Origin of the sequence: Serratia sp. NPDC078593 (assembly GCF_050268245.1) — a bacterium.
GTDB lineage: Bacteria > Pseudomonadota > Gammaproteobacteria > Enterobacterales > Enterobacteriaceae > JBNNGK01.
In genome coordinates this window covers 114684-171922 of sequence record NZ_JBNNGK010000007.1, presented here as the reverse complement: position 1 = coordinate 171922, position 57239 = coordinate 114684, and the positions used below count along the sequence as shown (strand labels likewise).

The window sequence follows — 57239 nt, the reverse complement described above, 5'->3', positions numbered from 1 at the left end:
CATCTTGATAAAATATCGGTAAGCTTAATAAATGTAAGGGCTCAACGATATGCTGAACAGTCGTGCGGTTAATTCTTCTACTACCAACCGCCCGTCCAGGAAGATTAAACTTTCTTTGATGGGCCCGGCGTTTATCGCCGCCATCGGCTATATCGATCCCGGTAATTTTGCCACCAATATTCAATCGGGTGCCGCTTTTGGCTACACGTTGCTATGGGTTGTGGTTTGGGCCAACGTAATGGCGATGTTGATCCAACTGTTATCCGCCAAACTTGGCATCGCAACGGGTAAAAATCTCGCCGAGCACATCCGTGATCGTTTCCCCCGGCCAGCCGTCTGGGCTTATTGGGTACAGGCGGAAATTATCGCGATGGCCACAGACTTGGCCGAATTTATTGGTGCCGCTATTGGTTTTAAATTACTGCTTGGTGTCACCCTGCTGGAGGGGGCGATCTTGACCGGTATCGCTACCTTTTTGATTTTAATGCTACAGCAACGCGGCCAGAAGCCACTAGAGCTGGTGATTGGTGGTCTGCTGCTGTTTGTGGCCGCGGCCTATATTGTTGAATTAGTGTTCTCTCAGCCACAGCTGAGTGGGTTGATCAAAGGCATGGCAATCCCTGATTTACCCAATGGTGATGCGGTATTTTTGGCGGCTGGCGTACTTGGTGCCACCATTATGCCGCACGTGATTTACCTGCACTCTTCGTTGACGCAGACGGCGGGTAAAAACTCAAAGGCCGATCGCTATGCCTCAACCAAAGTGGATGTGGCGATTGCGATGACGATCGCCGGGTTCGTTAATCTGGCGATGATGGCGACGGCCGCCGCTGCGTTTCACTTTAGTGGCCACAGTGGCGTCGCCGATCTCGATCAGGCCTATCTGACTTTACAACCGCTGCTGGGGCATGCCGCTGCGACGGTATTCGGGTTGAGTCTGGTGGCGGCAGGGCTGTCTTCTACCGTGGTGGGGACGTTGGCGGGGCAGGTGGTGATGCAGGGGTTCGTGCGCTTCTATATTCCGCTGTGGGTGCGCCGCTTGGTGACTATGTTGCCATCGTTTATTGTTATTTTGCTGGGTATGGATGCGACGCGCATCCTAGTGTTGAGCCAGGTGTTGCTCAGTTTCGGTATTGCGTTGGCACTGGTGCCGCTACTTCGTTTTACCGGCAACCGTGAATTAATGGGCGATATGACTAACAGCCGGACGATACAAAGCTTGGGCTGGCTAATCGTGTTAATCGTGGTGGGGTTGAATGGCTATCTATTGTTAAGCAGCCTGTTTTAACCAACCGTAGTGGTCGGGCACGCCCGGCCTGCATCTCGGGTTCAGCATCAAGCAACCAACCGGGCGCGGGCATGCCACGCCCCTACGGGTAACAACATCACGCGCTGCCAAATCCCGCCGGTATCAACCCACCGGAGTGGCCGGGTATGCCCGGCCTGCATTCCGTATGCGGCGCCAAATAATCAACCGGGCGCGGCAGGCCACGCCCCTACGGTTAACGGCATACCCCGCAGCGCAATCCCCTCCGGTATCAATCCACCGTAGTGGCCGGGCATGCCCGGCCTGCATCTCGGGTTCAGCATCAAGCAACCAACCGGGCGCGGCAGGCCACGCCCCTACGGTTAACGGCATACCCCGCAGCGCAATCCCCTCCGGTATCAATCCACCGTAGTGGCCGGGCACGCCCGGCCTGCATCTCGGGTTCAGCATCAAGCAACCAACCGGGCGCGGCATGCCACGCCCCTACGGGTAACAACATACTTCGCTGCCAAATCCCGTCGGTATCAATCCACCGTAGTGGTCGGGCATGCCCGGCCTGCATCACGGGTTCAGCATCAAGCAACCAACCGGGCGCGGCGTGCCACGCCCCTACGGCTAACAACATACCTCGCTGCCAAATATCGCCGATATCAATCCACCGTAGTGGCCGGGCACTCCCGGCCTGCATTCCGTATTCAGCATCAAACATCCGGCCGGGCGCGGCAGGCCACGCCCCTACGGGCAACAACATACCTCGCTGCCAAATATCGCCGATATCAATCCACCGTCGTGGCCGGGCACGCCCGGCCTGCATCACGGGTTCAGCATCAAGCAACCAACCGGGCGCGGCAGGCCACGCCCCTACGGGTAACAGCATACCTCGTTGCGCAATCTCATCCGACATCACTCCATCGTAGTGGCCGGGCACGCCCGGCCTGCATTATTAGTGATGATGGTGCCGATGTTTGTACTTGTGTTTATGATGTTTCTTATAATGATGTTTTTCGTATTTACGATATCGGCCTTTATCGAAGTAGTCGTGTTTACGCCAGTAATCAGCATTGCGCCAGCGCTGGCCGTCCCAATAGTCGCCTCTGCGGCTGCGCTCACCTAACTCCTTACCCTGATGGCGTATCCACCAATCGCGATCGCGCCAATCATGGCCATCCCAATAATTGCCGCGTTGGTCTTGATCGCCAATACGCAGTGAAACGCCCGGCAGCAAATCAATGTTCAGCCCTTTGGCTTCGGCCTGTTGCGTGAGCGGCGCTGTACTTATTATTAATGCAGCGGCCAGTAGCAGAGGTTTAAACATATTTTCTCCTGTTGGCGGCTTTGCTCATAACGTCAATTAATCCACCTTATCTATTTCTCTGCCGGTATGTTATCGCTATTGCCGTAGCAGGCATTTCAGCGGCATTCTGAAAAAGGGAGCGCAATCAAAAATTAAGACTTGTCTGGATGCCAAGCGACCGCAAACGGCACAAGACCGTCACTGACGATCGTCCTCAGGGTAGCGAGCCGGAAGGCTTCAACCACATTGTTCTGGCCACTCAGGAACTCAATGTCGCCGCCTGATCTTCGGCATTCTCCAGCAACCGATCCAACATCCATGAGCCAGCCGGACCCGGAGGCGTGAGTTTTGACCATACGGCATCGACCGAAATTAGCATTGGCCAACCGCGTGGGCGCAGCTCTATTAATTGCCCATTGCTGTATTGCTTGACCAGCCAATGCGGCAAGATCGCCCAACCGAACCCTTGTTCGGCCATTTCGAGTAACATCAGGTAACTGGGTGCTGACCATACACGCCCCTGCGGTTTGTTACTGTTGGCGGTATAGGTGTTGAGATACAGTTGGCGATTGCTGGCGAGTTTTTCCGGTGTTACGGCGTTGCATTGCGCAAGTGGGTGTTGTTGGGCGACGAAAATACCCATTTCAGTTTGTTCCGGAAGCCGCGCTGCGGCGATATCTGGAGGGTAAGTTGTTTGCACCGCCAGCATCCCCAAATGTGCGCGACCACTTTGTACCAAGTCCAACACATCGCCTTCTTCGGCAACCATGCATTCCAATTCAATATCCTGATAGCGCCGCTCAAAATGTATCATCAGGCTGTCGTGATGCTGAGGTTGATAGGTATCGGATAAAACGATCGTCAAGCGCGGTTCGACCCGATCAGCCAGCCTGATGCTTAATGCATTCAAACGCTCGTTGGCGGCCAAAATTTCTTGAACGTGACCCAAGACTTTACGTCCGGCGAGGGTAAGTACCGGTTGCCGTGCTTGTCGGTCAAATAGCGTCAAATCCAGATCCGCTTCTAGGTTGGCGATGGCAGTGCTGATAGTTGACTGACTTTTACGCAGCTTGCGAGCGGCGGCAGAGAAGGAGCCTAGTGCGGCCGCTTCGACAAAAGCCTGTAAAGCCTCGGGGGAGTAATGCATGATCTATCTACTTTTTCGATGGAACCTATTTTTAATCTACGCAATAAAACGATGATAATCACCTGAATTGTTCCAATAATGGCTATTTATCAGGTGAAATATGCAACTGCAAAACAAGTCTTTGGGTGAGCGTGTGATTCACGCGGTGGGTTTCGAAGTCATTGCTGTGATGATTTGCGCACCGATTGGTGCATGGTTGATGAACCGTTCAATGATTCAGGTCGGTGCATTGGCGGTCATGCTGTCCAGCGTCGCGATGCTATGGAACATTATTTATAACGCCGGATTTGACCGTTGGTGGCCGATCACTCGTGTCGCGCGAAACCTAAAGGTACGGGCGCTGCATGCATTGGGTTTTGAAGCGGGTTTTGTGCTGATTGGCGTACCCATTGCTGCCTTGATGCTTAACTTGACGTTGGTACAGGCATTTATGCTGGAGTTGGGTTTCTTCCTATTTTTCTTGCCGTATACCCTCTTTTATAATTGGTTGTATGACACTTTGCGTCAGCGTTGGCTTGAATCCCGTCTGGCGGTGAAATAACCCATCGTCAAGTTGTGACGGATACGATAGTGTCATCATTTTCATCACATGGATCGAGGAAAACACCATGAAAGTGCTGGGCTTGTTGGGCGGAATGAGTTGGGAGTCGACCATTCCTTATTATCGTATGATCAATGAACAGGTCAAACAACAATTGGGCGGCTTACACTCTGCTAAAATTGTGCTGTATAGCGTTGATTTCCATGAAATTGAACGCTTGCAGCATCAGGGTGATTGGCAAGGTGCCGGGCAATTACTCGCCACAGCGGCGGCGTCATTACGTGCAGCAGGGGCGGAGGCGATCGTTATCTGTACCAATACCATGCACAAAGTGGCTGATGTTATTGAGCAAGCAAGCGGTTTACCGTTAATTCATATTGCTGATGCCACTGCCTTGCAGGTGCGTCAACAGGATATTCGTCGCGTTGGGCTGTTGGGGACGCGTTTTACCATGGAGCAAGATTTTTACCGTGGTCGCTTGCAGGATAATTTTGCTATTGACGTGGTCACGCCGGTGGCAGCCGATCGCGATATTGTGCATCGTATTATTTATGAAGAACTGTGTATGGGGAAAATCCGCGATGGGTCGCGTGAAGAATACCGCCGTATTATCCGTAACTTAGAATTACAGGGCGCGCAGGGGATTATTTTCGGCTGTACCGAAATCGGTCTGCTGGTCGGCGCACAAGATGCTTCGGTGCCGGTATTTGATACCACGGCCATTCACGCGCGTGCCGCAGTGGAATACGCGTTGGCCTGATGCGAAATAACAGTTAATAGGCGTTTTTACTGTAATGATTTTCAACACGGTGAGAACGCATTTATTTAGCAGGGCTGAAACGTTTTTGTGATCGAGATCGCTAATGGATAGCCAGTCGAACAAAGGCGATTGTTGTTTTTCCTGTGGGATTTTACAGTGAGTGCAGTTTCTTATTGATAGCTTAATTTCTTGCGGAGAAAACTCTGATGACCTATGCCCTGGTAGGGGATGTTGGCGGTACCAATGCCCGGCTGGCGTTGTGCACCGTCGCGACGGGTGAGATTACCCAAGCGAAAACGTATTCTGGCCTGGAGTTCGAAAGTCTGGAGGCGGTGATTCGCCACTATTTAACTGAGCATCAGGTTGAGGTGCAGGATGCGTGTATCGCCATTGCCTGCCCGGTGACGGAGGATTGGGTGGCGATGACCAATCACTCGTGGGCTTTTTCTATCAAAGAGATGAAAGCTAATCTGGGGTTCAGCCATCTGGAAGTCATTAATGATTTTACCGCCGTATCTATGGCGATCCCCATGCTGACCGATGCTGATGTGGTGCAGTTTGGCGGCGGGAAGCCGCAAAAGGATAAACCGATTGCGGTCTATGGCGCAGGGACTGGGTTAGGAGTTGCACATTTGGTGCAGGTGAATCAGCGTTGGGTAAGCTTGCCCGGCGAAGGCGGGCATGTTGATTTTGCGCCAAACAGCGAAGAAGAAGACGTTATCCTGGAAGTATTGCGTGCAGAAGTTGGCCACGTTTCTGCCGAGCGGGTGCTTTCAGGGCCGGGCTTGGTCAATTTATACCGTGCGATTGTTAAAGCTGATAAACGCCAGCCGGAAAACCTAGCACCGAAGGACGTAACCGAGCGTGCATTGGCCGATAGCTGTACCGATTGTCGCCGTGCCTTATCGCTGTTCTGTGTCATTTTGGGGCGCTTTGGTGGCAATTTGGCGCTGAACTTGGGCACCTTTGGTGGCGTCTATATTGCTGGTGGCATCGTACCGCGTTTTATGGCGTTCTTTATGGCTTCTGGCTTCCGCGCCGCTTTTGAAGACAAAGGGCGCTTTAAGGACTATGTACAAGATATCCCGGTGTTTATGATCGCGCATGCGCAACCTGGGCTGTTGGGGGCAGGGGCTCACCTGCGACAAACGCTGGGCATGCAGTTGTAACATTATGAGGATGCCGCGATCACGCGGTTATCGCTTGCAATCATGGCGCCGTTTGCCGCATCTGGCAAGTTCGCATGCGTTTCATCAAGCAGCCATCGGTTCAGCGCGTCGGCTGGGGCAACAACATCATCCTGTATTTACGATAAAAAGCCCGTCAGATTATCTGACGGGCTTGTTCAACATGGCTCGATTATTAGGCGTGTTTGGCTTTGCCCAGCACCTGTTGTTCGTTGCCGCTCTCTTCTTGAGCGACAGCCTGCGGTGTTTTGATAAATAAGGTAATCAGTAGGGAAATCACCGACAGCACACCTATTACCATAAAGGTTGCGTGGAAGCCGCCAAAGTATTTGGCGATGAATGAACCCGCTAGCGCGCCCAGCCCAAAGCCTTGGTAAATAATACCGTAGTTTTTACTGTGATTTTTAAGGCCGAAGAAATCACCGACAATAGCTGGGAAGACCGTAATGTTACCGCCAAAGCAGAAGGCAACGGCACCGACACACAGGAAGAACAGGGTATGGCTCAGGGTGAAGAAACTCAGGGCGACAATAGCCAGCACGGTCACCAGCATCGTGAAACTGATCACCCGCATGCGGCCGACTTTATCTGACAAGGTGCCCAGAATGATGCGTCCGGCGGTGTTGAAGATAGCGACGGCAGACACGGTGTTGGCGGCGGTGGCTAAATCCATCCCGGCGAGTTGTACGCCCATGTCTTTCACGATACCAATCAGATACAGGCCACTCATACAGGCGGAGAAGAAGATAGCAAACAGCAGGTAGGCTTCTTTGGTAGCCAACATTTGACGCACGCTGTAATCATTGCTCAGGCTAACGCGAGCATCAGTGGACGCGTTGGCGGCGGCCGGTTCTTTTAATAGCAGTGAGCCAAGCACGATCAACGCCATGACGATCGCACCCCAGTAGAAGAAGGCGCCAGACACCCCAGCATCGGCAATCAACGCCGCGTTGACATACTTAAACAGCAGGCTGCCGCTGCCGAAAGCACCGACGGAAATGCCCGAAATCAGCCCCTTGTTCGCCGGGAACCATTTGATCAGATTCGACAGGGTGGAGATGTAGGCAATACCGACCGCGAACCCGACCACGACGCCAGCCAGCAGATAAATCATGTCCAATGAACGGACATGCGCGCTGGCAATCAAACCCAGGCCAACCAACACACCGGAAACCAGCGTCAGGTTGCGGATACCGAAGCGCTCTTGCAGTTTACCGGCAAACAGCGTGGCGAAAGCCAGGAAGAAGCTGGTGATGGAAAACGTGGTGGCGACATCGGCCAGACCCCAATGGAATTTATCCACCAGCGGTTGGTTGAACAGACTCCAGGTATAGATAGTCCCCAGCCCCATTTGGCAAATGATAGTACCCAGAACGATTAAACTGCGATTTACCGGTTTAGTCTTCATGCCGGTTTCTCCTGTGTGCGTTGCCTGTGGCAAAAATTGCGACGTAATCAATACTTCGCGGAATAGGCATATTATAAAGCTGTGAACCGCACCGGACGGCGGATTGGGAATGAGTTGCACACGAGGAGGAATGAAATGCATCTAGGGTTGCATGAAGTGCCGATTTAACGCGAAAAAGGCCATCAGAACGCACTGATATTATGTGATCTATATCAATTATATCAATGTTTTATTGTTAATTTATCGTGTTAATAAGGTGTGGTAATTGTTAGCGTGATTAAAAGCCTATCCCATTAGCGGGGCAAGCCAGTGGTGCAACAACCAACGGCGCGCCACCAGCATCGGGTTTTACAAACGCATGAGCTTGCGAAACTCTTTAACCTTACTGCGGCTGACCGGCACCTCGAACTCCAGATCGCTAAGACGCAGAATATAGGTGTTGTTAAACCACGGCACGATCTCGCGGATTTTTGACAGGTTAACGCAGTAAGAGCGATGACAGCGGAAGAAGTGCTCCTCCGGCAAGCGGCTATAAAACTCAGTGATGTTCATTGGCATCACAAACTCTTCGCGGCGAGTATAGACGCGCGTCACTTTCTCATCGGCTGCCGCATAATAGATATCGTTAATATCGGTAACGATAATTCGCTCATCTTTAATCAAGTTAATACTGTGGCTGCTGCGCGCCGTGGGGAGAGCGAGTTCCGATACCGCGGCCGACGATTGATGCAATGCCTCCAGCTTTTGCAGCATGGTGACGATGCGCGCTTCATGATAGGGCTTAAGAATATAATCGAAAGCCTCAATTTCGAACGCTTCCACCGCGTGTTCTTTATACGCGGTGATGAAAATGATTGATGGGCGATGGGCGAATTTACTGATGTTTTGCGCCAGCAACACGCCATCGAGCGAAGGAATATTGATATCGAGAAAAATGGCATCGACCTGATTGTTTTGCAGGTATTTCAACACATCTAGCCCGTCTTCAAAGGTGGCGTCGATGTGGATGTTACTGTGCTTTTTGATCAGATAGCTGAGCTCCTCTTGAGCAAGAAACTCGTCTTCAACAATGATGGCTTTCATGATCCTTCTCCCGCCGGTCGTTCGGTGGTTTCGTTGTGCAATTTGCTGCCGTTTTTGCTGATGGTAAAGGCGATTTCCGTGCCTGGGTTCAGGCGGCGAATGTCTAAACCTTCGCCGTACAGCAACGATACACGGTGATGGACATTGAGCAAGCCAATGTTATGGCTCGGCATTTCGTTGCGTGCGACGCGCTCGATCACCTCTTGGCTGATGCCGTTGCCAGTGTCTTTCACCGAAATCCTGACCCGGTCATCCAAATCTTTCACGGCGATCACCACCACTCCTTGGCCTTTATGCGGCAAAATACCGTGCACGATAGCATTCTCCACCAACGGTTGGATCAATAGGCTGGGGATACGTACGGCAATATCGTCATCAATATCATAAATCACCGTCAGTTTATTGCCGAAGCGCGCCTGTTCGATGGCGATATAATCTTGGATTTGGTGCAGCTCTTTACGAATATCGATAAATTCGTCGTTGAGCTCCAAATTGTAGCGCAGGTAGCGTGACAGGTTGATAATCAGCTGGCGTGCGGTGTCTGGATTAAGGCGGATCGAAGATGAGATGGCATTCAACGCGTTGAACAGAAAGTGGGGGTTAATCTTGCTTTGTAGCGCACGCATTTCGGCTTTATCAGCCATTTGGCGCAGTTGTTCAATACGCGAAACTTCCATCTGGGTAGAAATAATCTGGGACAAACCGACGGCCATCACCTTGAGCGTATTGGTAATTTGGTGTGCGTGACAGTAATAGATCTTCAACGCGCCACTGACTTCCCCTTTCTCCCACAGTGGGATCACCAATTGAGAGTGAATCTGTGGTGTTGCCGGGTTCTCTAGATTGTTTTTGATAATGATTTTACCGTGACGGATACTGTCGCGCGTTACCCGGCTTAGGCTCTCGCGGCCAACGGGATAATGTTCTTCGCCAACGCCGACGTAGGCCAATACGCGATGCGTATCGGTCATCGCGACGGCATCGGCCTGAATATCGTGGCGGATGATGTCACAAATTGTGGTCAGCGATTCACTATTAACGTTACGAAAGTAAGGGAGAGTTTTGTGGGCAATATCCAACGCCAGTTTAGCCTGCCGTGCCGCAATCACTTCCTTTTCATCTTCAACGCTTTGCACCAGCAGCACGATCAGACCGATACACACCGTTCCGAGGATCATGGGCAGGGCAATTTTGGACACGATATCCAGCCCCAGTTCGGTCGGTTTAGCCCACAACACAATCAACAACATGGTCAGGCTTTCGCACAGCATGCCGCCCAAAATACCGACCCGCCAGCGCTGTTCTTTTTTGACTTTTAGGTTGATATACGCGGCGCAAATACCGGCAATGATGCTGGTGATTAGGCAGGGAACGGAGGTGATGCCGTCGATGTCGATCAGATAGCGGTGTGAACCGGCAATAATGCCGGTCATGATGCCGACCCACGGGCCGAATAAAATGCCACCCGCCATAATGGCGATCACCCGTACGTTGACCAACGAGCCTTCGACGTTAATACCGGAATAGGTACTAAAGATGGCAAACAGCGAGAAGATGGCAGTAACTGCCGCCAACTCCAATGATGTGTGATCTTCTTTTTGCAACAGTTGGCGGAACTGACGGGTGCGGGTAAGGAAAAACAGACAAATTAACATCAACGCAGCGCGATCAAACACCGCTAACAACATTTCAAAAACGGAGTGCACAACGGATACTCGATGCGGCCAAAAGATAAGGGAAGTATATCACAGCGTAATGGATACCCTGAACCGCAGCCGCTTGATGCGGCTCAGGGAGCATTGGGGAATTATTTAAAGCCGAGTTGGCTTTTGCCCAAAGGCGTTAACTGTGCTGGTGTAGCCCGGTCGACGAAATCCACTTCGAAATCATCGGGGGCGAAGTCTGGCGGCGTTCTTCCTGCCAGAAAACTGGGCAATTGGCGTTGTAAATAGGCGTCGTTCTTCTCACAGCCCGGCGCGGCGGCAATGTACATGACGTTGCTGTCGAACTCGCCGTGATGTTCGTTTTCCACCGCATGAATCACGTCACAGTGCCAGAATACGCAGTCGCCCGCTTCCAGATCGGGAATTGGGGAAAGGCCTTGCAGTAAAAGAGGATGCCATTTTTCCGAAATCGACAGGGCGCGGCCGGGAGCGGCATCGCACAAATCGTCATCGGCTACGTCATCTTGCAGTGCGCGCAGCAGTACGTAAGCCATCGCGTTAGCGATCGGCACGACATTTAGCGTACCGGCGTGGGTGCGCTGCGGGGTCAACGCCGTCCAGCCTTGAAAGGTGCGGAACATCGAGCACACCGCCGGAGAGGCGATTTCACGTACTTCGGTGCGTCCAGCGGCGGCAAACGGATCGTAGTCTTGCCAGTTGCCGGAAAACACGTGGCGGTAAACGTAGCGGAAGTTGTCATCTAACCAGCGTTCAATGGTACCGCTGTCAACGTGGGGTGACAGGCCGAGTGAGGATGAATTGGGGGGACGGCGGCGTGTGCGATCGGCGTAAGTGGCAACGCGCTGTGGGTCAAAATGTTGCTTGCCGTGACTTTCGCTTTCCCACAAGCCGTTGAGGAACACTTGCACGGCATGCATACGTTGATCCTGACGCGCTTCTACTTGGGGTAGCGACCAATAGATACCGTAAATTTGCGGTTTACTGGCAGCCAGTTTGCCAAAATAGTTGTCTTCAGCGGCGTGTTTTAGACGTTCGACAAAGTTATTGCGCTCGAGATAATCACCGATCTCGCGGTTCCAGCCTTCGGCTTGGGCACGGGGGAATACGCCGCGAATGGCGCAGGCTCCGCGCTGTTTAATGCGCGCTTTCTGCTGTTCGCTGACGCGCTGTTGCAGAATGTCTTCTGCATCAATTTGCGGTACGGGATTATGGCCTTCAGCCAGTTCATGACGAATCTGCTCAACCTGCTGGCGGATGTTCTCCTCCAGTGCCAGAAAGGCGTCGCGGTAATGGGGCAGTGCCTGACGCAGCTGTTGTTTTACGGTTTTAATCGCAGTGGGAATATCTTCGATCACCAGTGTTGCCATCATATGCTCCTTAATGCCGCCCATGACGGCGACAGATAGGGTTGGGAACAGGGTAGGACGTTATGTTTTTGTTGTTTTAGCGTTAATGATTATCTGGCTTTAAGCGAGGTAAATAAAGAGATATCTTTCATTCGTAACTTCCTGTTTTTCGTTTTTCGAATATCAGCATCCAATAAAAATCTTTGATAGGCGCTCGACAGCGCAGAGACTGTGCGATATGTTCGTGGACAGGTCACAACTGACCTACGTCGCTCGGACGGTCCGGGCGCTAACGTCTTTTCGAGGAATTTATGGCTGATAAACACAGTCCGCGTCGCTTTACGCGTATCGAACGTCTTCCCCCTTATGTTTTCAATATTACCGCTGAATTAAAGATGGCTGCGCGCCGGCGCGGCGAGGATATTATCGATTTCAGCATGGGTAATCCCGATGGCCCGACGCCGCCGCACATTGTTGAGAAACTCTGCACCGTGGCGCAGCGCGATGATACCCATGGCTACTCTACCTCTCGTGGCATTCCGCGCCTGCGCCGTGCCATATCGCGTTGGTATGGCGAGCGCTATAACGTTGAAATCGACCCGGAAAGCGAGGCCATTGTTACCATCGGTTCGAAAGAGGGGTTAGCGCATCTGATGCTGGCAACGCTCGACCATGGCGATACGGTACTGGTGCCCAATCCAAGTTATCCAATCCATATCTACGGGGCAGTGATCGCTGGGGCGCAGGTGCGTTCGGTACCGTTGGTGGAAGGTGGGGACTTCTTTGGTGAGCTGGAGCGCGCCATCCGTGAAACCATTCCACGGCCAAAAATGATGATCCTCGGCTTCCCGTCTAACCCGACGGCGCAATGTGTCGAACTCGATTTCTTTGAGCGGGTTGTGGCGCTGGCGAAGCAATATAACGTGCTGGTGATCCACGATTTGGCTTATGCCGACATTGTTTATGATGGCTGGAAAGCGCCATCGATCATGCAAGTCCCCGGCGCTAAAGACATCGCGGTAGAATTCTTTACTCTGTCAAAAAGTTACAATATGGCAGGTTGGCGCATTGGTTTTATGGTGGGCAATCCTGAATTAGTTAGCGCCTTGGCACGTATCAAAAGTTACCATGATTACGGCACCTTTACGCCATTACAAGTGGCGGCCATTGCGGCACTGGAGGGCGATCAACAGTGCGTTAAAGATATTGCTGAACAGTACCGGCAGCGCCGAAATGTGTTGGTAAAAGGGTTACATGAAGCGGGCTGGAAGGTGGAAAACCCGAAAGCATCAATGTATGTGTGGGCGAAAATTCCTGAGCCTTATGCACATCTCGGTTCACTCGAATTCGCTAAACGTCTGCTGGCGGAGGCTAAAGTTTGCGTATCCCCCGGCATTGGCTTTGGCGATTACGGAGATGACCACGTGCGGTTCGCGCTGATCGAAAATCAGGATCGTATACGTCAGGCGGTACGCGGCATTAAAGCAATGTTCCGCGCCGATGGTCTACTGACATCAGCGGCAAAGATGGCTAAAACAGCAGAGTAGTTGTGGCCGGATATTCCCCGTAGCTAATTCCGCAGCTCCGTAGTGGCCGGGCACGCCCGGCCTGTTTTCAGCATGGAGGGTACGCTATTAATTGGGCGCGGCGTGCCACGCCCCTACGGTTTAATGACATTCTTCGTTATAAAATTCCGCGGAACCGTAGTGGCCGGGCACGCCCGGCCTGTATTCAGCATGGGGGTACGCTATTAACCGGGCGCGGCATGCCACGCCCCTACGGTTTAATGACATTCTTCGTTATAAAATTCTGCGGAACCGTAGTGACCGGGCATGCCCGGCCTGTTTTCAGCATGGGTGGTACGCTATTAATCGGGCGCGGCGTGCCACGCCCCTACGGCTTAATGACATTCTTCGTTATAAAATTCCGCAGATCCGTAGTGGCCGGGCACGCCCGGCCTGTTTTCAGCATGGGGGTACGCTATTAATCGGGCGCGGCATGCCACGCCCCTACGAGTAACAACATCCCGTGTTGCAGCATCCGTAGTGGCCGGGCATGCCCGGCCTGTATTCAGTATGGGGGTACGCTATTAACCGGGCGCGGCATGCCACGCCCCTACGGTTTAATGACATTCTTCGTTATAAAATTTGCGGAACCGTAGTGGCCGGGCATGCCCGGCCTGTATTCAGCATGGGGGTACGCTATTAACCGGGCGCGGCGTGCCACGCCCCTACGGTTTAATGAGATTCTTCGTTATAAAATTTGCGGAACCGTAGTGGCCGGGCATGCCCGGCCTGTATTCAGCATGGGGGGTACGCTATTAGCCGGGCGCGGCGTGCCACGCCCCTACGAGTAACAACATCCCGTGTTGCAGCATCCGTAGTGGCTGGGCATGCCCGGCCTGTATTCAGCATGGGGGTACGCTATTAATTGGGCGCGGCATGCCACGCCCCTACGAGTAACAACATCCCGTGTTGCAGCATCCGTAGTGGCCGGGCATGCCCGGCCTGTATTCAGTATGGGTGGTCAAGCAATTAATTGGGCGCAGCCTGCCACGTTCCTACTATTTAATTTTGTCATTAGGTTGCCGTTAGGCAACCATCAGCATGAAAGTCCCAACCCATGCGATCAGCATGAATGAAACGCCCATCAAAAAATACTTCACTGATAACTCCCCGGTGGAGCTCCTCGCAAGCCAATGATCCCGATTGTTGTGCTGAGTCTTATTGAGTACCAGTAACCATCACTTTTTGTTGATTAATAACAATGAGTTAGGCTTTCAAGTGCCCGGTCGTCGTGATTTGCGTCCTTGAGATAAAATAGGTATCACGACAGGATCGGCGCTAATGTACTCCCATTCTTTATGTGAATACAATACTGTGTTTTTGATCACGTTTTTAGGCTGTTTTTTATACACCTATCATTGTTTTTTATGCGTTTTTATTGTTTCAGTGTTATCCAGTTCTACTTGCTGCTAGCGCTGAAGTGGTGACATCGTTCAACTGCGTTCGATTACATTCACTGTGGCGTGAATTTCATAACCAAGTAGAAATAAGGCTTGTTCTAACGCCTCGATTTTTGATGCATAAGCAATATCGAGTAGACGGTTCATTTGCCCGGCGTTAAAACCGAGTTTGCGTGCCAGTAGCGCTTTTGGCATCTGCTGGCTCAGCAAGTGATTGTGCAGTGCTATTTTGAGTTGCACTAATAAAGGGAGTGGTATGCTAATTTCTTCATCTATCGCGGATGAGGGCGGCGGCACCGCTTGCCCTTCATCGATCTCAATGGCGATGGCGGTCAACAGTGCGTCTTGCGCCTCGAGCTCTACATCGTCACGTTTATAACAGGCTGCCTGAAACTCCGGAAAGTCGCGAAAACCGATGTTCCAACAATCGTTCTCATTATCGAAGAGATAATGGGCAGGATAATGATTCTGCATGGTAAGTCCTGAGTGATGGCGTAATTTGTGTGGCGAACAGAGTAGCACGAGTTGTTCGCTATGGGTTCATTACGCTGTATTGTGATTGCGCTATTTATTTCGCTGTTGGCGTAGCTACCAGAGGAGTGCGTTAACCATCATCATACCCCTCTGGCACATAACCAAGGCAAAGAGAGTCTTGGCTAGTTTATGTGAAGATATGATTTTCACTGGATATATTATATTCGAGCTCGAATTCGTTTCATGCGTTCTGTTTTTCTTATCCTTTCCTACATGGCTGCTGTGGTTTCCGATAGATCTTCTTCTCTATATACGGAAAAATAAAACACTGACATTTTGCAAGCTTTATATAATTTAAACTGTCAGCTTTATAGCAAGTTATGTATTACGAATTTCATTACACTCCAAAACCTAGTTGAGATTTTTCTTGTTTTCGCGCGCTGCGATTTTGGTGTTAGATAAATAATTCAGAACAAACGCTCAGGCTATGCGGCAGTTCGCTATTTTAATGTGTTGAAATTTTTTATTAAACCCATGCATTAAGAGGTGTTTTACTCAGTTTAGATAAAAATGTGTTTTACCACTATTTCTGTGTTCTGTATGGGTGTCGATAAAAAATCCCTTTCAATTTAATTTTGGTTATTTATTTCTGTTTGGTGTTGTTTTTAATCTATTAGTTAGTATAAAAAACTGTTTATAGGCCAAATTAAGATACATTTTGCTAATTTATTGCGATGAAACTAATATTGTCGTCGTTGTCGTTGCAGGGATGTATGCCTGCCTTACGGGCAATGATGACCACATGCAGATATGCAAAATAGGCTAAGCGCGACGGACAAGACCTTAGGAGGATTTATATTATTTAGACAGCATATTCATGCTGATAATCCAAACTAAGGTGATTCACTGAAAACCATGTTGTGAACATAGATAAGACTCCCTATTTCCTCATTGCTAGGAGTATTCCTTTTTTAGGAATAAGGATGTTTCCGATAAAGTTTTTGAAATTGAGCGCTCACTTGTTACATAAATGCATGATTTTTTCTATGAAATTAAATAAGGAATTGCAATGAAACTGAATAAAATTATGACGGCTGCCGTATTGGTATTAGGTGCTTCTTCTATTGCGCACGCAGCAAACCAAGGTCAAGGTACGGTAAATTTCAAAGGTGCAATTATCGATGCGCCTTGCTCTATCAACCCTGAAAGTGTTGACCAGACTGTCGATTTGGGTCAGGTGTCTAAAGTTGCCCTGAAAGACGGTGGCCGTTCTACGCGGAAAGAATTCCAGATCCAATTGGAAAACTGTGAAATTGAAAAGGATAAAAGCAATGTTACCTTGACGTTCACCGGCGTAGAAAACAGTGAAGGTCTTCTAGCGATTAACGGTACCGCTAAAGGGGCAAGTATTGCGCTGACTGATACAAAAGGTACTCCAATTAAGTTAGGTACAGAAACCAAGCCTGAGAAAGTGCTCGAAGGTAAAACTATTTTACGTTTTGGTGCTTATCTGCAAGGTGACGGTGCTTCTGCTGCGATTACTCCAGGGGAGTTCACCAGCGTTGCCGACTTTACCATGTCTTATCAGTAATCGTCGTTACTGGATAGAGATACATGCGGGTAGTGATACCCGCATGCTCTCTCAAAAAAGATGAGCTTAAAAAGCGTGATGAATCAGTTGAAACTGTGGGTGGCGCCATTATTGCTATTAATAATGTCTTCTCTCAGTCCCTTTGCTACAGCCAGTATTGCTGGCTGGGGTGTGGTTCATATGGGAGGAGCCATTATTGATAGCGCCTGTGCGATTGATGCTGGAGATCGGGAGCAAGCTATAGATATGGGGAATGCATCAATCAATCAAGTGATCAACAAAGGTCAGGGAACAGTAATACCGTTTAGCGTAAAACTAATTAACTGTGTATTGGAGCGGCATAAGCCGAATCTTCCCGATTGGCGGTACTTTCGGGTTACTTTTGATGGGGATGCCGATCAACATGGATTTCGTATCCAAGGTCAAGCCAAAGGTTTTGCCATTAAGATTATGGATAATGTAGGAAATGTTGCTAGACCGGGTGTCGCAATGCCACAAAGTGAGGTTTCAACAAGGAGTATGTTGCTTAATTATTCAATAGAATTAATCGGGAATAATCAGCCTATACAGGCAGGGGATTTTTTTTCCACGGTTAAGTTCAAACTGGATTATTACTAATCGGCAATTTTAAAAAATCGATAACTCACATTGTAAAAGGTTTGCAGGTATGGCTCTTTCTTCTGCTGGAACCCTCTTTCGTTTGAATACGCTAGGGGTGCTTATTGCTTTTACGATAAGCAGTTTTCCTTATTACTCTGTAGCCAGGGAACGCATTGAATTTAACACTGACATGTTAGATTTGAGTGACAGGGAAAATATCGATCTTAGTCAGTTTTCTCGACGTGGATATATTATGCCGGGTGCATATAACATGATTATTCGTTTGAATAACTCTGAATTGCCTGAGCAGCAAGTTATGTTCTATGCGCCTGATGATAATGACAAAGAAAGTTTGGCTTGTCTGTCCCCCAGTATGGTGGAAAAACTGGGTTTAAAAGAGGAAATGGTAAAGAAGCTGAAGTGGTGGCATGAAGGGCATTGCCTGGACATGAAAAGCTTAGATGGGATGGAAGCCCGTGGCGATTTGTCTAGCGCTTCGCTTTATTTGAATATACCTCAAGCGTACTTGGAGTATACCTCTGATGACTGGGATCCTCCTTCACGTTGGGATAACGGTATTCCCGGGCTGTTGCTGGATTATAGCCTTAGCGCGCAAAGCTCGCGACAACAGAAAAGTGGTCAGCAAACCCAAGATGTGAGTGGAAACGGTACGGTTGGTGTAAACATGGGTGCTTGGCGCTTGCGTGCCGATTGGCAAGGGCGATTTACGCACCAGAGTGGAAATAATACCAATAGCTCAGATAAGAAATTGGAATGGAGCCGTTATTACGCCTATCGCGCTATACCTGCTTTACGTTCACGCTTAACCGTCGGGGAGAGTTATCTCGATTCAAACGTATTTGACAGTTTCCGTTTTACCGGTGCCAGCTTGCGTTCAGATGATGCAATGCTTCCGCCAAATTTACGTGGCTATGCCCCTGAAGTGGTGGGAATCGCCAAAACTAACGCGAAAGTGATTATTAGCCAGCAAGGGCGGGTGTTGTATGAAACTCAGGTCGCGGCAGGGCCTTTCCGTATTCAGGATATCAACGATTCAGTTTCTGGCCAGTTGGATGTCCGCGTAGAAGAGAAAGACGGTAGTGTGCAGGAGTTCCAGATGGATACCGCCAGCATTCCTTATCTGACCCGGCCGGGAAGCATGCGTTATAAACTGGCTGCCGGTAGGCCCTCTGACTGGCAGCATCGTTCACAAGGGCCGATATTTGGCACCGGCGAGTTTTCTTGGGGGGTAAGTAATGGTTGGTCTTTGTTTGGCGGCGGTATTTTCAGTGGCCAGTATAATGCGCTGTCGCTAGGGATTGGACGCGACCTGTTACAGTTTGGCGCGATCTCTTTCGATATGATTCAGGCGCGAGCGCAGCTACCGAATGAAGGGAAGTTGAGCGGTGGCTCATACCGTGTGAACTATTCGAAGAGTTTCGATGAATACGATAGTCATATTACCTTTGCGGGTTATCGTTTCTCAGAAAAAAACTTTATGAATATGAGTGAGTATCTCGATGCGCGTAATTATGGTCATCGCGTCGGTGGTAGCAAAGAAATGTATACCATCAGCTTTAATAAACAGTTTCGCGATCTGGGGTTAAGCAGCTATCTAAGTTATACCCACCAGACTTATTGGGATAAACCGACAAACGATCGTTATAACTTGACGATATCGCGCTATTTTGACTTGGCGTCGTTACGTAATTTAAGTTTGTCGCTGTCAGCGTATAGAAATAGTTATAACGGAGTGAAAGATGACGGTGGTTATTTATCACTATCAATTCCTTGGGGAAATAGTGGTAGCTTGAGTTATAACTCATCAGTGAACAAAAAGAGCAATAGCCATAATTTGAGTTATTACGATCGCATTGATGAGCATAATAACTACCAGCTTAGTGCAGGTATCGGGCGTAGCGGCTCTTCGGTCAGTGCTTATGTTAACCATCAGGCTGATATTGCGCAGTTGAGCGCCAATGCGAGTTATCAGCAAGGGCAGTATACGGCGGTAGGCATGACTGCTCAGGGTGGTGCGACGCTGACGGCTGAAGGCGGCGCATTACACCGAAGCGGTAGTATGGGGGGAACGCGTTTACTGTTGGATACCGGTGGTATCGCAGGCGTGCCGGTGCGCGGTTACGGTAGTACCAGTAGCAGTAACCGCTTCGGCAAAGTGATAGTCACGGACGTGAACAGCTACTACCGCAATACAGCTAGTATCGATCTGAATAACCTAGGGGATAACGCGGAAGCGCTAGGTTCCGTGGTACAGGCTACCTTAACCGAGGGGGCGATTGGTTTTCGCCGCTTTAATGTGATTGCCGGTGAAAAAGCGATGGCGGTGATCCGCTTAGCTGACGGCAGTACGCCACCCTTTGGTGCAACGGTGACTAATAGTCGCCAGCAGGAGACGGGCATTGTTAATGATGCCGGCAACGTTTATTTAAGTGGAATTAATCCGGGTGAAAGTATGCAAGTTCAATGGAATGGGGAGCAGCAGTGTGCTTTTACATTACCCGACCCACTGCCTGAAAATAGCTTTAACAATCTATTGTTACCTTGCTTGCTAGCAAATCAGCAGGGTAAAAAATAAAAAATTTGATGGCCTGACGATGGCCGATTTGATAATAATTTGACTGGAGTAAGATGTGATGAAACGAAATATTGGCCCGTTGGTTTGTACTGCACTATTAACCAGCATGGTATCAGTACCGCATGTTAATGCTGCAATCTCCTTGGATAGAACGCGTGTTGTTTTCGACGGTGGCCAAAATTCTGTGAGCTTGAATGTGAGCAACCAGAATAAGCAATTACCTTATTTGGCTCAGGGATGGGTGGAAGATGAGAGTGGTAAAAAAATCACGAGCCCATTGGTGGTATTGCCACCCGTTCAGCGTATTGAAGCCGGTCAACCGAGCCAGGTGAAAATTCAGGCGTTGCCGGAAGCTAAAAAGCTGCCACAAGATCGCGAAACACTGTTTTATTTCAACTTGCGTGAGATACCGCCTAAAAGCGATAAGCCAAATACATTACAACTCGCTTTACAAACACGGGTAAAGCTGTTTTATCGCCCGCAGGCACTCCAGCAGGAGGTTGGAGCGATCGCTCAACCTTGGCAGGAACAGCTCATCCTGATTAAACAGGGGGATAAGTATCAGGTCAATAACCCCACGCCTTATTATATTACGCTGGTTGACGCCAGTAATAAAAAAGACGGTAAAGGCGCTAGTGGTTTTGAGCCAGTAATGGTTGCACCCAAAAGTCAGGCGAATTTATCCGTCAGCGCGAGCGCATTGGGTAAAACACCGGTACTGACGTATATCAATGATTATGGTGGTCGTCCGCAATTGACCTTTAATTGTGCGGATAACCGCTGTCAGGTTGTGCCTGAGAAAAGCCATAGCTAATAGAAAAACGATGTGAGGAATGGCAATGGAATGCATGCAATATCGGGTACGGCTGCTGTGTCAGATCGCGGGTAGGGCTGGTCAGCGCAGGATTAAGGGAACCATAGCGGTAGCTATTTCTGTCAGCCTGTTAATGTTATCGCCATTATTAGCCAACGCGCATATGGCGGATAACGAGCATGTTGAGGGAGCTAATGGTGTATTGCATTTCCACGGTACTTTGTCGGAAGGTGCATGTCGCTTGGAAATGGCGTCTGCCTATCAGGCGATATCACTCGGTGATACCGGAACGGGTAGCCTGATGGCAATTGGCGATCGCGGTGTACCTACGGCTTTCCAACTGCGACTGCGAGATTGCGTACGATCGGCGGGCACACTGCGTGATGAACGTACTGGCGTACTCAATTGGGATGCAAGCCAGCCCTCAGTCAGCATCAATTTCATCGCGCCAGCGGATAATCACAATCCGCATTTGGTGAAAGTTCAGGGTATTTCTGGTTTGGGGTTACGTATTACCGATGATGAGGGGCGCGATATCCGCTTAGGTTTCCGTGGGCGACCGCAGTTCTTAAGCTTAGGGAGAGATACCCTAAACTATACAGTTACACCAGAACGTACAGCAGGGCCGCTACGCGCAGGGGCTTATTATAGTCAGGTTGGATTAAGTTATAATTAATAACGATACTGTCTCGGTATTATTTCATTGCTACTCTAGGAGAGGGGTTGTGTATTTATATAAAAAAAACAAGGCATTTTTTTGGTGTGCTATTTTACTCCCCCTCCTTATGGTTGAATCAAAACAGGCCATTTCAGCGGATGGTGCTGGTACTAATATGAACTTTCACGGCACGTTGGTTGAGCCGCCACCTTGCTCAGTTAATAACAATGAAACTATTCATGTTTCTTTTGGGGAGGTGGGCGTTAATAAAGTCAACGGTAAGAACTACCTGCAGCCAATTAATTACCAAATAAAGTGTGAGCAAAATGCGTTAAAGTGGGAGATGGTCATGATGATTAAAGGGCAGGTTACCGCTTTTGACTCATCTGCCATTCAAACCTCAGCAACAGACTTAGGTATTCGCTTACTTTTGGACGGAAAGAACGCTGAAATTAACAAAGAAATTCCGATTGACCCGAAAGTACCTCCATTGCTTCAAGCCGTGCCTGTGGCAAAGGGAGCCTTGATTGCGGGAGGGTTTGATGCTTTTGCTACGTTGTATGTTGCATATCAATAAATACTAATGGGGGAGCTATGTTAATTTTATTTTCAGTTCCTAGAATATTGATTGTTTTTAGCTTGATGATGCCATGCTTGGTACTGCAAGCTGAGGATAATTTGCATTTCAGCGGTACGCTGGTGGCGGAGCCATGCACCGTGCATCCCGATGATGAAACCATCGATCTGGACTTCGGTAATGTGGTGGATAAATATCTTTATATCAATCAGCGAACGATAGGAAAAGCCTTTGCGATTCGTTTACTGGAGTGTGACATATCATTGGGTGAGTTGGTTGAGATAACCTTGCAGGGTGTGGAAAGCAGTAAATTGCCTGGTTTGTTTGCGTTAAACGCCGGTAGTGAGGCCCAAGGCGTTGCCATTGGAATTGAGTCAGTGAGCGGTGAGAGCGTTGCTGTTAATCAAGCGTATCGGCGTAAGTTAATAAAAGGAGGTAATAGCTTCAATTTACAGGCCTATGTTCGTGCGGAACCTGATGCGATAAAAAATAGAATGATTAGATTGGGTTCTTTTAGTGCAGTATCCACCTTCTTAATTGATTATCCTTAAACTTAAGCTGTGGAAATTATATTAAATAAATATAAGTGTGAAGTGTAAAATATCAAAAAAAGCACACTTTCACTACTAATTGTTTATCGTTGTGTAGATGATTTATCTTTAGCATTGCTTGGGTTTTAATATTATGTTCAGGGAATGAAGATGTTAATAAAATTATTAGCCGTTATGCCTTTTATTGTCTTCTCATCAGCCGTATTTTCTGAGCCAGATAATACCTGCTGGGGGGATCCTGTTAATATTGCGGTTGTGGATATTGGATCTGCACCTTTCAGCAGTAATGAACAAGGGGCAACGGCGACGGTGAGCTATAACATGCTCAATAATGGTTTTTCAGGAGTATGTAATAATAAAGAAGGTTTAAATGGTTATATGACGTATTATGTGGATATGGGAGAGAGGCTGATACCTTCTGATTTAAAACGAAATTACTATAAACTAAGTGATGATGTGGATATAAGGATTTATACAGACACTGGTATTGGAAAGAAAGGTATTTTCTTTCCCGCCAAACCAGCAGATGGTCTGTTAGGTTCTAAATATCCTTCTAAGGGGGAGAATGTGTTGGAGAAAGGTGTATTCTCAGTTGCTGGAAAAGGACTTATCTATCTGACTCTACGGCGCGATATTATCGGTGGCGCCATAGTGATCCCTTCAGATACAGTATTGTTTTCAGCATACAGAGTTATGAATATAACCCCTTATCCACCTAGGCCAAGTCGTCCCTTGGTGCAGGCCAGAACTAAGCCGGGTGGCGCAGTTATACCGATTACACCTGTCTGTAAAATTAATAACGGAAAAACGATTGAGGTGGACTTCGGTACATTGCAAACCACACATGTAGCCACCTCCATTTCTGAGCGTGGTTATGGTAAAAATGTGGCTTTAAAATTTAGCTGTAATACCAATCTTAGCCAAGATATTCAAGTCAAGCTGGTTTCTGATACACCTTATTTCTCTTCAGATTATATTCGTTCTGATAATCCTGAATTGGGTATCGCGCTAAGCCACGGGAATAAACTGGTTAAACCACATCAATCACTCTTAGCTCGCCTCTATAATGGTTCCGGTGATGCGATGATTTCGGTTATGCCAGTAAAAAACACCAGAGGTATATTGAAAGGTGGGGAATTTAATGCGTCGGCAATTTTAGTTATTCTATCCATTTAAAATAGATGTGGGTTTTTTATAATTGATGCAGATAGTCATGCTGATAACACTATCTTTAATAGTGGTGGTTTAATGAATATAAACACCCATATTTTCAATGTCTTTAACTTAATAATGTGATTAAGTCAATTATGGCTGGAGTTATGATCGCTCTTATCGTTCGTTTACTGCCAACTGCAGTACTGTGCTTTTGGTTTGCTATTGCGATGCATATTTATGTGCCTAATATAGGCGGGGTTGGGCTTAACTTGCCGCAGAACATCCTCGCCTGGATGGCGATGGCAAGCTTGATAATCATCATCTGGCAGGTCATGCCAAAGAATAAACGGGTTACCGTGACGTTATTTGGCACATTATTATTCCTAGGCATAGTATTGCTACTGATCCCTCAACTTTATACGCGACCTGAATGGTCAACACATTCGCTTTGGCGTTTAGCGGGGCTGCTTGGCGGCGGCATATTTTATTTTACGCTGTCGCAGTATCGCATGCCGCCACGATTCCGCCGTGTAGTTTTCTATGCCCTGTTGTTGGCGGTAATGCTGCAAGCGTTATTGACATTATTGCAACTGTTTTTCCCCGAACTGGCTCACGCCTGGATGGCGTACCGAATGGGAGCCTCACGCCCCTACGGGATTTTTCAGCAGGCAAACGTATTGGGCAGTTTTCTTGCTGTCGGAGTGGCACTGGCGCTGATGCTGTTTTTATTCCCTGCCTACAAATTAACTATTCCAGGGTATGAATATTGGCGTACGCGCTTATTGGTGCTGTTGTTGCTGTTGTTGCCGGCTGTTTTAGTGTGGGTGCAATCACGCACCGGTTGGTTAGGTGGCGGATTGGCTGCCGTTTTGATGCTGTTGCTGGCTGGGCGTGGCTCTCCGCAACGCAGTGCTATTGCCGTACTACTGATGGTAATCGGTGCTGGAGGCGCTTCGCTGATGTTATGGCACGGGGGATTGGCGGAATACGGGATGCGTTACACCAGCCATACTTTTTCCAACCATGCACGTTACACCATGCTGCGTGACGCCATCGCCATGATTATGGAAAAACCGTTGGGCGGATGGGGATATGGCAGCTTTGAGTACAACTTCCAGCATTTTCGTATTCATCAAACGTTGCCCACGACAGTGACTGAAATTGCTCGGCATCCGCATAACGAGCTGTTGCTGTGGTGGATCGAAGGGGGCGTTATCGCGTTAGCCGGCCTGGCGGTGTTGATAGTTGGCGGTGCCATCTTGTTGATGCGTGCTATTCGCGCGTCTCGGGAAACCAATAATAAGGAAGGCCTCGCGTTGTGCCTGTTATTACTGCCGCTAGTGCTGCATACCCAGACGGAATATCCATTTTACCTTTCAACCCTGCATTGGCTGTTGTTTTTACTGCTGTTAGCGATGTTGGAACGGCGCGTAACGCCGGTTATGCAGCGCCGACGATTACCGCCGCTGTGCAAAGGTTTTCTCAGCCGGGGCATACGCTTTTCGGCGCTAGGGGGAGTGGTGTTGATGCTGGGGGCGTTGAAGGGCGGCTATACGCTAACGATGGCGGAAAAAAGTGGTTTCAGATTAATGGACGCTACGGTGGCGATGTCGTTTTTCAGCGGATGGGTACATCAGGAGCGGCGCGAGTTCGACTTGCACATGCGGTCTTTACAAGATTTTAACCGAAGCGGCGATGAGCGGCTGCTCGAGCACTATGCGCGGTGGGCAGATGATTATCTGACCAGACGCATCGACGCAAATGTTTACGCCACGCTACTGCAAATTTTGCAGTATCGGCAGCAAAAAGCGGCTGCTGATCGATTACGGCATGAGGCGGCCTTATTGTTCCCACAGGATATACGTTTTGCCATTAAGGAGGCGGTATGAAACGCATTATTTCGGTCGTGATTGATTCCCCCGATATCTTCTTTGCAGAGGGGATGAGGCAGGCGATTGCTGAGTATTTTAACGTGCGCGTGGTTCAGGTACATAGCCTTCATAGCGCCACCTCACCGGTTGATTTAGCCTTCATTAGCGCTGGGAAAGGGATGGTTAATCGGTTATGTCAGGTATCGACACCAGAGGATAGATTGTCCACGTTGTACTTTAGCGTTCGCAGTAAACCCGATGTTCGGTTGCGCACACTGCCGCGTTGCAAACATGAAGCAGGTTTGGTGTACCAACATGAACCGATAGACCTTGTTATGCAACGGATTGAAAAGGCAATGGCGCAACCTAAGACACGCCGCCATTTGCGTCAAAATTGCTACTGGTGCGACAAACAGGCGCTCACCGAGCGCGAAAACGAGGTGGTACGCCGTATTGGCAAAGGTCAATCCCAGGCCAGCATCGCGCGGCGATTAAACCTGAGTGTCAAAACCATCAGTACGCATAAGCGTTCTGTCATGCGCAAGATGCAACTGCGTGGTAATGCAGAACTGCTGCACTGGTTAAGTCGTGATCTGTAAACGCCGATAAGGATATTAAATGTTTTTTAAAAACAAATATTTAACTCTGTTTCTGCTCAGTTTGGCAGCGAGTGGATGTAGCATAAAAACTGATAAAACGCATCAAAGGGTAGTGGATAACAATACTGAGGCGGGACAAATTCAGTTATGCCAACGGGAGTTGGAAGCGATGCAGACGGTTGATACTGAACTGCATGCGGCCTATCAAAGGCGTTTCGAACATATGATCGCGCGTGCGGCTGAATATGCGGGAGTTCGTGCCCAAGTGAATAGAGGGACGCAAGACACCTTGGATGCACTCTACCGTTATCGGGTAAATCGGTTGTGTGCAGAAATTAATCAGGCACTGTTAGTTGCTTTGTCTGACCGCGTGGAAGCTCCACAATGATTCGCCCGCGTATTCTATCCTATGTCGTTTTGTTGCCATTGTTAGCGAGTGATTTAGCGATCGCACAAACACGGGATGACGGCATCCCGGCACTGTTGCAGTTTGCTGAGCAATACTCCAAACAGCGGCCTGCGGAGAAGCCTTCCGCCGCTAAATCGGCAGAGGAAGTGCGGCAATGCCCGCCGCCTAAGCGAGCCGTTGAGCGGCAATGCCCTCTACCAAAGACGGTGGAGAAAATCGTTGAAGACCGTAAAGCTCGCGAAGCATTGCGCAGTAAACAGTTAGAACTGCAAACGCAACGGCAGACGATAAAAAACTTGGAAAGCCAACTGACAGAGTTGAAAGAACAGTCGGCTAACCTCAGCCGAGCGCCTGAATTTGATACCGATGGCATCGGGCGTTTGTGGCAAGGCTTGCGGCAGGCGCTAGCCCTTACTCCGCACGAGCAGCAGGCGCTGCAACAGATCAAGCACGCGGGGGAGATAAAGCATCAGGCACAACAGAAGGTTGACGATCTGCTTAAAGAAGGTGAACGGCAACGGCATGCGTTGGCAGCGTTAGACGCACAACTGAAAGAAGCACATCGCCAATTGAACGCGTTAGAAAACCAGAAACTACAAAGGGAGGTTCAGCAGGAGGAACGGGTTGCCAAAGTACAGGCACTGGAGACTGAACTTGCCGACTTGCGCGCTCACCCTACATGGTCGGTGCCCGCAGAGTGGTTACATACACCGCCGGGCAGCCAGGCTTATGCTGCCGGTGTTGCTTTGGGTAAAGATATTCTGCGGATGCAGGCGGAACGGAAAAGCTGGGGCATCGAGACTGACCGACAAACCATGCTGGCTGGCATCATGGATGCCTTTAGCGGTCAATATCAATTGGGCGCGGAGGTGATGGATAAGGCGCTGGCAGAGTCAGAAAAGGCGGTTGCTGATGCCAGAAAAAATGCGTTGCAACAGCGGCAGCAAAACGATGAAACCTATCTTCGTGACTTCAAGCAGCAAAAAAGTGTGAAGCTATCGCCGTCTGGCTTTTGGTATCGCATTGATTATGCAGGTGATGAACCGTTAGCGGAGGGGGCGACCGTCGATATTGTGGTGAAAGAAAGCCTGACGAATGGCACGGTGATTCAAGATATGGATCAACACGGTAAAGTGATGTCTCAACCCTTGGAGGCGTATCCGCCATTATTCCAAGAGGCATTACGGCAACTGAAAAACCACGGTTCACTGACGATGGTGGTGCCGCCAGCGTTGGCTTACGGGGAAAAGGGCTATCCGCCGAACATTCCGCCTAACGCAACAATGATTTACCAATTGCGTATCGCTGACAGCACAGCGCAGCACAACTGATCGTATCAACACGAGTATGACGCTTGTCCAACGCAATACGGGGAAAGTGTTTCTGTTGCCACGCAAAGCCAGAGCCTATCAGAGATTCTGGCCTTGCGTGGTTTATTACCCTGTAGAGGTTTCGGCGCTCACTCTCGAATTCACGGGCAGACATAGCGCCAACCTTGCCAGATAACGGCGTGTTTTCGCGCGTGCTACATCATAGGGGCGAACTTGTTCGCTCCGTATCAGGCACGGCACAATGTTATCGGGCATGCCACGCACCTAGGTGATGAGCGCAGGTGCTTTGGGGTCATTACCCGTTATTCTGTGCTGGCGAGTACTTCAAACAGCATATCGATTTCTTGATGTGTGTTGTAATGCATCATCCCAACGCGCACCACGCCGCCGCTATCGTGAAGTTTCAACCGTTGCATTAACCCCTGAGCATAGAAATGTCCGTTGCCGACGCAGATATTGTGTTGGCCTAACAGACGGGCAATTTGCTCCGGGCTGTGCCGCTTAAAGTTCAAGGCAAACGTGGGGGTGCGGCGTTGGGGATCGGCCTGCGGGATGCCGTAAAGTTGGATATCATCGCGCTGTTGTAAGCGTTGCAAAAAATAGCGGCATAAACTCTCTTCATGCCGGTGGTAGTCAACAAAGCTTTGCTGTAATCGCTGGCGCAAGGGCGCGTCGGGTGAACCCCATTGCGCCAAGTAGTCAATGGCTGCGCTGACGCCAGCCAGCCCTTCAAAACTCTGCGTTCCCGTCTCAAAACGGCCCGGCCCGACATCGGTGGCGGGCTCGACCTTATAAGGTTGGAGTCGTTGCAGCCATTGCGGCGCGATATAGGCCATACCGATATGTGGGCCAAATAACTTATAGGCGGAGCACACCAAAAAATCACAGCCTAGCGCCTGTACATCGATCAGGTTGTGCGGAGCGTAGTGCACCGCATCGACATAAACCAGCGCGCCAACCCGGTGGGCGGCTTCGGTAATGGCTTTAATATCGACGAGACTGCCGGTGACATTCGATGCGTAGGTGACGGCAATCAGGCGGGTTTTGGCGTTGATCTGCGCGCACAGCTGGTTAACATCCAAGGTGCAATCCGCCCCCAGCACGGGGATGTGCCGCACGCTGACCCGTTTGTCGTCTGCCGCTTGTTGCCAACTGGACACATTGGCGTAGTGATCCAATTCGGTAACGATGATTTCATCACCGGCTTGCCAGTGGCGGCTAATGATACGGCTAAGATGGAAAGTCAGTGAGGTCATGTTCATGCCGAACACGATATTATCCGGCGATGGCGCATTGAATAGAGCGCACACCGATTCTCGTACGTGATTCATCACTTCGCCGGCTACCTGACTGGAAAAATAGTGCCCGCCCAGGTTGGCGTTAGCGTAGCCCAGATAGTCTGTCATTTTCCCTAACACCGTGCGTGAAACCTGAGAACCGCCGGGCCCATCAAAAAAGATAACCGGTTTATCGTTAACATACTGAGAAAGCGCACTAAATTGGGCTCGGGCGCGTTCGGGCGTAAAGGTCATGCTTTGTCTCCCCGCGCAGTCAGCACAAAAATATCAAGATGTCCTTCTTCTTTCGGCTCAACGGTGCTGATCGGCGTCGCGTTATGCCAAAGTTTATTGTCTGCCAACAGTACGGCTTCGCCGTCCGCCAATGCCTTTTTAAAGAAAGGCGGTTGGTGATTATCGGTGTACAACATGATTTCACCGCCGACAATGTTCTGCCGGTGGATAGCAATCATCGCGATATGATCAAAACCATCTTGATGGATCCCTTCCGGCGCGACTTGCGTTTCTTGGTCGATGGCGACGACGCGCATTTGGTGAATTTCTATCTCCGCATCTTCCGGCAGCGCGTTAGTTTCTGCGAACAGCTTGCACATTTCTGCCATACCGGCGCTTTGCAACACATCATGATCGATGGGTTCGAAATGGCGCACCACGTTACCTTGAAAGTGGTTTATCTCATCAGACTGCACGAAATCGCGTGGGCCAACTTCTTTCACATGGTCATCAAGTAGCGTGATGACCGAATAGCGTCGTAATCGGTATTTACCGTCAGCATGTTGTGTCTGAGGTAAGGCAGCAAACGACGGCATTAGTTGATGGGTGGCTTGCGGGCTCAGTGCAGTCATACTTATTACATTTTCGTGCTTCTGTAACATAATCACCTCAGATATGCGTTAATGCTGGATTAGTCGGGAAGTACTCACTCTAAATTGTAGTGGGTGGTTTTGTTAAAGCAATTTTCAGCTGAATTTGCTTATTGGCACGACGTATGTTGCTGTAAAAAATGGTGAATGTAGGGGGGCAGATGTCGGTAGTTTGGTATCGGCTATTGTGATCGAGACGATACAGCATTGATATGAATTGGCAGCAGAGGTTCAGGTAAAGCCAATAGCGACTAACCTTTATTGTCTTAATGTTTACTTAATCTAATCGATTTAAAATAAATCAACATTATGAGGAGGTAGCATGAACACAAAATTCTCTCGCGTTCAAATTTTATTACACTGGGCGATTTTTATTTTAATTGTATTCACCTATGCTGCAATGGAGTTAAAAGGGCTTACCCAGAAGGGAAGCAATGGCCGTGAGTGGATGAATACCACCCATTATACGCTTGGATTTACCGTTTTTGTTTTGATGATTTTTCGTGTCTATCTAAAAATTAAAAATAAATACCCACCTATTCACCCGCAACCACCCCGCTGGCAAATTATACTTGCAAAAACAATGCACGGAGTTCTCTATCTGATATTTATTAGCCTTCCCATTTTTGGTGTTCTTTCACTCTATTATGGGAGTGTTGAATGGTCATTTTTCTCTTACGTAATGCCTATTGCAGATGTTAAAAATAGTAATATGCAGCACAACTTGAAGGAGATACATGAGCTAGTTGCCAATGCTGGCTATTTCATTATTGGTTTACATGCCGCAGCTGCATTGTTCCATCACTACATTATTCGAGATAATACGCTTATAAGGATGTCTCCGGGGAAGTGATTATACTGAGGCCGATTATTATTGATGTTGCGTGATACTATTGCCACGGATGGACGATTATAAGTAGGCACGTTTTAGTTTACGAATGTCTTCAGGTCGGGAGCGCCTCGCCCTTTGCGGTCATTTACCTAATATCTTCCAATGTTAGTTTATCCAAGAACTCAATAGACATATAGACTCACATCGAACAAGCATTTATATGCAACGCATCACGAATTCAAGCGCGTTCTTCATTAAATGATATGAGATGATTTAGTCGGTAAATTAATTTTTCTAGAGGATTTTATGGGTTTCGTTGGACGTTATGAGATGCAGTAATGGTGTCCCCGACTGGAATCGAACCAGTAACTAGCCCTTAGGAGGGGCTTGTTATATCCGTTTAACTACGGAGACGTTGCGAGCGCGAGCATTATACCTTTTTTTTGGCGCAGAATAAGCACTTAGCGGTTTGATTGGTCAATCCCTCACCACTTGGGGTGTTTTCGTGATGGGTGAGGGAGCGCGGTTGTACTTTTTATCGGCTATTCCGGTCTCTTCCGCGCTCGCTCGGGGCGGTTTTATCCTTTGCTTTTCGTATTCATATCGTTACGGATTTGCGCGTGGCTGATCAGGGCGAAGATAAAGGTGCCACCGATGATATTGCCCGCCAGCGTCGGTAGGGCAAACGGGTATAAAAATTCATGCCATGCGATGACGCCGCTAAAGACCAGATACAGGATCTCGACGGAACCCACCACGATATGCGTCAGATCGGCGATGGCCACCAGGTAGGTCATCAGCACGATCGTCCAAATCTTGGCGGCGCCTGCGGATGGCAGCATCCACACCATCGTGGCGATGATCCAGCCCGCCAAAATTCCTTTGGTGAACATCTCCCCTGGCGTGTTTTGCATCACCTCCTCAGCTAAACTGACAAACGCCTGACGGGTGGCGGCGTCAAACACGGGTAAATGGATAAATGCCGTGGCCGCCAAGCCAGTACCCACCAAGTTACCCAATAACACCACGCTCCACAGGCGCAATAAGATCAGACCGTTTTTCGGCGTCGGTTTATGCATGATCGGCAGCACCGCTGTAACGGTATTTTCGGTGAACAGTTGTTGGCGTGCCATGATGACGATAATAAAGCCGACGGTGTAGCCGATATTTTCAATAAAGAAACGGCTTGGGTCGTCCGGCAAACGGGTATGTAGGATCCCTTTAGCCATCAATGACGCACCCATCGACAGCCCGGCGGCGATGGCGGACCATAATAATGCCAGCCCGTCACGCTCTAATTCTTTTTCCCCCTCCATGCGGATTTGCTCATGCACCGCAGCGGCATGGGAAGGCAGTTTCTCCGCATTGGTTTCTATTTTGGCCTTGCCTTGTTCTTGCTCTTTACTCTCTACGTTGACGTCATCGTCAGCGTGATTTTTCTCATTATCCAATGCGATTTTTTGTTCATCTTTCATCTGCCGTTTTCCCTACCAATAAAATAAAAAACACCGTTTGTTAAGCGTAGCCGTCGAACAGGGAAGGGAAAACCCCTGTAAAAAAGTAACAAAACTTTAACTGAGCAGGGATTTTCAGCCCATTATTGATCTTGTGCGCAATATTACCCCTATTGGAGTAGTTTTCATGGCTGGGGTAGGCTACGTGGCGTATGCCGCTTATGCTATGATTCGCTATCCCAAAGAAAAACAGTTGAGTTCCCCCCTGATGCTGGAAGCCAAAAACCTGAGTTGTGTTCGCGATGAGCGTACCCTGTTTAGCGCGTTAAGCTTTTCAGTCGAGCCGGGCGAAATAGTTCAGGTGGAAGGGCCAAATGGCGCCGGTAAAACCAGCTTGTTGCGTATTGTTACCGGGCTGGCGCGGCCAGCTTGCGGTGAGGTGCTCTGGCGTGGGCAGAATACCTTGCGTTGCCGTGAGCAATATCATGGGGATCTGCTGTATTTAGGCCATCAACCCGGCATCAATGCGTTGCTAACGCCGTTTGAAAATCTACAATTTTACCAGGCGACGCGCGGGGCTACCGGGCGTCAGTCTATTTGGCAGGCCTTGGAAAAGGTCGATCTTGTCGGATATGAAGAGATACCAGTGGCGCAACTTTCCGCCGGGCAGCAACGTCGGGTGGCGCTGGCGCGCCTGTGGCTGAGCCAAAGCCCGCTGTGGATCCTCGATGAGCCGCTCACCGCCATTGATAAACAAGGGGTGGGCGAATTGATAAGCCTTTTTGAGCAACATGCGCAGCAGGGCGGCATGATAGTGTTGACCACCCATCAGGATTTGGCCGGCGTCAACCAAACGGTGGGTAAGGTTCGGTTGCTGGATGCAAGTAGGGAGAGCGACTGATGTTTTTTATTCTGTTGCGCCGGGAACTTAAGATCGCTTTTCGCAAAAGTGCGGAGATTGTTAACCCGCTGTGGTTCTTCCTGATTGTGATCACCTTGTTCCCGTTAGGTGTTGGCCCTGAGCCACAATTACTGGCGCGGATAGCGCCGGGGATTATTTGGGTTGCGGCGTTGTTGGCTTCGCTGTTATCGCTGGAAAGATTGTTCCGTGATGACTTTATTGATGGTTCGTTGGAGCAGATGTTGCTGCTACCGACCCCGCTGCCGATAACGGTGTTAGGCAAAGTATGTGCTCACTGGGTGGTGACCGGCTTGCCATTATTAATTTTGTCGCCGCTGGCCGCGCTATTGCTGTCATTAGACTTCAATACCTGGCTTGCGGTGGCGTTAACCTTGTTGCTGGGCACACCGACGCTAAGCTTTATCGGTGCGATAGGTGTGGGATTAACCGTTGGCCTACGTAAAGGCGGCGTATTACTTAGCCTGCTAGTGCTGCCGCTGTACGTTCCCGTACTGATTTTCGCCACCGGCACGATTGATGCGGCATCGATGAATATGCCGATTGACGGCTATCTGGCGATCCTTGGCGCGATGCTTGCGGGCAGCGCGACGCTGGCACCGTTTGCGACCGCGGCTGCGCTGCGGGTAAGCGTGCACTAGCTAACTGTGTGACATGCGGAGTAACGCCATCAAGAGCGGCACCTGCAAAATGCGTTTTTACCGCTTTGCCATCGCAAGGCGAGTTACGACTTCATTTACCGTGAGCAATGACAACAATGTGGAAATGGTTACATCAATTTGCCCGGCCTGAACGGTTGTATCACCTATGTGGCCGTTTTGTTCCTTGGCTGGGCGTGGCAGGCGTAGCCTGCTTGCTGATTGGCTGGGTTTGGGGCTTTGGTTTCGCGCCGAAGGATTATCAGCAGGGCGACAGCTTTCGCATTATGTACATTCATGTGCCTGCGGCAATGTGGTCGATGGGGATTTATGCCTCAATGGCGGTAGCGGCATTTATTGGCCTGGTGTGGCAGATGAAAATGTCCGATACCGTGGTGGCGGCGATGGCACCAGTCGGAGCGGTATTCACCTTCATTGCGTTGGTCACCGGTTCCGCTTGGGGAAAACCCATGTGGGGCACCTGGTGGGTGTGGGATGCGCGCTTAACCTCTGAATTGGTATTGTTGTTTCTGTATTTGGGCATCATCGCGCTGTATAACGCCTTTGACGATCGTCGCTTGGCCGGGCGTGCCGCCGGTATCTTAGTGTTGGTGGGCGTGGTCAATATTCCGATAATTCATTTCTCAGTTGAATGGTGGAACACCCTCCATCAGGGCTCAACCAATATGCAGCAAAGCATCGCGCCAAGCATGCGAACGCCGTTACGCTGGGCGATTCTCGGCTATCTGCTGTTCTTCATTACGCTAACGTTGATGCGCCTGCGTAATCTGATCTTGGTGCAAGAGCGCCATCGCCCTTGGGTCGCCGAACTCGTGAATAAGGAGCGCCAACCATGAATGTTGCATTCGGTTCCTGGCAGGCATTTTTCGCCATGGGGGGCTATGCCTTTTACGTGTGGCTGGCGGTTGCCGCGACGGTGATCCCGTTGTTGGCGCTGGTGTTTCATACCCTTTGGCAGCGGCGGCAACTGTTGGCTGATGTTCGTCGTCGTCAGGCGCGTGAACGCCGCATTCGCCAATCACAGCAAAGCAAAAATAACGCGATACCGCCGTGTGCAGCAACGCGGGAGAAATCATTGTGAATCCACGTCGTAAAAGCCGCCTGTATTTGGCGATTGTCGTTCTGATTGGCGTCGCGCTCACCGTCACTTTGGCGCTGTACGCGCTGCGTTCGAATATTGATCTGTTTTATACCCCGAGTGAAATCTTGCAGGGCAAGGGGGAGGCGCATGAAAAACCGCAGGTGGGTCAGCGGCTGCGTATTGGCGGTATGGTGATGCCAGGCTCGGTCAAGCGCGATCAAAACACCCTGCAGGTCAGTTTCAAGGTGTATGACGCGCGCGGCGCGATCGATGTCACCTATGAAGGTATTCTGCCGGATTTGTTCCGAGAGGGGCAGGGCGTGGTGGCGCAAGGGGTATTGGAGACGGGCAACGTGGTTAAGGCCAAAGAAGTGTTAGCAAAACACGATGAGAAATACACGCCGCCGGAAGTGGCTGATGCCATGAAAGAAAACCATCAAGGCCCGGCTTCTGCCTACGGCAGCCCGCAGGAGGGGAACAAGTCATGATGCCAGAAATAGGAAGTTTTCTGCTGTGCCTGGCGCTGGCGATTTCGCTGCTATTGAGCATTTATCCGCAGTGGGGGGCGGCGCGGCAAGATTTACGCATGATGTCAGTGGCCCGCCCGCTGACTTATGGCATGTTTGCGGCGATTAGCCTGGCGTTTTTCTGTTTGGTTTATGCCTTTGTGGCGAATGATTTTACCGTGGCGTATGTGGCCGCCAACTCTAACAGCCAATTACCGGTCTATTATCGGGTGGCTGCGACCTGGGGTGCGCACGAAGGTTCGTTGCTGCTGTGGGTGCTGTTGTTAAGCTGTTGGTCGCTGGCGGTGGCGCTGTGCAGCCGCGCGATGCCGCAGGACGCCGTCGCGCGAGTCTTGTCGGTGATGGGTATGATTACCGCCGGTTTCCTGCTGTTTATTATCATGACCTCTAATCCGTTTACCCGCACCTTACCCGACTTCCCGATCGATGGGCGCGATCTCAACCCGCTGTTGCAGGATATTGGGCTTATCTTCCACCCGCCGCTGCTGTATATGGGCTATGTGGGGTTCTCAGTCGCGTTTGCCTTTGCCATTGCCTCATTAATGGCCGGGCGTCTCGATACTGCTTGGGCACGCTGGTCACGGCCGTGGACCACCGCTGCGTGGGTATTCTTGACATTGGGCATCGTACTGGGGTCGGCATGGGCGTATTACGAATTGGGCTGGGGCGGCTGGTGGTTCTGGGATCCGGTCGAAAATGCCTCGTTTATGCCTTGGCTGGCGGGCACCGCGTTAATTCACTCGCTGGCGGTCACTGAAAAGCGGGGTACCTTCAAAGCTTGGACGGTGTTATTGGCCATCACGGCATTTTCACTGTGTTTGCTCGGTACTTTCTTGGTGCGTTCGGGCGTTTTGGTGTCTGTGCACTCCTTCGCATCCGATCCGGCGCGGGGCATGTTTATTCTGGCCTATCTGGTGATCGTGATCGGCGGATCGCTGTTGCTGTATGCCGTCAAAGGCGGGCAGGTTCGCAGCCGGGTGCAGCACGAAACCTTCTCGCGTGAAACCTTCCTGCTGGGCAATAACGTGCTGTTGATTGCTGCCGTGCTGGTGGTCTTGCTGGGCACCTTGCTGCCGTTAGTGCACAAACAGTTAGGGCTTGGCAGTATTTCGATTGGTGAGCCGTTCTTTAATACCATGTTCACCTGGTTGATGGCACCGCTAGCACTGTTGCTGGGGATTGGCCCGTTGGTGCGCTGGCGGCGTGATGAACCGAGCAAATTGTGGCGTCGCTTGGGTGTGGCGCTGGTGGTAACGTTGGCGCTTTCCATTGCGTTGCCGTGGTTGCTGCATGATCACATTGCCGGGATGACGGTCGTGGGATTGATCATGGCAATTTGGGTTATCGTGCTGACGCTGATGGAGTTACATGAGCGCGCGACGCATCGGCACGGCTTTTGGCGCGGTTTGACGCATCTTTCCCGCAGCCATTGGGGGATGGTGCTTGGCCACCTCGGTGTGGCGGTGACGGTGATTGGTATCGCCTTCAGCCAAAACTACAGCGTTGAGCGCGACGTGCGGATGAAAGCGGGCGATAGCGTCGATATTCACAGTTATCACTTTGTGTTCCGCGATGTGTACGACATTCGTGGTCCGAACTATACCGGTGGCGTGGGCGTCATTGACGTATCGCGCAACGGTAAGCCGGAAGCCACGCTGCACGCCGAAAAACGCTATTACAGCGTAGCACGCAGCATGATGACTGAAGCGGCGATTGATGGTGGTTTTAGCCGTGATTTGTACGCGGCGCTTGGCGAAGAGCTGGACGATGGATCATGGGCGGTGCGCTTGTATTACAAACCTTTCGTGCGTTGGATCTGGTTCGGCGGGATATTTATGGCGGTTGGCGGTTTGCTTTGCATTCTTGACCCGCGTTATCGCATGAAGAAGAAGTTAGCGCGTGAAGGCAAGCAGGGGGCGCAGGCGTGAACCGTAAACTGTTGTTTGTTCCATTATTTCTTTTCTTATTGCTGGTCGCAGCCTTGATGGTGCAGTTGACTCGCAATGCGGGCGGGGAAGACCCCACCATGCTGGAATCGGCGCTGATTGGTAAACCCGTGCCCACGTTTACCTTGGAGTCGCTCGAGCAGCCTGGAAAAACCTATGATCAGGCGGTATTACACAATGGCAAACCGATGTTGCTCAATGTTTGGGCTACTTGGTGCCCGACGTGCCGCGCTGAACATCAGTACCTGAATACGCTGGCGTCTAGAGGCGTGCGGGTAGTTGGGCTCAATTATAAAGATGACCGCGCCAAGGCGGTGACGTGGTTGAACACGCTGGGCAATCCCTATGCGCTCAGCCTGTTTGATGGCAACGGCATGTTGGGGTTAGATCTGGGGGTTTACGGCGCACCGGAAACTTTCCTGATTGATGGCGAAGGCATCATTCGTTATCGCCATGCTGGAGACATGAACGAACGCGTTTGGCAGCAACAGGTCTTGCCGCTGTACCGCAAATATGGGGGGGCGATATGAGGGCGATGCTACTGATATTGTGCGCCTTGCTCAGTTGGCACGCGGCGGCGGCTATCGATAATTATACATTCGATTCGGTGGCGCAGGAGCAGCAATATCGGGCGTTAACCGAACAGCTGCGCTGTCCAAAATGCCAGAACAACAGCATCGCCGATTCGAATGCGATCATTGCCGCCGATATGCGCACGAAAGTGTATGAGCTGATGATGCAGGGGCAAAGCAAGCAGCAAATTATCGACTATATGGTGGCGCGCTATGGTAATTTTGTTACCTATGAGCCGCCAGTGACGCCAGCCACGCTGATCTTGTGGCTGGGCCCGGTGTTATTCGTACTGATTGGCGGTGCCGTGGTGATTATGCGTAGCCGCCGTCATCGTCGCGCGGCGCAGAACGATGACTTCTCCGAGCAACAACAACAGCGTTTGGCGGCGCTGCTGAAAGAGACTGACAGGAAGAAACCCTAATGGCTTTTTGGCTGATTATTATTGTGCTGCTGATCGGCGCGGCTGCGCTACTGGTGGTGCCGGCAATGCGGCAAACCAAGGCGAGCGATAACGCCAGTCGCGATACGCTGAATAAGGTATTTTATCAAGATCGTCTTAACGAGCTGGAACAGGATGAACAGCAGGGCGTGGTAGCCGAGCGCCCTGAGTTGGTGAAGGAGTTACAGCAAAATCTGTTGGATGATATTCCCAGCCAGCAACCGGCGCAGGCACAGCCGATTAACCGTTGGGCGCTGCTACCGGGTGTGGTGGTACTGGTGGTTATCGCCGTCGGCTTCTATTTGAAAACCGGCGGGTTGGCGCAAGTTACCGCTTGGCATCAAGTCGAAGCCCAAATGCCGGCATTGCGTGAACGCGTGGCTAACGAGCGCGCCGAGCCCCTCAGCATGGAAGAGATTGCGCGCCTTGGCTTAGGATTGCGCACCGCACTGCAACAAGACGACCGCAACATCAATGACTGGATGATGCTGGGCCGCGTTGGCATGGCGCTGAATAACGCCACTACCGCTTCACAGGCGTTCGCCCATGCTTATCGGCTTGATCCGAATAATCTGGACGTTCGCCTTGGCTATGCCGAGGTATTGACGCGATCCAATGATCCAGAAGATAACAAACAGGCAACGGCCCTGTTACGTAAAATGATTGCCGAAGATCATACTGACTTGCGGGTGTTGAGTCTGTTAGCGTTCAACGCATTCGAACAAGGTGATTATAAACAGGCTATTGGCGCATGGCAGGTGATGCTCAAACTGTTACCGGCTGACGATCGGCGTGTCGAGGTGTTAACACGCAGTATTGAACAAGCAAAAGTACAGCTGGGTGAGGAAACTGTTAAACTTGCTATTAATGTCACGTTGTCTCCTGAGGCAGCGAAAGCATTACCCTCACAAGGGACGCTGATTATTTCGGTTACCGATGGCAAAAGCCCGGTGCCGGTTGCGGTAAAACAATTACCATTGAGCCGCTTCCCGCAGTCATTCTCACTGGATGACAGCAATGCCATGATGCCGCAACGCCTGCTTTCAGCGTTGCATCAGGTGAAGGTTCGTGCGCGCATCTCGCGTGATGGTCTGGCGACGCCGCAGGCGGGTGACTGGTTCGGTGAGAGTGCGTTGCTGGACTTCAGCGGCAAAGGGCAGGTTAGCGTTCAGATAGACAAGCAGGTTCCGTAACGAGAAGACTGAACGTATTGTTTTTATGGAGAAAAATATGAATTTTCGCCTGACTGGGCTGGCTTTTGCAACGGTGTTGCTCGTCGGGTGCGCCAGCACCCCGGAAAACGAACCTCAAGGGCGATCCGATCCTCTGGAAGGATTTAACCGTACGATGTTCAATTTTAACTACAACGTGCTGGATCCTTACGTCTTGCGGCCGGTGGCCGTTGCCTGGCGGGATTATGTCCCGATGCCCGCACGCAATGGTTTGAGCAACTTTACGTCCAACCTGGAAGAACCGGCCAGCATGGTCAATGATTTCCTGCGTGGCGATCCGTACCGCGCGATGATCCACTTTAACCGTTTCTTCCTGAACACGCTGTTGGGCATGGGCGGATTGATTGATGTGGCGGGGATGGCGAACCCGAAACTGGCACGTGAAGAACCGCGTCGCTTCGGTAGCACGCTAGGTTATTACGATGTGGGCTATGGCCCTTATGTCCAATTACCGGGTTATGGTAGTTTTACGCTGCGTGAAGAAGGCGGTGAGTGGGCGGATAAACTCTATCCGGTGCTAAGCTATCTGACCTTCTGGATGTCGGCAGGGAAATGGGTGGTTGAGGGCATTGAAACACGTGCACAACTGCTGGATTCTGACGGCCTGCTGCGTAACTCGTCCGATCCTTACCTGATGATGCGTGAAGCTTACTTCCAGCGTCACGATTTCCTGGCGAACGGTGGCGTATTGAAGCCTGAAGAAAATCCGAACGCCCTGGCTATTCAGGATGATTTGGGCGAAATCGATTCAGCAGACTGATAATAAATCAACAAGTTACCTGCCAAGTGGTGGGGCGAACATGTTCGCCCCCCTACGGTTTAGTCATATCTCAAGTTGCCAGCAACCTGCCCATATCACATCCGTCAACCGCGTAGTGGCGTGGCATGCCGCGACAGTTAATTGCTCAGCACCGGAAGCGGGGCGAACATGTTTAGCCATATGCCACGTTGCCAGCAACTTGCCCACATCACATCCGTCAACCGCGTAGAGGCGTGGCATGCCGCGCCAGCTAATCGCTCTGCACCGGAAGCGGGGCGAACATGTTTAGCCATATGCCAAGTTGCCAGCAACCTGCCCACATCGCATCCGTCAATCGCGTAGTGGCGTGGCATGCCGCGCCAGCTAATTGCTCCGCACCGGAAGCGGGACGAACATGTTCGCCCCCTACGGTTTAGCCATATGCCACGTTGCCAGCAACCTGCCCACATCACATCCGTCAACCGCGTAGTGGCGTGGCATACCGCGCCAGCTAATCGCTCAGCACCGGAAGCGGGGCGAACATGTTTAGCCATATGCCACGTTGCCAGCAACCTGCCCACATCACATCCGTCAATCGCGTAGTGGCGTGGCATGCCGCGCCAGCTAATTGCTCCGCACCGGAAGCGGGACGAACATGTTCGCCCCCTACGGTTTAGCCATATGCCACGTTGCCAGCAACCTGCCCACATCACATCCGTCAACCGCGTAGTGGCGTGGCATGCCGCGCCGGCTAATCGCTCAGCACCGGAAGCGGGGCGAACATGTTCACCCCCTACGGTTTAGCCATATCTCAAGTTGCCAGCAACCTGCCCACATCGCATCCGTCAATCGCGTAGAGGCGTGGCATGCCGCGCCGGCTAATCGCTCAGCACCGGAAGCGGGGCGAACATGTTTAGTCATATGCCACGTTGCTAGTAACCTACCCACATCACATTCGTCAATCGCGTAGTGGCGTGGCATGCCGCGCCGGCTAATCGCTCAGCACCGGAAGCGGGGCGAACATATTCGCCCCTACGGTTTAGCCATATGCCACGTTGCCAGCAACCTGCCCACATCGCATCCGTCAACCGCGTAGTGGCGTGGGATACCGCGCCAGCTAATCGCTCAGCACCGGAAGCGGGGCGAACAGGTTTAGCCATATGCCAAGTTGCCAGCAACCTGCCCACATCACATCCGTCAATCGCGTAGTGGCGTGGCATGCCGCGCCAGCCAATCGCTCTGCACCGGAAGCGAGGCGAACATGTTCGCCCCTACGGTTTAGTCATATCTCAAGTTGCCAGCAACCTGCCCACATCGCATCCGTCAACCGCGTAGTGGCGTGGCATGCCGCGCCAGTTAATTGCTCTGCGCTGGGTGCAGGGAGGACTCAAAGCTCTGACAATTGATTAACGAATAGTAAGCAAGGGAGGGGCTACGGCTCAGGCTGGGGCAAAAACAACGCACCATGCCGCTCAGGTTTAAGTGAACGGCATGGTGCTAAATAGCCGGTTTTTAAGCCGGCTGCGTCAACAATTTAGAAGGTGTAGTTGAAGTTTGCGCCGTACAACCAAGCTTTACCTTCAGACTCGAAAGTATACGGGCCTTCTTTGATGGTAACGTGCTGACCGTGCATGTAAGACACACCGACGTCAACCGAGGCATTCTTGTTAAACGCGTAGGTGGTACCGGCGCTTAGCCAGAAACGATCCTGATCCGGAATGGAGATGGAGCGGTTCTGCGCTGGAACAGGACTGTCATCGAAGGCGATACCGGTACGGAACGTCCAGTTATCATCATAGTAATAGGTTGTACCCAACGCGATGCGATACGCGTCTTTGAAGCCTTCATGCTTTTCAAACAACGTTTGGCCGTTGTTACCCGTTGCTTTCAACTCCTGGAATTGACTCCAACTGGTATAGGCCAGGCTGTAGTGAACCGCCCACTGTGGCGCAACTTTGTTATAACCAGAGATTTCCCACATTTCTGGCAGATGCAGAGACAGGGAACCCGACACTGTCTGGCCGTTAGTACCGAGTGGCAGACCCATGGATCCCAGCAGCGGATTATATTGCGCAGGTAGGCTGCTCTTATAATCGCCTTCAAAGTCGATCTTTATCTCTGAGCGATAAGTCAGGCCGTAACGATTGTTTTCGTCCACTTCATATAGAATACCGGCATTCCAACCATAGCCCCATTCGTCACCTTTTAAGTGGGCAATTTGGGTATCGCCAGGGATCTGTGAAATCGGGCCTGCTAACCCCGGTGGCAATTGGCCAGAACCGGCCAGCAGTTTTGGCAAGTCGCCAGCGTAACGCTCGATTTTCGCCTTGGCGTAAACCGCATCAAAGCCCAGACCGAAGCTGAAGTGTTGATTTAAACGATAAGCTGCGCTTAGGTTAAGGTTAGCCGTGGTCAGATCGGTTTTACCGGCAAACGCGCCAGCGGTATAGCTATCATTAAATTCAGTCGCTAAACCGTAGTTACTGGTGACGGAAGCCCCCAGAGCCCACTGATCGTTGATCGGGTGAATATAGTGAAGATTAGGTACCCATGCGGTAGGCGCGATGTTTTTTGCATCAAGACTGGCGCCGCTCGGTGATTGTCCTGAAATGTCGACATCCGGGTTGATGAAGATTGCACCGCCAGAGAAGGACGGGCTATCAAACATCATCATGGTTGCGGGGTTGCGGCTTCCTGATGCTGCGTTGTCTGCAACAGCGCCTTCGCCAGAGAAAGAACGGCCTAAACCAGATGAAGAATACTCATTCAGCTGGAATCCTGCGGCATAGACGTTTGAAGAAATAATTGCCACTGCAGCTGCAAGAGCTGATTTAGTAAATAGGTTTTTCTGGCTCATGACCAAAACCTCATTATGTGTTTATTATTTAAACTATTGTTACTTATAGTAACAAGGAGCGCGGGATTGTAGGGTCCGTTATCATTCAGACAAATCAGACCAGTGGCTGAATTATAGGTCTGACCTGTGAAAATGTTGCAAGTTTGTTTTCCATATATTTCCATTTTGATGTCGAAAAAGAGATCTGCTTAACAAAAAGCGACCGCTTAATAACAAAATTCTTACCAATCCTTAGCAGACGAGCATTTTTATTTGTGATTTCCATCACTTAAAACACCTGCTAACAGTAAGTGCTAGTGCTCCTTTCAACAGGGGAGTAAAATACCCTTTAGATTTTTGTGTTTATGCGCCAGATCAAAATTGGCAATTTGAGGCGGTAAAACCGCCTCGTAAGGAGATTTGAACATGTCAGATGCAATTAACAAATGCAGTGCGCAGGAAACAGCAGCATGCTGCTGTGTGGATGTTGGCACCGTCATGGACAACACTGACTGCACCGCATCCTACAGCCAGGTATTTGCGAGTCAGCAAGAAGCACAACAGATGTTGGCCGCATTGACGGAAAAAGCACGTTCTGTGGAATCCGATCCGTGTGACATCAGCAGCAGCATGAATCCCGTTGAAGGGGGGGTGCAGTTAGATGCTGATTTTACCTTCGCCTGCCAGGCCGAAACGTTGATTTTCCAGCTCGGACTGCGTTAATTGGCGTAAATTTTTTGCGCGGGATCGCCCGCGCACTCATCCTATCCCCCATCCTCTCGGCAGAAAGTTGCTCTTGCTCGCAGATTTCACGCTTACCGGTTTGCCAAATGTAAACATATGGTTAACAATGACCCACATCAGGTCAGACCTGTTTCGATCGTTGCGCTGACGTCATCATCTTCAGGAGCGTTTATGAGTAAGGCACTGCCGCTAGTTACCCGTCAGGGTGACCGAATTGCAATTGTAAATGGACTGCGTACCCCGTTCGCCAAGCAGGCCACTGCCTATCACGGAATTCCGGCGGTGGACCTTGGTAAAATGGCGGTGAGCGAACTATTGGCGCGCAGCGGTATCGAGCCGCAATTAATTGAACAACTGGTCTTTGGCCAAGTGGTGCAAATGCCGGAGGCGCCTAACATCGCGCGCGAAATTGTGCTAGGAACCGGCATGAGCGTGCACACCGATGCTTACAGCGTATCGCGTGCCTGCGCCACCAGTTTTCAGGCTATCGCCAATGTGGCCGAAAGTATCATGGCTGGCAGTATCAGCATCGGCATTGCGGGCGGTGCAGACTCCTCTTCCGTCTTGCCGATCGGTGTTAGCAAAGCGCTGGCGCGAACCTTAGTTGATGTGAATAAGGCGCGCACCTTGTCACAACGGCTTAAGCTATTCAGCAAACTTAAATTCCGCGATCTGTTGCCGGTTCCGCCTGCGGTTGCGGAATACTCCACAGGGTTGCGCATGGGCGATACGGCCGAACAGATGGCCAAGTCACATGGCATTAGCCGGGAAGAACAGGATGCGCTTGCGCATCGTTCGCATCAGTTGGCGGCTAAAGCCTGGGAGCAGGGGCTACTGCGTCAGGAAGTGATGACCGCCTATGTGCCGCCATACAAAGCGCTATTGGCTGAAGATAATAACATTCGTAAAGATTCCAGCCTGGCTTCCTACACCAAACTGAAGCCGGCATTCGATCGTAAACACGGTAGCGTCACGGCAGCCAACAGCACGCCACTGACCGACGGTGCCGCTGCCGTATTGATGATGAGTGAGTCGCGTGCCAAAGAATTGGGATTGGTGCCGCTGGGTTATCTGCGCAGCTTCGCTTTTGCTGCCATCGACGTGTGGGAGGACATGCTACTTGGCCCTTCTTACGCGACGCCGCTGGCGCTGGATCGCGCAGGTATTACCCTGGCTGATTTGGCGTTAATTGATATGCACGAAGCGTTCGCCGCACAAACGTTGGCAAACCTGAAAATGTTCGCCAGCCAAGAATTCGCCCAGCAAAAGCTGGGGCGCAGCGCGGCGATTGGCGAGGTCGACAGAGATAAATTTAATGTGCTGGGTGGTTCAATTGCTTACGGTCATCCGTTTGCGGCAACCGGTGCACGCATGATCACCCAGACCTTACACGAGTTGAAACGGCGCGGTGGTGGCTTAGGGTTAGCGACCGCCTGTGCAGCGGGTGGGTTAGGTGCAGCGATGGTTGTGGAGGTCGAATAATGAATGTTGAAAATGCGTTGCACGAGCAGCGAGCCAAACCCTCGTCATTTCGCTTGACGCTGCGGCCGGATAATATCGGTGTGATCACCATTGATGTGCCGGATGAGAAAGTGAATACGCTGAAAGCGGAATTTGTTGAGCAAGTTAATGATGTGTTGATTAAGGCGCAGCAACATCCTGGGCTCGAAGGGGTGGTGATCGTTTCTGGTAAACCCGATTCATTTATTGCCGGTGCTGATATTACGATGATTGCCGCCTGCAATAATGCCAATGAAGCAGAAGCGCTGGCGCGTAAAGGGCAAAATACCTTGGCACAGATAGCCGCGTTTCCCGTACCGGTGGTGGCGGCGATCCACGGTGCATGCTTGGGCGGTGGGCTGGAGCTGGCATTGGCCTGCCATAGCCGCGTGTGCTCGCTCGACGACAAAACCGCGCTAGGCTTGCCGGAAGTTCAGCTCGGTTTGCTACCGGGTTCCGGTGGCACTCAGCGTTTGCCCCGGCTGATTGGGGCGAGCAAGGCGTTAGATATGATGCTGACCGGTAAACACCTGCGCGCCCGGCAGGCTCTGCGTATGGGGTTGGTCGATGATGCTGTGCCCCACGCTATATTGCTGGAAACGGCCATCAAACGGGCGAAACAGGGATGGAAAAGCAGTGCCAAGTTGCCGTGGCAGGAACGATTGCTGAACGCTCCGTTGGGGCGCAGCGTGTTGTTCAGTATTGTGCGCAAGAAAACCTTGGCGAAAACGCACGGTAATTATCCGGCTGCAGAGCGCATTATTCAGGTGGTGCGCACGGGATTAGAACAAGGCAATGCCAGCGGTTATGAAGCGGAAGCGCGCGCATTTGGCGAATTAGCGATGACGTCAGAGTCCGCCGCATTGCGTAGCCTGTTTTTTGCTTCCACAGCGCTGAAGAAAGAAAAAGGCAGCGACGCGCAACCGCATCCCTTGCAGCGCGTGGGTATCTTGGGCGGTGGTTTGATGGGCGGTGGGATTGCCTGCGTCACTGCGACGCGCGGTGGTTTGCCGGTGCGCATTAAAGATGTGAATGAGCAAGGCATTAATCACGCGTTGAAATACAGTTGGGACGTGCTGAGTAAGCGAGTGCGCAGCAAACGCATGCGCCCTGCCGAACGGCAAAAACAGATGATGTTGATATCGGGTGCCACCGATTACACCGGTTTTGAACGGGTAGATATTGTGGTGGAGGCGGTGTTTGAAGATCTGGAGCTGAAACAGCGTATGGTGGCAGAGATCGAGCAGCACAGTGCTCCTCACACGGTGTTCGCTTCCAATACCTCATCGTTGCCGATCGGCCAAATCGCCGCGAAAGCGCAGCGTCCACAACAGGTGATTGGTCTGCATTATTTCAGCCCGGTCGATAAAATGCCGTTGGTGGAGGTGATCCCCCATGCTGGCACCAGCGATGAAACGATTGCAACCACCGTTGCGTTGGCGAAAAAGCAGGGTAAAACGGCGATCGTCGTGGCCGACCGCGCCGGGTTTTACGTTAACCGCATTCTGGCCCCCTATATTAATGAGGCCGCGCGTTGTCTGCTGGAAGGTGAGCCAATTGAGTCATTGGACAAAGCGCTGGTGGATTTCGGCTTCCCGGTCGGGCCCATCACACTGTTGGATGAAGTCGGTATTGATGTCGGCACGAAAATTATCCCGGTTTTGGTTGAAGAATTGGGGACGCGTTTTGCCGCGCCGGCGGCATTTGATGCCGTGTTAAAAGATGGCCGTAAAGGGCGTAAAAATGGCCGCGGTTTTTATCTCTACCCTAGTGAAGGCCAGCAGCGGCAGCGCGCTAAACGTGCTGACAGTGCGGTTTATTCATTACTGGGTGTGACGGCCAAAGCGCATCTTGAACCGCCGCTAATTGCACAACGGTGTGTGATGATGATGCTGAATGAGGCTGTACGCTGTCTGGATGAGGGCGTGATTCGCAGTGCGCGCGATGGTGATATCGGCGCGGTGTTTGGCATCGGTTTCCCACCGTTCCTTGGCGGCCCATTCCGCTATATGGATGCGCTCGGCATTGAGACCGTGGTTAAAACGCTGCGCTATCTGCAACAGCAGTACGGTGAGCATTTTGCGCCGTGTGAGCGCTTGCAACGCATGGCAGAACAACGGGAAGCGTTTTATCCGCAGTAATATGCAGGGTGACCCGCGGCGCGGTAGACCGATTTGCACTACAGTTGCAAGAGGGTTGCAATGTGATCCTCATCAACGCTTGCGTTACCGTTAAACCCGGATGCTGTACAGGGAAATAGAGGCAGGGTATGGTGGCAAATCGAGAGTAGCGTTTGGTCACCATAAATAACTTTCATCGTGGGTGAGAAAAATTCAACCCGTTGAATTGGTTGTTAAGTGAGCGATGGGTTCACGTTTAACGAGCGTTGGTGTAGAAAACAGCGTTTTCTTTACGTGAACTTTCAGGCAGAATGCCCGGCCGCCATAGAGTGACGGCGAGTTATCGTTTGAAGCACTTATGCTCTTGAGCGATGTCCGAAATAGTTCGACTGGCATCAAGGCGATGAAAGAACCAGCCGCAGTGCAGACTTGAGTCCGCGATGCGGTGTGGCGATCGTGGTCAATAAAGATGCCGTGCGAATTATGACGGGTATAAAGGTACTCGGCGATACAGCACGCTCTGCGTTTCTGTAACCTAGAGATAGTGTTTTTTGTCAACAACAGCGGTGCAATATGCAAGTTTTGATTATGCGTCACGGAGAGGCAGCACTTGATGCCGCCAGCGATTCGGTAAGACCTCTTACCGCCTGTGGCCGTGATGAGTCGCGTCAAATGGCGGCTTGGTTAAACACCAAGTCAGTGGATATTGATCGTGTGCTGGTTAGCCCTTATCTGCGGGCAGCGCAAACGCTGGAAACGGTGCGTGAGGTATTACCCCTACCCGAAGGCGAAGAAGTGTTGCCAGAGCTGACACCCGGCGGTGACGTGGGGTTAGTGAGCTGCTATCTGCAAGCGCTGGCAAATGAAGGTGTGGGGGCGGTGTTGATCGTTTCACATTTGCCCTTGGTCGGTTATCTGGTGGCCGAGTTATGCCCGGCGGAGTGCCCACCCATGTTTGCGACCTCTGCGATCGCCAACGTCGAACTGGCGGCAGACGGCGTAAGCGGGAAATTTGAATGGCAAGTGAGTCCGTCGCAATTAATGGCCAAAGTATAACGGCCAGGGCTGTAGTGAGCGGTCGTGTTCGCCGGGCATCGTGAGAATAACGCCAATCGTTAGGGCGATTGTTCTCACCGCATTCAGCGAACAATGACGTTACTGCGTGTGCGATGCTGTCATCGCCCTTCGTTATTTTATCGTCTGGCTATTGTGGCTGCTCGACCAAGATCAGTACTGCGGCGCTGCCGCCCCACTCTTTAGGCGCTTGGTGAAATGCCAATACGTCGGGGTGTTGAGCTAACCACAGCGGCGTTTGTTGCTTAAGAATATGTTTGCCATGGCCGTGCATCACGCAGGCGCAGTGAACGTGCTCCCGTTTACAGGCTGCAATCAGCGCGCCGAGCTCCTGCTTGGCCTGTAACTGCGTCAACCCATGTAAATCGAGAAACAGGTCGGGTACATAGTCCCCTCGTCGCAATTTCTTCAATTCAAAATGGCTGTATCCGGGGCGTACATAACGCGTCGGGCCTTCTTCATCCAACTGCGGCTGAAATTCATCAGAAAAATAAAAGCTGGCATCAACCTGCTCTTGCAGCAGCCGTTGCGGTGCAACCTGCTTGATCTTCGGCTTAGGTTGGCGGTGGACGATCGTATCCTGACGCAATTTTTTAGCGCCCGTCACGGACTCTCTGAAGAGCTGCATTTCGTCTTTGCTCAGAGGGTGCTTGTTTTTCATTATTCATTCACCGAAAAGAATTTTTGGGCTAGTTTATCGTGCGTAGCGGATCAGACGAAGCAAAACTGTGCTGGCAGGCTGATGAGAATGAATTAACCGCGTGGCGGTCAAGCGCGCACAGCGACACGCAATAAGGTTATACCCGTGATACTTAATGTTGCATGTGTATTGGTTGCGCTCGTTCACCCGAATCACTGACCAGAGTAAGCGCATCGGGATTCACGTTCTTGCCGCCTTCCGACAATTCGAATTATTTAGGGTATATATAGCTGCTGATTTGTCCCGGGCTTCATGGCAAACTAGGCGGCTATCTCATGAATCACAGTCGCCTGCGGAGGGCACATTGGACAAAATTTTCGTCGACGAAGCAGTGAACGAACTGCACACCATTCAAGATATGCTGCGTTGGACCGTAAGCCGTTTTAACGCTGCGAATATCTATTATGGTCACGGAACCGATAATCCGTGGGACGAAGCGGTGCAGCTGGTTCTGCCGAGTTTGTACCTACCGCTGGATATTCCGGAAGACATGCGTTCGGCGCGTCTGACTTCTAGCGAACGTCACCGCATTGTGGAACGTGTGATTCGCCGTATCAACGAGCGTATTCCGGTTGCGTACTTGACCAACAAAGCCTGGTTTTGCGGCATGGAGTTCTACGTTGATGAGCGCGTGTTGGTGCCGCGTTCGCCGATTGGTGAATTGATTAACGATCGTTTTAGCGCACTGATCCCGCATGCGCCGCGTCATATTCTTGATATGTGCACCGGCAGCGGTTGTATTGCGATTGCCTGTGGTTACGCCTTCCCAGAGGCAGAGGTTGACGCCGTGGACATTTCCAGCGATGTGCTGGCGGTGACCGAACGCAATATACAGGCGCATGGCGTCGAACATCAGGTGATCCCGATCCGCTCCGATCTGTTCCGTGATGTACCGGCTATCCAGTACGATCTGATCGTCACTAATCCACCTTATGTGGATGCGGAAGATATGTCTGATCTGCCAGAGGAGTTCCGCTTCGAGCCGGAACTGGGGCTGGCGGCGGGTAGCGATGGCCTGAAACTGGTGCGCCGTATTTTGGCCTGTGCGCCTGATTACCTCAGTGACGAGGGCGTGTTGATTTGTGAAGTGGGTAACAGCATGGTACACCTGATGGAGCAGTATCCTGATATTCCATTCACGTGGCTGGAGTTTGAAAACGGCGGTGACGGCGTGTTCATGCTGACTAAACAGCAACTGATCGACTGCAAAGCCCATTTCAGCATGTACCGCAGCTGATGATTTCCCGGGTCTGCTGCGGCGGGCCTGATAACCAACATTAAGTTATCCCCAGTACGCGTACGTCGCGCTCAGGTGGTTATTATCCGCGGTTGTGAAACAGCGAGAGAACCGGTGATGATGCACGTTGAAAGCGGAAAGGGAGGTAAGGAGCCGTCATGGCAGGCAACAGTATTGGGCAGTTATTCCGTGTCACCACTTTTGGGGAGTCGCACGGTGTGGCGCTGGGATGTATCGTTGACGGCGTGCCGCCGGGCATTGCGTTGACCGAAGCCGATTTACAACACGATCTGGATCGCCGTCGTCCGGGCACCTCGCGTTACACGACACAGCGCCGTGAGCCGGATCAGGTTCGCATCCTCTCCGGCGTGTTCGACGGTGTGACCACCGGCACCAGCATCGGGTTGATCATTGAAAACACCGATCAACGTTCGCAGGATTACGGTGCAATTAAAGATCTGTTCCGCCCGGGGCATGCGGATTACACCTATGAGCAAAAATACGGTGTGCGAGATTATCGTGGCGGCGGTCGCTCGTCGGCGCGTGAAACCGCGATGCGTGTCGCCGCCGGTGCGATTGCCAAAAAATACCTCGAGCAAAAGTTCGGTGTAAAAGTGCGTGGCTATCTGGCGCAAATCGGCGATGTCAGTTGCGAACTCAAAGATTGGCAACAGGTTGAGCAAAATCCGTTTTTCTGCCCGGATCCCGACAAGCTGGAAGCGCTGGACGAACTGATGCGGGCGTTGAAGAAAGAAGGCGACTCGATCGGCGCGAAAGTGAGTGTGATTGCCGAAAACGTCCCGGTCGGCCTCGGTGAGCCGGTATTTGACCGACTGGATGCCGATCTGGCGCATGCGTTAATGAGTATTAACGCGGTGAAAGGCGTAGAGATTGGTGACGGTTTTGCGGTGGTCGGCAAACGCGGCAGCGAAAACCGTGATGAAATCACCCCTGAGGGTTTCCAGAGCAACCATGCTGGCGGTATTCTCGGCGGTATCAGCAGCGGTCAACCGGTCATCGCCCATTTGGCGTTGAAACCGACGTCCAGCATTATGGTGCCGGGGCGCACCATTAACCGCCAGGGCGAAGCGGTGGAAATGGTCACCCGTGGGCGACATGATCCTTGTGTCGGTATCCGAGCCGTGCCGATTGCCGAAGCGATGATGGCGATTGTATTGATGGATCACTTATTACGTCAGCGTGCGCAAAACGGCGATGTTGTTTCCGACGTGCCGCGCTGGTAATACTCAATCTGACTTTCGAGGTGGCGATAACGATGAAAAAGTGGCTGGTGGGCCTGCTGGCGCTGATAGCGTCAAGTTCTGCGCTGGCGTTAACGCCGTGGCAGAAAATCGATCATCCCGTGGCGGGTGACGCGAAGGCCATTGGCGGTTTTGCTAACGGTTGTATTATCGGTGCACAACCGTTGCCGTTAAATGCCGCTGATTATCAGGTGATGCGCCAAGACCAACGTCGATATTTCGGCCACCCTGAACTGCTGGCATTTATCCAACGGTTGAGTGCTCAGGCGAATCAGCAACGCCTTGGTACGGTGTTGATCGGCGATATGTCGATGCCTGCGGGCGGGCGTTTTAGCAGCGGCCATGCCAGCCACCAATCCGGGCTTGACGTTGACATTTGGCTGCAACTGCCACGTCAGCGCTGGAGTTCGCAGCAATTATTGCAGCCGCAGCCGATCGATTTAGTCACCCATGACGGCAAGCAGGTGCGCAGTAACCAGTGGCAACCGCAGATTGCGTCGTTGATCAAACTGGCGGCAGAAGATGATAACGTCACGCGTATCTTTGTAAACCCGGCGATCAAACAGCGTCTGTGCGATGATGCAGGCAGCGATCGCGCATGGTTACATAAGGTTCGTCCATGGTTTGGTCACCGTGCCCATATGCATGTCCGTCTGAGTTGTCCTGCGGGCAGCCTGGAATGCCTCGAGCAGGATCCGCCGCCGCCGGGCGATGGCTGTGGTGCCGAACTGGCCAGTTGGTTCGAACCCCATCAACCTAGCTCGAAACCGGGTAAACGGATCGTCCCACCGTTGCCGCCGTCCTGTCAGGCTTTGCTTGATAATCATTTCTCCGCGGAATAAAAAATGGATTGGTTTGTGGTTGGCCCCGAAATGCTCGGGGCGTTGTTTGCCGTAGCGCTACTGGCTGGTTTTATTGATTCCATTGCGGGTGGCGGCGGTTTGCTCACTGTGCCGGTACTGCTGGCGGTCGGAGTTCCCCCGGCGGAGGCGCTGGCGACCAATAAATTGCAATCTGTCGGCGGATCGTTTTCTGCCAGTTGGTACTTCATTCGCCGCAAAGCGGTGAATCTTAACGATCAAAAACTGACGATCTTCCTCACGTTGCTCGGTTCGATTGCTGGCGCGATTCTGGTGCAACATATGCGCGCCGATCTGCTGCGCCAGATGTTACCGCTATTAGTGATTGGCATCGGTTTGTATTTTCTGCTGACGCCGCGTTTGGGGGAAAACGACCGTCAGCGCCGTCTGAGTGCGTTGCCGTTTGGCTTAGTGGCGGGGGGCTGCGTGGGTTTCTATGATGGCTTTTTTGGCCCCGGCGCCGGTTCTTTTTACGCGTTGGCATTCGTGACGCTGTGTGGCTTCAACCTAGCGAAGGCTACCGCCCATGCCAAAGTGCTGAATTTTACCTCCAACTTCGGCAGTCTGATATTTTTCATCGTGGGCGGCAAAGTGCTGTGGGGCATTGGGCTGGTGATGCTAGCCGGGCAGGTTCTGGGCGCACGTCTGGGCGCTCACATGGTGTTAACGCGTGGTCAAAAGTTGATTCGGCCAATGATCGTGATCGTATCGTTGGTCATGAGCCTGAAACTGTTGTACGACAACCACGGTGCGGAAATTCAGCAGTGGCTATCGATGCATTTTTAACGAGCCAAAAGAGCGGCAACATGAAATAATTGCCACTTTATTTTTGTGGTTATTGAGTCTTTTATGTCTGACACACACCAATATTCGCAATTGATTGAAATTTTTAATCAGTGCTTCAGTGAAGATTACAACACGCGCTTGGTCAAAGGCGATGATGAACCCATTTATCTGCCAGCGGATGATGCGCTGCCTTACAACCGAATTGTGTTTGCCCACGGCTATTATGCCAGCGGTATGCATGAAATTTCCCACTGGTGCATCGCCGGTGAGGAACGACGTAAGCGGGTCGATTTTGGCTACTGGTATTGTCCTGATGGCCGTGATGCGCAAACGCAAAGTGAGTTTGAAGCGGTAGAAATTAACCCTCAGGCGCTCGAGTGGCTGTTCTGCGTTGCGGCGGGGTTCCCGTTCAACGTCAGTTGCGACAATTTGAACGGTGAGTGCGAGCCGGATCGCATTGCATTTCAGCGGAAAGTGCGTAACCGGGTGTTAGAATTGTTGGAAAAAGGGATACCCGAACGTCCTGCACGCTTTATTCAGGCGTTACAATCGTTTTACAATACGCCCCCGTTGGCGCCAGAGCATTTCCCCTATCCGGAAGATCTCAACTGACGTCAGTTTAACTAACCCTGAACCTTTCACATTCGCCTTGGTAGCGAAAGGGCAAATGTGCGAATGCCATGGCACTTAATCAGTGACCGGTTGCGTACCCAAGCGGCAGAATGTGAAAGCGCAGGGAATAATGAGGAAATTTAATGATCGCTGAATTTGAAGCGCGCATTTTGGCGCTGATTGATGACATGGTAGACCACGCCAGTGATGATGAACTGTTTGCCGGTGGCTACCTGCGCGGTCATTTGACCCTAGCGGTTGCTGAGGCGGAGCTGCAGGGCGAGCACAGTGCCGAAGCGCTGAAAACTCGGGTGGAAGACAGTCTGCATCAGGCCATACGCGCCGGTGAACTTTCGCCGCCGGATCAGGTGCTGGTTGAAGGCATGTGGGAGCGCTTGTACCAGACGGCTCTGGGCACCGCCTGATTGCTGGGGCTCAGTGGTTGAGCCCCGACGCCGCGAATTACACTGCACGTCCTTTCAATAGTTTTCTGATCCACATCCGATTGGGATTTAACGCTGCCAAGGTTTCAGCATCGCCCGGCAGCGGCTCGCCAAACATCTGCGCAGCTAAGATTTCTGCCGCCAGCGGGGCGGAACACAATCCGCGAGAACCCAACGCGCCCAGCATAAACAGCCCCGAATAGACCGGTGCCGTCTCAATATTCTCGCCACGCTGGCGTTGGCGCGACAACGCGTGATAGCGCGCTAGCGTCTGCGCATAATCCGGTACGGCGCCCACCTGCGGCAGATGATCGCGTGAAGCGCTGCGTATGCCACAGCGTGCTTGCCGGTCGCTCACGTCAACCTGCTGTGTCCAGGTTTGCTCTGGCAGACAGCGCAGCAAACGCGCGCGGTTTTCTTGCTGCTCTGGTTCACGGTAATCGGTGCCGACATCGCCGCGTTGATAACTTGCGCCAATGCAATGTTGTTGATTGAGTGGATTAACCGGCGTCAAGTAACCGTCGTAACACAATACCTGTTTCAATTGGCTAAGCGTTGGCGTGGTAGGAATATGTGAAACCTGCCCGCGCACCGCCGTCATTGGCAACGCGGCAGTGACAGGGAATGACGGCAGCTGGTGGCCATTCGCCAATACCACCGTCGCGTGTTGACGATTTTCACCATTGCTGAAGGCCAATTGCCAGCCTGCAGCAACGGGCGTCAACGCGTCGAGTTGATAGCCGTAGTGGACGATTATCCCCTGTTGTTGCGCGAGGGCCATCGCACCGTCGGTGAGCTCGGCCGGGCTTAGCCAGCCACCTTGCGGATAATGAATACCGTCAAATCCGCTATCTAGCCCAGCGAGTTGGTTTAGCGTGGCGCGGTCGGCCTCAGATGCCAGTTCCGCCGGCCAGTCGGTTGCCAGAATATTGGCAATTTTCGCCGCACTTTTCTCGTTATAGCCTAACTGGCTGACACCGCACCATTGATGAGCAAAATTCACCCCGTCTTGCGCCAGAGCATCATACTGGCGGCGGGCAAAGGGAAAGGCGGCGCAGAAAAAACGCTCCAGCGGATTATCGCGCCCGTTTAGTAACGGGTATAACGCCCCCTGACGGTTGCCTGACGCCCCGTTTGCCGGTGCATCATCGCGTCACCTTGGCACCGCGGCGTAATAGCGCCAGAGCGGTGAGGGCGCTGGCAATACCGCCGCCGATCAGAGCAATATCATCAAGGCGTTCTGCGGCAGGGCGCGCATACCAAGGCGTGGGATTGACGGCCGCCGGCGTGTCGGCTGGCAGTGTACCGATCAGCATTTCACGTTTTTGGCCGAAGCCTTTGCTTCTTTCAACGCAGAATCCCGCCTGCTGTAAGCCGCGGCGCACAAAACCGGCGGCAGTAAAGGTGGCGAAACTGCCGCCAGGCCGGGCGAAACGCGCCATCGCGTTGAACAACTGCTCGGTCCACATATCCGGGTTCTTTGATGGCGCAAAACCATCAAGAAACCAGGCATCAACCTGGTTATTCATGCTGTGGTCGAAGCTGGGTAATAGCGTGTTGACGTCACCAAACCACAGGTCAAGCGTGACGCGGCCCCCGGCTAACACGAGTCGGTGGCAGCCGGGTAACGGCAGCGGCCACTGGGCACGCAGTTCATCGGCAAAGGGTTGCAGTTCCGGCCAGCGCGCATGTGCTGCTGCCAAATCGGCCAATTGCAGTGGGAATTTTTCGAAGCTGATGAAGTGCAAACGTTGCACTGTGGCAGCGGGCGTTGCGCGTTGGACATGGTCAAATGCCTGCCATAGCGTCAGGAAATTCAGGCCGGTGCCAAAGCCAGTTTCCGCCACAATAAACAGTGGCCGCGGGTGGTCTGCAAAACGTGAAGGCAGCCGATTGCCGCCCAGAAAGACGTAACGGGTTTCCTCCAGCCCATCCTGGTTGGAAAAATAGACGTCATCAAACTGTTTCGAAACAGGTGTACCCTGTTCGTTCCAGGATAATGCAGCGGTTTGGATGGGGGCGTGGCTCACGGTCAGTTGCTCATAATTCAAGGGGTGACAAGATTTTAACGGCGCTGGCGCTATGGCGCAAACTGGATCAGAATTACACAGAATAATGCTGATCGGACTTGTTCGGCGTACAACTGTACGCTAAAGTGCGATGCGAAATCCCGAATGAAAAATATTGTGGAAGAGGTATTGAATGAAACGTGCAGTGATTACAGGCCTGGGCATTGTCTCCAGCATTGGTAACAACCAACAGGAGGTCCTGGCAAGCCTGCAGGAAGGACGTTCTGGGATCTCTTTCTCCCAGGAACTGAAAGATTCCGGCATGCGTAGTCACGTATGGGGCGATGTTAAACTGGACACTACCGGTTTGATTGACCGCAAAGTGATGCGTTTCATGAGCGATGCATCGGTTTATGCCTACCTTTCCATGGAAGAAGCCATTAAAGATTCTGGTCTGGCAGCCGATCAGGTCTCTAACGAGCGCACCGGTCTGGTTGTCGGTTCTGGCGGTGGTTCGCCACGTAACCAAGTTGCCGGTTCTGACGGTATGCGTGCCAAAGGTCTGCGCGGCGTTGGTCCTTATAT

Annotated in this window: 55 protein-coding genes, 1 tRNA gene and 1 pseudogene (1 of these 57 only partly in view); 39 read left to right on the top strand and 18 right to left on the bottom strand. The window is 51.4% G+C overall.

The annotated features are described in order from the left end of the window. The first annotated feature begins 49 nt into the window (after positions 1–49). The gene (locus tag ACQKDS_RS10410) at positions 50–1288 is read left to right on the top strand and encodes an Nramp family divalent metal transporter (RefSeq protein WP_399669367.1); all 1239 of its coding nucleotides are present in this window, start codon (positions 50–52) and stop codon (positions 1286–1288) included. Between the two features lie 301 nt (positions 1289–1589). Here ACQKDS_RS10410 and ACQKDS_RS10405 read toward each other — a convergent pair whose 3' ends face one another. The 3 genes from ACQKDS_RS10405 to ACQKDS_RS10395 form a co-directional block, all read right to left on the bottom strand. Continuing rightward, positions 1590–2171, bottom strand: a complete 582-nt coding sequence (locus ACQKDS_RS10405; RefSeq protein WP_399669375.1) for a hypothetical protein — start codon at positions 2169–2171, stop codon at positions 1590–1592. A 39-nt stretch (positions 2172–2210) separates the two neighbouring features. Then, positions 2211–2582: a DUF2502 domain-containing protein gene (locus tag ACQKDS_RS10400; protein ID WP_399669377.1), complete on the bottom strand. Its 372-nt coding sequence runs from the start codon at positions 2580–2582 to the stop codon at positions 2211–2213. A 238-nt stretch (positions 2583–2820) separates the two neighbouring features. Continuing rightward, the gene (locus ACQKDS_RS10395; RefSeq protein WP_399669380.1) at positions 2821–3708 is read right to left on the bottom strand and encodes a LysR family transcriptional regulator; all 888 of its coding nucleotides are present in this window, start codon (positions 3706–3708) and stop codon (positions 2821–2823) included. A 100-nt stretch (positions 3709–3808) separates the two neighbouring features. On the opposite strand from ACQKDS_RS10395, the gene ACQKDS_RS10390 reads away from it, so the two are divergent. From ACQKDS_RS10390 to glk, 3 genes are all read left to right on the top strand, one after another. Next, the gene (locus ACQKDS_RS10390; protein WP_399669383.1) at positions 3809–4249 is read left to right on the top strand and encodes a multidrug/biocide efflux PACE transporter; all 441 of its coding nucleotides are present in this window, start codon (positions 3809–3811) and stop codon (positions 4247–4249) included. A gap of 67 nt (positions 4250–4316) precedes the next feature. Continuing rightward, complete coding sequence (locus tag ACQKDS_RS10385; protein WP_399669386.1) at positions 4317–5009, top strand: aspartate/glutamate racemase family protein; 693 nt, start codon at positions 4317–4319, stop codon at positions 5007–5009. 203 nt (positions 5010–5212) lie between these two features. Next, on the top strand, positions 5213–6178 hold the full coding sequence (gene glk / locus ACQKDS_RS10380) for a glucokinase (protein ID WP_399669750.1): 966 nt from the start codon (positions 5213–5215) through the stop codon (positions 6176–6178). Between the two features lie 193 nt (positions 6179–6371). Here the strand turns inward: glk and ACQKDS_RS10375 are convergent, their stop codons facing one another. From ACQKDS_RS10375 to ACQKDS_RS10360, 4 genes are all read right to left on the bottom strand, one after another. Further along, positions 6372–7604 carry an L-lactate MFS transporter gene (locus tag ACQKDS_RS10375; protein ID WP_399669389.1) on the bottom strand — a complete coding sequence of 411 codons (1233 nt, stop codon included), beginning with the start codon at positions 7602–7604 and terminating at the stop codon, positions 6372–6374. A gap of 348 nt (positions 7605–7952) precedes the next feature. After that, positions 7953–8687 carry a LytR/AlgR family response regulator transcription factor gene (locus tag ACQKDS_RS10370; protein ID WP_399669392.1) on the bottom strand — a complete coding sequence of 245 codons (735 nt, stop codon included), beginning with the start codon at positions 8685–8687 and terminating at the stop codon, positions 7953–7955. Further along, positions 8684–10393, bottom strand: coding sequence for a LytS/YhcK type 5TM receptor domain-containing protein (locus ACQKDS_RS10365; RefSeq protein ID WP_399669395.1), 1710 nt, complete (start codon positions 10391–10393; stop codon positions 8684–8686). The genes ACQKDS_RS10370 and ACQKDS_RS10365 overlap by 4 nt, the downstream gene beginning before the upstream one ends. A 101-nt stretch (positions 10394–10494) precedes the next feature. Then, positions 10495–11739, bottom strand: coding sequence for a DUF1479 domain-containing protein (locus ACQKDS_RS10360; RefSeq protein ID WP_399669753.1), 1245 nt, complete (start codon positions 11737–11739; stop codon positions 10495–10497). 290 nt (positions 11740–12029) lie between these two features. Between ACQKDS_RS10360 and alaC the strand changes: the two genes are divergently transcribed. Further along, entirely contained in the window at positions 12030–13265 is a 1236-nt protein-coding gene (alaC, locus tag ACQKDS_RS10355; RefSeq protein ID WP_399669398.1) for an alanine transaminase, read from the top strand. Between the two features lie 1043 nt (positions 13266–14308). Here alaC and ypdK read toward each other — a convergent pair. Both ypdK and ACQKDS_RS10345 read right to left on the bottom strand, forming a co-directional pair. Further along, on the bottom strand, positions 14309–14383 hold the full coding sequence (gene ypdK, locus ACQKDS_RS10350) for a membrane protein YpdK (protein ID WP_399669756.1): 75 nt from the start codon (positions 14381–14383) through the stop codon (positions 14309–14311). A gap of 333 nt (positions 14384–14716) precedes the next feature. After that, a complete protein-coding gene (locus ACQKDS_RS10345) occupies positions 14717–15157 on the bottom strand; it encodes a hypothetical protein (protein ID WP_399669401.1) in 441 nt (146 codons plus the stop codon). Between the two features lie 1069 nt (positions 15158–16226). On the opposite strand from ACQKDS_RS10345, the gene ACQKDS_RS10340 reads away from it, so the two are divergent. The 12 genes from ACQKDS_RS10340 (at position 16227) to ACQKDS_RS10285 (ending at position 27909) form a co-directional block, all read left to right on the top strand. Continuing rightward, positions 16227–16748 (top strand): fimbrial protein, encoded by a 522-nt coding sequence (locus ACQKDS_RS10340; RefSeq protein WP_399669404.1) that lies wholly within the window; start codon positions 16227–16229, stop codon positions 16746–16748. 78 nt (positions 16749–16826) lie between these two features. Beyond that, positions 16827–17366, top strand: coding sequence for a fimbrial protein (locus ACQKDS_RS10335; RefSeq protein ID WP_399669406.1), 540 nt, complete (start codon positions 16827–16829; stop codon positions 17364–17366). 49 nt (positions 17367–17415) lie between these two features. Next, on the top strand, positions 17416–19944 hold the full coding sequence (locus tag ACQKDS_RS10330) for an outer membrane usher protein (RefSeq protein ID WP_399669408.1): 2529 nt from the start codon (positions 17416–17418) through the stop codon (positions 19942–19944). A gap of 58 nt (positions 19945–20002) precedes the next feature. Then, a complete protein-coding gene (locus tag ACQKDS_RS10325; RefSeq protein WP_399669759.1) occupies positions 20003–20758 on the top strand; it encodes a fimbria/pilus periplasmic chaperone in 756 nt (251 codons plus the stop codon). 25 nt (positions 20759–20783) lie between these two features. Further along, the gene (locus tag ACQKDS_RS10320; RefSeq protein ID WP_399669411.1) at positions 20784–21434 is read left to right on the top strand and encodes a fimbrial protein; all 651 of its coding nucleotides are present in this window, start codon (positions 20784–20786) and stop codon (positions 21432–21434) included. Positions 21435–21483: 49 nt separating this feature from the next. Beyond that, positions 21484–21993, top strand: coding sequence for a fimbrial protein (locus ACQKDS_RS10315; RefSeq protein ID WP_399669413.1), 510 nt, complete (start codon positions 21484–21486; stop codon positions 21991–21993). A gap of 17 nt (positions 21994–22010) precedes the next feature. Beyond that, positions 22011–22544 (top strand): fimbrial protein, encoded by a 534-nt coding sequence (locus ACQKDS_RS10310; protein WP_399669416.1) that lies wholly within the window; start codon positions 22011–22013, stop codon positions 22542–22544. Between the two features lie 150 nt (positions 22545–22694). Then, a complete protein-coding gene (locus ACQKDS_RS10305) occupies positions 22695–23720 on the top strand; it encodes a fimbrial protein (RefSeq protein ID WP_399669419.1) in 1026 nt (341 codons plus the stop codon). A 143-nt stretch (positions 23721–23863) separates the two neighbouring features. Next, positions 23864–25588 carry an O-antigen ligase family protein gene (locus ACQKDS_RS10300; protein WP_399669422.1) on the top strand — a complete coding sequence of 575 codons (1725 nt, stop codon included), beginning with the start codon at positions 23864–23866 and terminating at the stop codon, positions 25586–25588. Beyond that, entirely contained in the window at positions 25585–26169 is a 585-nt protein-coding gene (locus ACQKDS_RS10295; RefSeq protein WP_399669425.1) for a response regulator transcription factor, read from the top strand. The genes ACQKDS_RS10300 and ACQKDS_RS10295 overlap by 4 nt, the downstream gene beginning before the upstream one ends. Positions 26170–26188: 19 nt before the next feature. Further along, on the top strand, positions 26189–26557 hold the full coding sequence (locus ACQKDS_RS10290; protein ID WP_399669427.1) for a hypothetical protein: 369 nt from the start codon (positions 26189–26191) through the stop codon (positions 26555–26557). Next, positions 26554–27909 (top strand): FKBP-type peptidyl-prolyl cis-trans isomerase N-terminal domain-containing protein, encoded by a 1356-nt coding sequence (locus tag ACQKDS_RS10285; protein WP_399669430.1) that lies wholly within the window; start codon positions 26554–26556, stop codon positions 27907–27909. Before ACQKDS_RS10290 ends, ACQKDS_RS10285 begins: the two co-directional genes overlap by 4 nt. A gap of 302 nt (positions 27910–28211) precedes the next feature. Here ACQKDS_RS10285 and ACQKDS_RS10280 read toward each other — a convergent pair whose 3' ends face one another. Continuing rightward, entirely contained in the window at positions 28212–29441 is a 1230-nt protein-coding gene (locus ACQKDS_RS10280) for a cysteine desulfurase-like protein (protein WP_399669433.1), read from the bottom strand. Next, entirely contained in the window at positions 29438–30052 is a 615-nt protein-coding gene (locus ACQKDS_RS10275) for a 2OG-Fe dioxygenase family protein (protein ID WP_399669436.1), read from the bottom strand. The genes ACQKDS_RS10280 and ACQKDS_RS10275 overlap by 4 nt, the downstream gene beginning before the upstream one ends. A 340-nt stretch (positions 30053–30392) precedes the next feature. Here ACQKDS_RS10275 and cybB point away from each other — a divergent pair, with 340 nt between their 5' ends. Next, positions 30393–30923, top strand: a complete 531-nt coding sequence (cybB, locus tag ACQKDS_RS10270; protein WP_399669439.1) for a cytochrome b561 — start codon at positions 30393–30395, stop codon at positions 30921–30923. A 318-nt stretch (positions 30924–31241) separates the two neighbouring features. Here cybB and ACQKDS_RS10265 read toward each other — a convergent pair. Continuing rightward, positions 31242–31316 (bottom strand) — tRNA-Arg (locus ACQKDS_RS10265). Positions 31317–31480: 164 nt separating this feature from the next. Then, complete coding sequence (locus ACQKDS_RS10260) at positions 31481–32377, bottom strand: formate/nitrite transporter family protein (RefSeq protein WP_399669442.1); 897 nt, start codon at positions 32375–32377, stop codon at positions 31481–31483. A 247-nt stretch (positions 32378–32624) separates the two neighbouring features. On the opposite strand from ACQKDS_RS10260, the gene ccmA reads away from it, so the two are divergent. The 10 genes from ccmA (at position 32625) to mlaA (ending at position 40492) form a co-directional block, all read left to right on the top strand. Then, positions 32625–33257, top strand: a complete 633-nt coding sequence (gene ccmA, locus ACQKDS_RS10255; RefSeq protein ID WP_399669762.1) for a cytochrome c biogenesis heme-transporting ATPase CcmA — start codon at positions 32625–32627, stop codon at positions 33255–33257. After that, entirely contained in the window at positions 33257–33916 is a 660-nt protein-coding gene (ccmB, locus tag ACQKDS_RS10250) for a heme exporter protein CcmB (protein WP_399669445.1), read from the top strand. The genes ccmA and ccmB overlap by 1 nt, the downstream gene beginning before the upstream one ends. Positions 33917–34032: 116 nt before the next feature. Next, positions 34033–34770, top strand: coding sequence for a heme ABC transporter permease (locus ACQKDS_RS10245; protein ID WP_399669448.1), 738 nt, complete (start codon positions 34033–34035; stop codon positions 34768–34770). Beyond that, complete coding sequence (gene ccmD / locus ACQKDS_RS10240; protein WP_399669451.1) at positions 34767–35015, top strand: heme exporter protein CcmD; 249 nt, start codon at positions 34767–34769, stop codon at positions 35013–35015. The genes ACQKDS_RS10245 and ccmD overlap by 4 nt, the downstream gene beginning before the upstream one ends. After that, positions 35012–35503: a cytochrome c maturation protein CcmE gene (gene ccmE / locus ACQKDS_RS10235; protein ID WP_399669454.1), complete on the top strand. Its 492-nt coding sequence runs from the start codon at positions 35012–35014 to the stop codon at positions 35501–35503. The genes ccmD and ccmE overlap by 4 nt, the downstream gene beginning before the upstream one ends. Beyond that, positions 35500–37470 (top strand): heme lyase CcmF/NrfE family subunit, encoded by a 1971-nt coding sequence (locus tag ACQKDS_RS10230; protein ID WP_399669456.1) that lies wholly within the window; start codon positions 35500–35502, stop codon positions 37468–37470. Before ccmE ends, ACQKDS_RS10230 begins: the two co-directional genes overlap by 4 nt. 56 nt (positions 37471–37526) lie before the next feature. Next, positions 37527–38018, top strand: coding sequence for a DsbE family thiol:disulfide interchange protein (locus ACQKDS_RS10225; RefSeq protein ID WP_399669765.1), 492 nt, complete (start codon positions 37527–37529; stop codon positions 38016–38018). Further along, positions 38015–38482 (top strand): cytochrome c-type biogenesis protein CcmH, encoded by a 468-nt coding sequence (locus ACQKDS_RS10220; RefSeq protein ID WP_399669459.1) that lies wholly within the window; start codon positions 38015–38017, stop codon positions 38480–38482. The genes ACQKDS_RS10225 and ACQKDS_RS10220 overlap by 4 nt, the downstream gene beginning before the upstream one ends. Next, entirely contained in the window at positions 38482–39693 is a 1212-nt protein-coding gene (gene ccmI / locus ACQKDS_RS10215; protein WP_399669461.1) for a c-type cytochrome biogenesis protein CcmI, read from the top strand. The genes ACQKDS_RS10220 and ccmI overlap by 1 nt, the downstream gene beginning before the upstream one ends. Positions 39694–39730: 37 nt before the next feature. Continuing rightward, entirely contained in the window at positions 39731–40492 is a 762-nt protein-coding gene (mlaA, locus tag ACQKDS_RS10210; RefSeq protein ID WP_399669464.1) for a phospholipid-binding lipoprotein MlaA, read from the top strand. A gap of 137 nt (positions 40493–40629) precedes the next feature. Here mlaA and ACQKDS_RS10205 read toward each other — a convergent pair whose 3' ends face one another. The 3 genes from ACQKDS_RS10205 to fadL all read right to left on the bottom strand — a co-directional run bounded on the left by ACQKDS_RS10205 (position 40630) and on the right by fadL (position 43328). Continuing rightward, positions 40630–41085 (bottom strand): hypothetical protein, encoded by a 456-nt coding sequence (locus ACQKDS_RS10205; protein WP_427622605.1) that lies wholly within the window; start codon positions 41083–41085, stop codon positions 40630–40632. Positions 41086–41403: 318 nt separating this feature from the next. Next, a complete protein-coding gene (locus tag ACQKDS_RS10200; protein ID WP_399669467.1) occupies positions 41404–41691 on the bottom strand; it encodes a hypothetical protein in 288 nt (95 codons plus the stop codon). Positions 41692–42005: 314 nt separating this feature from the next. Next, positions 42006–43328 (bottom strand): long-chain fatty acid transporter FadL, encoded by a 1323-nt coding sequence (fadL, locus tag ACQKDS_RS10195; protein ID WP_399669470.1) that lies wholly within the window; start codon positions 43326–43328, stop codon positions 42006–42008. A gap of 405 nt (positions 43329–43733) precedes the next feature. On the opposite strand from fadL, the gene ACQKDS_RS10190 reads away from it, so the two are divergent. From ACQKDS_RS10190 to sixA, 4 genes are all read left to right on the top strand, one after another. After that, complete coding sequence (locus ACQKDS_RS10190; RefSeq protein ID WP_399669472.1) at positions 43734–44030, top strand: YfcZ/YiiS family protein; 297 nt, start codon at positions 43734–43736, stop codon at positions 44028–44030. A 192-nt stretch (positions 44031–44222) separates the two neighbouring features. After that, entirely contained in the window at positions 44223–45533 is a 1311-nt protein-coding gene (gene fadI / locus ACQKDS_RS10185; RefSeq protein WP_399669475.1) for an acetyl-CoA C-acyltransferase FadI, read from the top strand. Continuing rightward, positions 45533–47692, top strand: coding sequence for a fatty acid oxidation complex subunit alpha FadJ (gene fadJ, locus ACQKDS_RS10180; RefSeq protein WP_399669478.1), 2160 nt, complete (start codon positions 45533–45535; stop codon positions 47690–47692). The genes fadI and fadJ overlap by 1 nt, the downstream gene beginning before the upstream one ends. A 552-nt stretch (positions 47693–48244) precedes the next feature. Further along, complete coding sequence (gene sixA / locus ACQKDS_RS10175; protein WP_399669481.1) at positions 48245–48727, top strand: phosphohistidine phosphatase SixA; 483 nt, start codon at positions 48245–48247, stop codon at positions 48725–48727. A 148-nt stretch (positions 48728–48875) separates the two neighbouring features. On the opposite strand, the gene smrB is transcribed toward sixA, so the two are convergent. After that, positions 48876–49406 (bottom strand): endonuclease SmrB, encoded by a 531-nt coding sequence (gene smrB / locus ACQKDS_RS10170; protein ID WP_399669483.1) that lies wholly within the window; start codon positions 49404–49406, stop codon positions 48876–48878. Between the two features lie 343 nt (positions 49407–49749). Between smrB and prmB the strand changes: the two genes are divergently transcribed. From prmB to ACQKDS_RS10140, 6 genes are all read left to right on the top strand, one after another. Beyond that, positions 49750–50682 (top strand): 50S ribosomal protein L3 N(5)-glutamine methyltransferase, encoded by a 933-nt coding sequence (gene prmB / locus ACQKDS_RS10165; protein ID WP_399669486.1) that lies wholly within the window; start codon positions 49750–49752, stop codon positions 50680–50682. Positions 50683–50840: 158 nt separating this feature from the next. Beyond that, positions 50841–51926: a chorismate synthase gene (gene aroC / locus ACQKDS_RS10160; protein WP_399669489.1), complete on the top strand. Its 1086-nt coding sequence runs from the start codon at positions 50841–50843 to the stop codon at positions 51924–51926. Positions 51927–51958: 32 nt separating this feature from the next. Continuing rightward, positions 51959–52786 (top strand): penicillin-insensitive murein endopeptidase, encoded by an 828-nt coding sequence (mepA, locus tag ACQKDS_RS10155; protein ID WP_399669492.1) that lies wholly within the window; start codon positions 51959–51961, stop codon positions 52784–52786. Positions 52787–52789: 3 nt separating this feature from the next. Beyond that, positions 52790–53590 (top strand): sulfite exporter TauE/SafE family protein, encoded by an 801-nt coding sequence (locus tag ACQKDS_RS10150; RefSeq protein WP_399669494.1) that lies wholly within the window; start codon positions 52790–52792, stop codon positions 53588–53590. Positions 53591–53653: 63 nt separating this feature from the next. Next, positions 53654–54202 (top strand): elongation factor P hydroxylase, encoded by a 549-nt coding sequence (locus tag ACQKDS_RS10145; protein WP_399669497.1) that lies wholly within the window; start codon positions 53654–53656, stop codon positions 54200–54202. Between the two features lie 143 nt (positions 54203–54345). Continuing rightward, positions 54346–54627: a YfcL family protein gene (locus ACQKDS_RS10140; RefSeq protein WP_399669500.1), complete on the top strand. Its 282-nt coding sequence runs from the start codon at positions 54346–54348 to the stop codon at positions 54625–54627. Between the two features lie 37 nt (positions 54628–54664). Here ACQKDS_RS10140 and mnmC read toward each other — a convergent pair. Continuing rightward, positions 54665–56675, bottom strand: a pseudogene (gene mnmC / locus ACQKDS_RS10135) (bifunctional tRNA (5-methylaminomethyl-2-thiouridine)(34)-methyltransferase MnmD/FAD-dependent 5-carboxymethylaminomethyl-2-thiouridine(34) oxidoreductase MnmC). Positions 56676–56847: 172 nt separating this feature from the next. On the opposite strand from mnmC, the gene fabB reads away from it, so the two are divergent. Beyond that, positions 56848–57239 carry the 5' end (the start) of a beta-ketoacyl-ACP synthase I gene (gene fabB / locus ACQKDS_RS10130; protein WP_399669502.1) on the top strand. It continues 823 nt past the right edge of the window, so the window shows 392 of its 1215 coding nt (coding positions 1–392); its start codon is at positions 56848–56850; its stop codon lies beyond the right edge, outside the window.

Excerpts from the sequence above, each read along its gene's own strand:
- ACQKDS_RS10140 (WP_399669500.1), top strand. The coding sequence starts at position 54,346 with ATGATCGCTGAATTTGAAGCGCGCATTTTGGCGCTGATTGATGACATG.
- ACQKDS_RS10405 (WP_399669375.1), bottom strand. The coding sequence starts at position 2,171 with ATGTCGGATGAGATTGCGCAACGAGGTATGCTGTTACCCGTAGGGGCG.
- aroC (WP_399669489.1), top strand. The coding sequence starts at position 50,841 with ATGGCAGGCAACAGTATTGGGCAGTTATTCCGTGTCACCACTTTTGGG.
- ACQKDS_RS10340 (WP_399669404.1), top strand. The coding sequence starts at position 16,227 with ATGAAACTGAATAAAATTATGACGGCTGCCGTATTGGTATTAGGTGCT.
- ACQKDS_RS10330 (WP_399669408.1), top strand. The coding sequence starts at position 17,416 with ATGGCTCTTTCTTCTGCTGGAACCCTCTTTCGTTTGAATACGCTAGGG.
- mepA (WP_399669492.1), top strand. The coding sequence starts at position 51,959 with ATGAAAAAGTGGCTGGTGGGCCTGCTGGCGCTGATAGCGTCAAGTTCT.
- ACQKDS_RS10225 (WP_399669765.1), top strand. The coding sequence starts at position 37,527 with ATGGTGCAGTTGACTCGCAATGCGGGCGGGGAAGACCCCACCATGCTG.
- ACQKDS_RS10220 (WP_399669459.1), top strand. The coding sequence starts at position 38,015 with ATGAGGGCGATGCTACTGATATTGTGCGCCTTGCTCAGTTGGCACGCG.
- cybB (WP_399669439.1), top strand. The coding sequence starts at position 30,393 with ATGAACACAAAATTCTCTCGCGTTCAAATTTTATTACACTGGGCGATT.
- ccmA (WP_399669762.1), top strand. The coding sequence starts at position 32,625 with ATGCTGGAAGCCAAAAACCTGAGTTGTGTTCGCGATGAGCGTACCCTG.
- ACQKDS_RS10145 (WP_399669497.1), top strand. The coding sequence starts at position 53,654 with ATGTCTGACACACACCAATATTCGCAATTGATTGAAATTTTTAATCAG.
- ACQKDS_RS10200 (WP_399669467.1), bottom strand. The coding sequence starts at position 41,691 with ATGCCACGCCACTACGCGATTGACGGATGTGATGTGGGCAGGTTGCTG.
- ACQKDS_RS10310 (WP_399669416.1), top strand. The coding sequence starts at position 22,011 with ATGTTAATTTTATTTTCAGTTCCTAGAATATTGATTGTTTTTAGCTTG.
- ccmI (WP_399669461.1), top strand. The coding sequence starts at position 38,482 with ATGGCTTTTTGGCTGATTATTATTGTGCTGCTGATCGGCGCGGCTGCG.
- ACQKDS_RS10150 (WP_399669494.1), top strand. The coding sequence starts at position 52,790 with ATGGATTGGTTTGTGGTTGGCCCCGAAATGCTCGGGGCGTTGTTTGCC.
- ACQKDS_RS10410 (WP_399669367.1), top strand. The coding sequence starts at position 50 with ATGCTGAACAGTCGTGCGGTTAATTCTTCTACTACCAACCGCCCGTCC.
- ACQKDS_RS10395 (WP_399669380.1), bottom strand. The coding sequence starts at position 3,708 with ATGCATTACTCCCCCGAGGCTTTACAGGCTTTTGTCGAAGCGGCCGCA.
- ACQKDS_RS10375 (WP_399669389.1), bottom strand. The coding sequence starts at position 7,604 with ATGAAGACTAAACCGGTAAATCGCAGTTTAATCGTTCTGGGTACTATC.
- ACQKDS_RS10300 (WP_399669422.1), top strand. The coding sequence starts at position 23,864 with ATGATCGCTCTTATCGTTCGTTTACTGCCAACTGCAGTACTGTGCTTT.
- ACQKDS_RS10325 (WP_399669759.1), top strand. The coding sequence starts at position 20,003 with ATGAAACGAAATATTGGCCCGTTGGTTTGTACTGCACTATTAACCAGC.
- ACQKDS_RS10390 (WP_399669383.1), top strand. The coding sequence starts at position 3,809 with ATGCAACTGCAAAACAAGTCTTTGGGTGAGCGTGTGATTCACGCGGTG.
- sixA (WP_399669481.1), top strand. The coding sequence starts at position 48,245 with ATGCAAGTTTTGATTATGCGTCACGGAGAGGCAGCACTTGATGCCGCC.
- ccmB (WP_399669445.1), top strand. The coding sequence starts at position 33,257 with ATGTTTTTTATTCTGTTGCGCCGGGAACTTAAGATCGCTTTTCGCAAA.
- ACQKDS_RS10305 (WP_399669419.1), top strand. The coding sequence starts at position 22,695 with ATGTTAATAAAATTATTAGCCGTTATGCCTTTTATTGTCTTCTCATCA.
- fadJ (WP_399669478.1), top strand. The coding sequence starts at position 45,533 with ATGAATGTTGAAAATGCGTTGCACGAGCAGCGAGCCAAACCCTCGTCA.
- ACQKDS_RS10345 (WP_399669401.1), bottom strand. The coding sequence starts at position 15,157 with ATGCAGAATCATTATCCTGCCCATTATCTCTTCGATAATGAGAACGAT.
- ACQKDS_RS10230 (WP_399669456.1), top strand. The coding sequence starts at position 35,500 with ATGATGCCAGAAATAGGAAGTTTTCTGCTGTGCCTGGCGCTGGCGATT.
- ACQKDS_RS10385 (WP_399669386.1), top strand. The coding sequence starts at position 4,317 with ATGAAAGTGCTGGGCTTGTTGGGCGGAATGAGTTGGGAGTCGACCATT.
- ACQKDS_RS10190 (WP_399669472.1), top strand. The coding sequence starts at position 43,734 with ATGTCAGATGCAATTAACAAATGCAGTGCGCAGGAAACAGCAGCATGC.
- ACQKDS_RS10260 (WP_399669442.1), bottom strand. The coding sequence starts at position 32,377 with ATGAAAGATGAACAAAAAATCGCATTGGATAATGAGAAAAATCACGCT.
- mlaA (WP_399669464.1), top strand. The coding sequence starts at position 39,731 with ATGAATTTTCGCCTGACTGGGCTGGCTTTTGCAACGGTGTTGCTCGTC.
- ACQKDS_RS10275 (WP_399669436.1), bottom strand. The coding sequence starts at position 30,052 with ATGACTGCACTGAGCCCGCAAGCCACCCATCAACTAATGCCGTCGTTT.
- fadI (WP_399669475.1), top strand. The coding sequence starts at position 44,223 with ATGAGTAAGGCACTGCCGCTAGTTACCCGTCAGGGTGACCGAATTGCA.
- ACQKDS_RS10400 (WP_399669377.1), bottom strand. The coding sequence starts at position 2,582 with ATGTTTAAACCTCTGCTACTGGCCGCTGCATTAATAATAAGTACAGCG.
- ACQKDS_RS10280 (WP_399669433.1), bottom strand. The coding sequence starts at position 29,441 with ATGACCTTTACGCCCGAACGCGCCCGAGCCCAATTTAGTGCGCTTTCT.
- ACQKDS_RS10290 (WP_399669427.1), top strand. The coding sequence starts at position 26,189 with ATGTTTTTTAAAAACAAATATTTAACTCTGTTTCTGCTCAGTTTGGCA.
- ACQKDS_RS10360 (WP_399669753.1), bottom strand. The coding sequence starts at position 11,739 with ATGGCAACACTGGTGATCGAAGATATTCCCACTGCGATTAAAACCGTA.
- ACQKDS_RS10245 (WP_399669448.1), top strand. The coding sequence starts at position 34,033 with ATGTGGAAATGGTTACATCAATTTGCCCGGCCTGAACGGTTGTATCAC.
- ACQKDS_RS10205 (WP_427622605.1), bottom strand. The coding sequence starts at position 41,085 with ATGCCACGCCACTACGCGATTGACGGATGTGATGTGGGCAGGTTGCTG.
- fadL (WP_399669470.1), bottom strand. The coding sequence starts at position 43,328 with ATGAGCCAGAAAAACCTATTTACTAAATCAGCTCTTGCAGCTGCAGTG.
- ACQKDS_RS10335 (WP_399669406.1), top strand. The coding sequence starts at position 16,827 with ATGAATCAGTTGAAACTGTGGGTGGCGCCATTATTGCTATTAATAATG.
- ACQKDS_RS10295 (WP_399669425.1), top strand. The coding sequence starts at position 25,585 with ATGAAACGCATTATTTCGGTCGTGATTGATTCCCCCGATATCTTCTTT.
- alaC (WP_399669398.1), top strand. The coding sequence starts at position 12,030 with ATGGCTGATAAACACAGTCCGCGTCGCTTTACGCGTATCGAACGTCTT.
- ACQKDS_RS10285 (WP_399669430.1), top strand. The coding sequence starts at position 26,554 with ATGATTCGCCCGCGTATTCTATCCTATGTCGTTTTGTTGCCATTGTTA.
- ccmD (WP_399669451.1), top strand. The coding sequence starts at position 34,767 with ATGAATGTTGCATTCGGTTCCTGGCAGGCATTTTTCGCCATGGGGGGC.
- smrB (WP_399669483.1), bottom strand. The coding sequence starts at position 49,406 with ATGAAAAACAAGCACCCTCTGAGCAAAGACGAAATGCAGCTCTTCAGA.
- ACQKDS_RS10370 (WP_399669392.1), bottom strand. The coding sequence starts at position 8,687 with ATGAAAGCCATCATTGTTGAAGACGAGTTTCTTGCTCAAGAGGAGCTC.
- ACQKDS_RS10320 (WP_399669411.1), top strand. The coding sequence starts at position 20,784 with ATGGAATGCATGCAATATCGGGTACGGCTGCTGTGTCAGATCGCGGGT.